Source organism: Polynucleobacter sp. AP-Nickl1-40-C4 (genome assembly GCF_035012665.1).
Taxonomy (GTDB): Bacteria; Pseudomonadota; Gammaproteobacteria; order Burkholderiales; family Burkholderiaceae; genus Polynucleobacter.
Genome location: NZ_JAYGQR010000006.1, coordinates 1 through 56,847, shown reverse-complemented (window position 1 = coordinate 56,847; position 56,847 = coordinate 1). Strand labels below are relative to the sequence as shown.

Here is a 56,847-nt window from a genome sequence, read left to right as displayed (position 1 = left end):
TCGCCTAAAAGATATGAGTCGCTGGCTTGATCACACACGCTGTGCGCGCGCTATGCCCAATACTCCAGCCTTAATTGGTAAAGGGATTACCGGTCTTTTTGCAGATGCAGCTGTAGATCAATCTGACCGCGCCTTAGCTGAAACCATTTGTAATGCGGTAGGTCAAACCGTTTGGGTAAAAGAAGAAAAATTGATGGACGCAGTAACTGCTGTTTCTGGTAGTGGCCCAGCCTATGTCTTTGCATTTTTAGAGGCAATGCAATCTGCTGGGGAGAAGCTCGGTCTTGATACAGAGACGGCTCGCAAGCTGGCGTATGCCACTCTTGAAGGCGCTACACAGCTCGCCCATAACTCTGATGAGCACGCTGGCGTTCTCCGCGAGAGAGTCACTTCAAAAGGCGGAACCACTGCTGCTGCTCTAGATGTCATGAAACAACAAGGTTGGCATGAAATTTTAGAAAAAGCGATTGATGCAGCCAGTCAGCGTGGCAAAACGATGGGCGATGAACTCGGCCAGAGTTAGTTAATACCTAAACCCAGCACAATTCCTATAAATAAAAATCCGCCTAACCAGTTGTTATGGCGGAATGCTTTAAAGCAATTATCTCTATTGCGAGTTGAAACCAACTTCAAGTGATAGATTGCGCAAGCCAATGCAGCGAACCAACCAACTAAATAATAATTGCTTAAGTTGGCTAATTGCGCCACCCATATCTGACTCAGAAAAAGCATCCCGTAGCTTATTGCTATAGCGACGACATCGTACTGACCAAAAGTAATGGCCGATGTTCTCAACCCTAGGCGCAGATCATCATCGCGATCAACCATGGCATAAGCGGTGTCATAAGCAATCGCCCAAAAGATGTTCCCAATAAATAAGAACCAAGCCTCTAGGGGGATGAAATCCAAAATAGCCGCATACGCCATCGGAATGCCAAAGCCAAAGGCAATACCCAAGACAGCTTGAGGCATGACAAAAAAGCGTTTAGTAAAGGGATAGACGAAGGCTACTAGCAAAGCAAGCACGGATAACTGCTTTGTAAATAGGTTCAGGGGCTGAATGAGTAAAAAGGCGAGTAGTGCCAAAATACCAGCTACGGCTACAGCCTCTTTGCCGGAGATTTTTCCACTCGTGACTGGGCGACCTTGGGTCCGTTTAACATGCCGATCAAAATCACGATCAGCATAATCGTTGATTGCGCAGCCCGCACTACGCATCAAAAAAGTACCAACCGTAAAGATCAGCAAAATAGATAAATCAGGCACGCCACTGCTTGCCAACCAAAGAGCCCAGAGCGTAGGCCATAACAGTAATAGCGTACCAATTGGCTTATCTAGCCTGATTAGGTACCCGTAAGAAATAAAACGATCTTTTAAATTCATAAGGTAATTATCAGGCCTTCAGAAATTCAGCTCGAGATCCGAGCCAGCGCTCTAAATGACGCTCTACCAGATCTGCATGCTCAGCGAGTAAGCGCTCAGCCGCCTGTTGAGCCAACTCAATTAACCAGGCGTCGCGTTGCAAATCAACAAAGCGCAACATCGCATCCCCTGATTGCTTTGCGCCCAATAATTCACCCGGACCACGCAGTGATAAATCTCGCTCAGCAATCACAAAACCATCTGAGGTCTCACGTAAAGTTTGTAGACGCTCCTTGGCGGCCATTGAAAGTGGTTCGGCATACATCAAAATACAGACCGAATCCGCAGACCCTCTACCCACGCGCCCGCGTAATTGATGAATCTGGGCATAACCAAAACGCTCAGCATGCTCAATCACCATTAACGCCGCATTAGGTACGTCTACCCCAACCTCAATTACCGTAGTAGCCACTAAGAGCTGAATCTCGTTTGCCTTGAAGGCAGCCATGACTGCCGCTTTTTCTTCTGCTTTTAATCTGCCATGTACCAGGCCAACCTTGAAGTCAGGTAAAGCCTGCGTCAGTTGCTCGAAGCTCTCAACTGCGGTTTGCAATTGCAGCACTTCAGACTCTTCAATGAGAGGGCAAACCCAGTACGCTTGCAACCCCTTGGATAACCAACTTTGCAAACCACCGATCACCTCATCACGGCGACTGGCTTTAACTACCTTGGTAGCAATCGGTTTTCGGCCAGGAGGTAATTCATCGATGACAGAGACATCTAAGTCCGCATAGTAGGTCATCGCTAAAGTGCGTGGTATTGGTGTCGCTGACATCATCAGCTGATGGCAGTAGAACAATTCTGAGCCAACCCGTTGCTGAATCTCTAAACGCTGCCTCACTCCAAAGCGATGTTGCTCATCAATCACTGCGAGGCCAAGTTTGGCAAAGCTCACATTTTCTTGAATAAGAGCATGCGTACCAATAATGAGTTGGGCTTGCCCATTCTCGATCACTTCTTGCGCCAATCGTTTTTCTTTGGCTTTCAGACTCCCTGACAGCCAAGCGATTTTTACCCCCAAAGGTTCAAACCATTCTTTCATTTTGAGGTAGTGCTGCTCAGCCAAGATCTCCGTAGGCGCCATGATGGCTGCTTGATAACCATGATCCATCACCCGCGCTGCAGCTAAAGCAGCCACTACGGTCTTGCCGCTACCCACGTCTCCTTGTAGAAGGCGATTCATCGGAAATGATTGAGATAGATCATTACTAATTTCAGACCAAACACGATCTTGAGCATTAGTTAATTTAAAAGGCAATACCTTTAACAAACCCCCTTCAAGGCTTTGTTTCTTTGCCCTTGGAAAGCTTGGTGCATGCCGCTCCCGACGAATCGCATGGGCACGCTTTAACGAAATTTGCTGAGCAAGGAGTTCCTCAAACTGCACTCGACGCCAAGCAGGATGAGTACGCTCTAGCAATGCTTGGGTATTTGCATCAGCAGGTGGTTGATGCAAATAGGTAATCGCCGCTTGCAAGTTTGGCCAATCATGACTAGGCAGTAACTCTGCCATCAGTTCTTTGGGCAAGAACTCAGCCAGACTATCTTGCAGGCTTGGGTCACGTAAGGCTTGAGACACTGCCTTACGAATAATGGTTTGCGAGACTCCAACACTTGCTGGATAAACTGGAGTCAAACTAACGGGCAAAGGTGCATCTGGAGCGACAGCTCTCACCGTAGGGTGCACCATCTCTGGACCCTGAAAACCTTCACGCACTTCACCGCGGACTCGAATATTGACCCCAACAGCCATTTGTTTTTGCTGGCTAGGATAGAAGTTCAGGAAACGCAGATTTAAGGTTTCAGTTTCATCCTCAATAGTGACTATCATCTGCCTTCTGGGTCTAAATAAGACCTGATTACGAATAACTGCACCTTGAGTCTGAGCGGAGTTAAATCGACCCTGATGTATTGCCTCCTCGATAGTGAGCAGCTCGGTCTCATCCTCGTAACGGGATGGCAAGTGCAAAGCAAGGGCCATAGGGGTATCTAAACCCATCTTTTGGAGTGTGCTTGACGCTTGTTTAGTAGTCATCGTTAAAATCTAATACCTGATGGTAATGCTATGCAACTCTCCGACTTTAATTACGAACTCCCACCCGAGCTAATCGCCCAACATCCCTTGGCGAATAGAACCGATAGCCGCCTCTTAGAGGTCAAGGCTGATGAGCCAAATCACGTCCAATTGGTAGATCGACAGTTTAAGGACATTCTGAGCATTGTTCAGCCCGGGGACTTATTAGTCTTTAATGACACCAAGGTTATTCCTGCGCGCTTACACGGCAAAAAGGAAACTGGCGGGAACGTGGAGCTGCTCATTGAACGCATTAGCGGTGAAAAGCAGGCTTGGGTACAAATTAGAGCCTCCAAGGTACCTAAGACTGGAACCACTGTTCATATTCACAATCAGGCTGGCGAAACCTTTCCTGTAGAGATGATTGGGTATGACGGACGTTTTTATGAGGTGCGCTTTCCGGAGAATGTGTTTTCTTTGCTTGAGCGTTTTGGTGAGCTCCCATTGCCCCCCTATATTGAGCATCAACCTGATGGAGAAGACGCGCAGCGTTATCAAACGGTAGTTGCCAAAAATCCAGGGGCGGTAGCTGCCCCAACAGCAGGCTTACATTTTGATGAATCTATCTTGCAAGAACTCAAGAAGTTAGGCGTTCATCAAGCGGCCGTCACATTACATGTGGGAGCCGGAACATTTACGCCCGTGCGTGAAGAAGATCTTTCAAAACATAAGATGCACTACGAATGGTTCTCTATTCCCAATGCGACATTAGAAGCCATTGAGACTACCAAGAAAAATGGTGGCAAAATTGTTGCGGTAGGCACTACCAGTCTGCGCGCACTAGAGAGTCAGGCTGCTAGCAGGCAAAATAGCGGCGAGACCAATCTCTTTATTACCCCCGGCTACCAATTTAAAACCGTAGATTGTTTGCTTACGAACTTTCATCTGCCAAAATCTACCTTATTAATGTTGGTCAGTGCTTTTGCGGGAATGGAAAACATTCGCGCCGCTTATCAACATGCCATTCATCAGAAGTATCGTTTCTTCAGCTATGGAGATGCGATGTTTCTATGTCGACTCGAGAATCCAAAGTTATGACCAAACCTGTTCACTTCAATATCCTGGCACGCGACTCGCAAAGCCCAGCTCGCCTTGGTCAGCTTGACCTTCCACATGGCAGCGTGCAAACACCAATCTTCATGCCCGTGGGAACGTATGGCACCGTCAAGGCAATGACACCGCGTGATTTGAATGAAGCCAAAGCCCAAATTATTTTAGGCAATACCTTTCATCTCTGGTTAAGGCCGGGATTAGATGTGATTAAAAAACATGGTGGCTTGCATCGTTTTATGGGTTGGGACAAACCGATCCTCACTGACTCTGGCGGCTTTCAGGTATTTAGTTTGGGCGCGCTGCGCAAGATCTCTGAAGAGGGCGTGACCTTTGCATCTCCAATCAATGGCGACAAATTATTTATGTCTCCAGAAGTGTCAATGGAAATTCAGGCGGTTCTCAATAGCGATATCGCGATGCAGTTTGATGAATGCACTCCTTATGAAATCAAAGGTCAACCCACTTCTGAAAAAACAGCTCGTGCATCACTAGAGATGTCTTTGCGCTGGGGCGATCGCTCTCTCAAGCGTTTTCGCGAACTGAATACAGGCAACGGACTCTTTGGCATTGTCCAAGGCGGCATGTTTGAGAATCTGCGTGAATTTTCTTTAGATGCCGTAAGTCAGCAAGGTTTTGATGGGATTGCTATTGGTGGCTTATCAGTTGGAGAGCCTAAACCCGAGTTTGAGCGGATTCTCAATTTCACTGCACCCAAATTGCCAGAACATATGCCTCATTATTTAATGGGCGTTGGCACTCCAGAAGATCTGATATTGGGCGTTAGCCTAGGCATTGATATGTTCGATTGCGTGATGCCAACCCGCAACGCCCGCAATGGCTGGCTCTTTACCCGCTTTGGCGACCTAAAGCTCCGTAATTCTGGGTACAAGGACGATGATCGCCCAGTAGACCCTACCTGCGCCTGCTATACCTGCCAAAACTTCACCAGATCCTATTTAAATCACCTCCAAAAGGCGAATGAGATCCTAGGGTCCCAGCTAAACACCATTCATAACCTGTCCTACTACCTCCAGCTAATGACTGAGGTCCGCGAGGCTCTCAGCAAAGACCGCTTTAGCGCCTATCGTGAGGAATTTCATAGCAATCGCCAGCGTGGTGTTGAGCCTGGACAGGACTAATAGCCCTACAGAGGGCAAAACCCCCTGTAAATCACCTCCAAAGCCCCACACAGTTTAGAATTGCGGGTTACGGCCATCGGTTTAAAGGTCGAAAAATATCGCAGTTTTTAATTGGTAATTAACGGAGGTTTTGTATGTGGATTAGTAACGCTTTTGCCCAAGCTCCTGCAGCGGGCGCAGATTCCAGTGGCTTGATGAGCTTTCTCCCTTTGATTTTGATGTTTGCAGTTTTGTACTTCATCATGATTCGCCCACAAATGAAGCGTCAAAAAGAAACTAAGGTAATGCTCGAGTCATTAGGCGTTGGCGATGAAGTTGTTACTGTTGGCGGCATCATGGGCAAAGTAACGGCATTGAAAGACCAAATAGTTACCGTTGAAATTTCTGCTGGCACTGAAGTGCACATGCAAAAAGGTGCCATCACTACAGTATTGCCAAAAGGCACTCTGAAGTCTGCTTAATTTATTTGTTTAAAAGTATCTCAATATGAATCGCTACCCTCTCTGGAAATATCTAGTCATTGCCGTTGCATTACTGATCGGCGGACTATATTCATTGCCCAATTTCTATGGTGAGGCTCCAGCGGTTCAAGTCTCGTCTGCCAAGCCAACCATCAAGGTTGATTTGGCAACGCAGGCTCGTGTCGAAAAGATTCTTGCAGAAGCCAACATTAATAACACCGGTCTCTTCTTCGAAGTCGCTGGCAATGTAGGCTCGATCAAAGTTCGCTTCAATAACACTGACATTCAGTTGCGCGCACGCGATCTATTGCAGCAGAAATTAAATGTAGATCAAAATGATCCCAACTACACTGTTGCCTTAAACCTGCTGTCTAATACACCGGGCTGGTTAAGTGCAATCAATGCATTACCAATGCCACTAGGCCTTGATTTGCGTGGCGGTGTCTATTTCCTCTTGCAAGTGGATATGAAGGGGGCAGTCCAGAAAAAAGTGACTTCCTTGGCAGGCGATATTCGCAGTCAATTACGCGATAAGAGCATCAGGCATCAAGGTATTGAACGTGGCGCTGACTTTATCTCCATTAACTTCGCCAATGTCGAAGATGCAGATCAAGCGCGCGCAGTACTTACAACGGGGCAACCTGAGCTCATTTGGTTAATCAAATCCAATGGCTCTTTACCTAAATTAGTGGGTGAATTTAAGCCAGCTGCTCTCAAGGCCATTCAAGATAACGCCGTCAAACAAAATATCATCACCCTCAATAAGCGCGTCAATGAATTAGCGGTTAAAGAGCCAGTGATTCAACAACAAGGTGCTGAGCGCATTGTGGTGCAGTTACCTGGCGTACAAGATACCGCTCGTGCCAAAGACATCATCGGTCGCACAGCAACTCTAGAGTCTCGCTTAGCTGACCCCTTGGCGTCTACCATCAGCTTAGGCGAAACCCCTCCTCCAGGCATGGATACTTTCCGCTTTGGTGAAAATCGCTTGGGTGTATTTAAAAAATCAGTCATCTTCAGTGGTGATCGCATTACCGATGCTAGTGCTGGCTTTGACCAAAACCAACGCCCAGCAGTAAACATCTCCCTGGATGCCGCTGGTGGTCGCGTCATGCAAGAAGTGACTCGCGAAAATATCGGCAAGCCGATGGGCATGATCTTATTTGAAAAGGGTAAAGGTGAAGTGCTCACCATCGCCACCATTCAAAGTGAGTTTGGCTCTAAGTTCCAGATCACTGGTCAGCCAACTACCGAGAGCGCTAATGACTTAGCCCTGCTCTTGCGCGCTGGATCATTAGCGGCACCAATGGAAATCATTGAAGAACGCACTATTGGACCAAGCCTTGGCGCAGAAAATATTGAGAAGGGCTTTAAGTCGCTCTTGATCGGCTTTACTGCGATCGCGATTTTCATGATGGTCTACTACTTACTGTTTGGCACTTTCTCCGTTGTCGCTTTGGCGGTGAACTTGCTCTTGCTCATCTCAGTGCTATCGATGCTGCAAGCCACGCTCACCTTGCCGGGCATCGCTGCGATGGCCTTGGCTCTGGGTATGGCTATTGACTCCAACGTGTTGATTAACGAACGTATTCGTGAAGAGTTACGTAACGGAGCTTCACCACAAACAGCCATTTCTGTCGGCTTTGATAAAGCTTGGGCAACAATCCTGGACTCTAACGTAACAACCTTAATTGCTGGTCTGGCCTTGTTAGCATTTGGATCTGGCCCTATCAAAGGCTTCGCAGTGGTTCACTGCTTAGGTATTCTGACTTCAATGTTCTCGGCTGTCTTCTTCTCACGTGGCCTTGTTAACCTCTGGTACGGCAGACATAAGAAGATTCAAAAACTCGCTATCGGCCAAGTTTGGCGTCCACAGGAGAAATAAGCCATGGAATTTTTCCGGATCAAAAAAGATATTCCCTTCATGCGCCATGCATTGGTGCTTAATGCGATTTCTTTAGTTACTTTTTTAGCTGCAGTCTTTTTCCTCTGGCATAACGGCCTGCATCTCTCCATCGAATTTACTGGTGGAACGGTGATGGAAGTCAGCTATCCACAAACTGCGCCTTTGGACTCCATTCGCACCAAGGTTGAGAAGCTGGGCTATGCAGATACTCAAATTCAGAACTTTGGTAGCTCACGCGATGTCATGATTCGCCTACCATTGCAAAAAGATGCTGAAGGTAAATTGATTTCTTCTGCTGATCAGAGCACGGCAGTAATGCAAGCGCTTGAACCAGCAACGACTGGCGTGAAATTGCAACGTGTTGAGTTTGTTGGTCCACAGGTGGGTCAAGAGTTGGCCATTGACGGCTTAAAAGCACTCATCTTTGTAATCATTGGCATCGTGGTATATCTATCCTTCCGCTTTGAGTGGAAGTTTGCGCTTGCCGGCATCATTGCGAATTTACATGACGTTGTCATCATCCTGGGCTTCTTTGCCTTCTTCCAATGGGAGTTCTCCCTCTCAGTATTGGCAGCCGTTCTTGCGGTTCTGGGCTATTCAGTAAATGAATCTGTGGTGATCTTTGACCGTATTCGTGAGAACTTCCGTAAATATCGCAAGATGAATACTCGTGAAATCATTGATAACGCAATTACAAGCACTATCAGCCGTACCGTAATCACTCACGGTAGTACTGAGATGATGGTCCTGGCAATGCTGGTCTTTGGTGGTCCAACGCTCTTCTACTTTGCTTTAGCGCTGACCATTGGTATTTTGTTTGGTATTTACTCCTCAGTCTTCGTGGCTGCTGCATTGGCCATGTGGCTTGGTGTGACACGTGAAGATTTAGTGAGGGGCGATAAAAAACCTGATGATGATGCCCGCAAAGATGATCCCAACTACGGAGCACGGGTCTAACTCAGTCTTTTAGTTCAGCGTAAGTTTTGTTGCTCAAGGGCAGCTAATATTCTATTAGTTGCACCTTGATGCTCTGTTGAATAAGCCTTAGCAGCGGCGCCCATCTTTGCTAACTCATTAGCATTTAGAAGCAACTCTTTCAAAGCTTCCATTAAGGCTATTGGCTCCGTTAAAAGCAATTCGCCATGAATGCGTTTAGCAGCACCACTATTAATCGCATCTAAGGCAGCCTGTTGAAAGTTATAGGTGTGCTCCCCCAAAAGAACAGGACAGCCAGCTGCACAAGCCTCAATCAAGTTTTGACCTCCAAAGGGCAGCAAGCTTCCGCCCATTAGCACTAAGTCAGAAGCGCTGTAATACATCGGCATCTCACCCATGGAGTCACCCAGAACAACATCCAATCCAGCGCACTCACTCGGAGTACCAGACCACTCGCTACGACGGCGAAACTTGAAACTAGCATTGTTAATTTGATCTGCTACTTCTGCGAAGCGCTCGGGATGGCGCGGGACCAAACAAAGTAATGGAGGAGTTGCAAATGCATTGCTTAAGAGCAAATCTTTCCAAGCCTTCAGAATGATGGCCTCCTCTCCATCGCGCGTGCTCGCTGCACACACCATCAAGCGATTTCCTGCATGTAGTTCCCTCTGCCATTCCTTACCCTCAGCAAGCAATTTCGGATCGAGTGGAACATCAAATTTCAGATTGCCGGTAATAACAACATTTTTAACGCCTAGGCTGCGATAACGCCCTGCATCAAACTCAGTCTGCGCGAGGATTCCCGCAAAGGCTTGAAATAATGCACGCCCCGCTTCACCAAATCGATTAACGCGTCTGGCGCTTCGCTCCGAGAGGCGAGCATTTACTAGAAATAGGGGTAAGCCAATTTCTTTGCAACGAAAGACCACCGTCGGCCACGCCTCGGTTTCCATGAAGAGGCCAAACTTTGGCTTAAATGTTTTCAAGAAATGCTCTACAGACCAGCAAAGGTCGTAAGGTAAATAAACTTGACGCATTTGCCCAGCAGCAATCTCTTTAGCAAATAACTGCTTGCCAGTACGGCGGCCATTCAAAGTCATGTGGGTGAGCAAAATAGATTCGCCCTTAGCTAAATAAGCCTCAATCAAAGGTTGTGCAGCGCGCGTCTCACCAACTGATACCGCATGAATCCAAATAGAGCCCAGAGCAATAGGCTTGCTGTAGCCAAAGCCCAATCGCTCAGGAATGTGATGAAGATAGGAGAAGGCATGACGTGCACGCCAAGCTAGACGTATAAATGCTAATGGCAATAAGAGGTGCCATAGCAATTGATAAGCAGCAAACCAGATCCGGGGACGCGCCCCGTATTCTGAATTGGGAGTCAAACTCACTTTTTGAGACGTTCGGTCAACTCGACCGCCTTACCTAAGTAAGAAGATGGTGTCATCTCCAACAAACGTACTTTTGCATCCTCAGGAATCTTCAAACCACGAATAAAGGTTTGCAGGTCTGCTTGATTAATCCCTTTGCCACGAGTCAATTCTTTTAACTGCTCATAGGGATTCTCGATGCCGTAACGGCGCATCACCGTTTGCACTGGCTCAGCCAATACTTCCCAACAAGCGTCCAAATCAGCAGCGATTGCAGCATGATTTACCTCTAACTTACCAAGGCCGCGCAAGGCGCTGTCATAAGCCAGTACGCTGTGGCCAAAAGCAGGGCCTAGATTGCGCAAAACAGTGGAGTCAGTCAAGTCGCGTTGCCAACGAGAGATTGGTAATTTTTCTGCAAGGTGGCGCAGCAATGCATTAGCAACACCCAAGTTACCTTCAGAGTTTTCAAAATCAATCGGGTTCACTTTATGCGGCATCGTCGATGAACCGATCTCACCTGCTTTAGTGCGCTGCTTAAAGTAACCAACAGAGATGTAGGCCCAGAAGTCGCGATCCATATCCAAAAGAATCGTATTAGCGCGAGCAATCGCATCAAAGAGCTGAGCCATACCATCGTGTGGCTCAATTTGAATGGTGTAAGGATTGAACGTTAAACCTAGACGTTTCTCAACCACACTCTTGGAAAAATTTTCCCAATCAAAATCAGGATACGCTGACATGTGAGCGTTGTAGTTACCCACTGCGCCATTCATCTTGCCCAGCAAAGGAGCTGCAGCGATAGATTCGATCGCACGCTCTAAACGCTTGGCAATATTGGCAATCTCTTTACCCAAAGTGCTTGGGGAAGCTGGCTGGCCATGCGTGCGAGAGAGCAAAGGTACTTTAGCGTTCTCAATCGCGAGATCGGTCAATACTGAAAGTACTTTTCTGAGTTGGGGCAAGAGCACCTCATCGCGGGCACCACGTAACATTAAACCGTGAGAAGTATTGTTAATATCTTCTGATGTGCAGGCAAAGTGAATGAACTCACTTGCTTTCAACAAATCTGGTCGTCCAGCAACTTTTTCTTTTAAGAAGTATTCAACCGCTTTTACGTCGTGATTCGTTACTGCTTCGATATCTTTGATGCGCTGAGCATCTGCATCAGAAAAGTTTTCTGGGAGCGAAAGCAAAAAGGCTTCGTCAGCAGCATTAATTTTTGGAACATCAGGCAAGCCGGCAGCAGCCAAAGCCAAGAGCCAATGAATCTCCACAAAAACACGTTGGCGCATAAAAGCGGCCTCCGAAAGCCAGGGACGTAAGGCATCCAGTTTTCCGGCGTAACGGCCATCTAAGGGGGAAAGGGCATTGAGGGTTGAAAGCGGCTGACTCACGAATATTGCCTTTGCATTGAATATGTCAATAAAAGCTGATTTTAATGCGTTCTGGAGTACAGCAAAGCCCAAATAGGATGGCTATACTTGAGCCCATGAAACTTATCGGATCCCTTACCAGCCCCTATGTACGTAAAGTACGCATTGTTTTTAACGAGAAAAAGGTCGATGTTGACCTCGAATTAGAGAATGTTTGGGCTGCAGACACCAAAATAGCCCTTACCAACCCCCTGGGGAAGGTTCCCTGCCTCATGGCTGACGATGGAGAGGCTATTTATGACTCCCGCGTCATCGCCGAATACGCTGATGGCCTAAGCCCAGTCAGCAAGCTCATTCCGGCTGATAACCGTGAGCGCGCAGCCGTGAAAACCTGGGAGGCACTGGCAGACGGCGTGATGGATGCCGGCATTTTGGCCCGTTTAGAGCGCACCTTGCGCCCAGCAGAACAACAAAGCCAAGCTTGGTATGACCGCCAGATGGGCAAGATTAATGACGCCCTACGTCAAATGTCTGAACAGCTGGGTGGTAATGCTTGGTGTCACGGCAATCAAATCACCTTGGCAGATATCGCCGTAGGTTGCGCAATCGGATATTTATTGTTTCGCTTTCCAGAAGTGAAATGGCAAACTCAATATCCAAATTTAGATCGTCTGTATCAAAAGTTATTACAGCGACCTTCCTTTATTGAAACCGAACCACCTGCTGCTTAATTCACTTGCTGCTGAATTAAAAATGCCAATCAAAACTGATTGGCATTTTTGTATCCGCTACTTGCTAATGAAAATTATGCAGAAATAATTCCGCCACCCAAACAAATATCTCCGTCATACAAGACAGCAGATTGCCCTGGAGTAACAGCCCACTGCGCTTCTGGAAAACTTAAGTCGAAGCTTAGTGCTTCAGCACCAGCACTCAAAGTACAAGCAGAGTCTGCTTGTCGATAACGAGTCTTAGCAGAATAATTTCCGGGTGTTGGTGAAGCACCAGAAACCCAACTGGCGTCCATTGCGGCAAGCTGATTAGCCAATAGCCACGGGTGTTCGTGGCCTTGGGCTACATATAAGGTGTTATTAGGAATATCCTTGCGCGCTACATACCAAGCGTCACCATTGCCATCTTGACTACCACCCAAACCAATACCTTTGCGCTGACCTAAGGTGAAGAAGGCTAAGCCCATATGCTCGCCAACTGTTTTACCTTCTGGGGTTTTTATCGGGCCAGGTACGCGCGGTAAATAACGATTTAAGAATTCTCTAAAAGGACGTTCACCAATAAAGCAAATACCGGTGGAGTCTTTCTTTTTAGCATTGTGCAAACCAATTTTCTCTGCAATTTTTCTGACTTCCGTTTTTGGAATTTCTCCAAGCGGGAACATCACGTTTGCCAATTGTTGCTGCGTTAAGCGATGTAAGAAATAACTTTGGTCCTTACTGGCATCGACAGCTTTCAACAACTGTACTCTGCCACCTTCATGACGCACGCGCGCATAGTGCCCTGTTGCAATCGCATCCGCACCCAAACTCATGGCGTGATCTAAGAAAGCTTTGAACTTAATTTCGGCATTACATAAAACATCAGGATTGGGTGTTCGCCCTGCAGCGTACTCGCGCAAGAAATCAGCAAATACGCGCTCACGGTATTCAGCAGCAAAATTGACTGCTTCGACGTCTATTCCGATCAAATCGGCGACTGAAACCACATCGAGCCAGTCTTGACGAGCAGAACAGTACTCGTCGTTATCGTCATCCTCCCAATTTTTCATAAAAAGGCCAATAACTTCAAAGCCTTGCTCTTTGAGCATCCAGGCAGCCACCGACGAATCTACCCCTCCAGACATGCCAATAACGACTTTCTTGGGCTGGGAGGATGGGATTGAGGAAGAATTGAGCGGGATCATCAAAAAATGCGAGAATTCAATATAAGCTTACAGACCATATTGTAGAAGTCTTAGCCTGATTTCACAGAATTTCGGGCAAAAACCAAGCAAAAGGACTTAGGGGTGAGTAAATAGGCGCAACGAGCCCTATTTAACTAAAATAGATTTTTTATAAATTTTTGCTTTTGGAGACATGCCATGCGCATAGGAGTGCCACTGGAAACAAGGCCCGGGGAAACTCGAGTAGCCGCCACACCAGAAACCGTTAAAAAATTAATTGGTCAAGGTCATACCGTCGTCATTCAAAAAGACGCCGGAGTAAAAGCCAGTCAACCTGACTCCGCATACGAATCTGTCGGCGCAAGCATTGGTAGCGCTGCAGATGCGTTTGGTGCAGAGATTGTTCTTAAAGTACGTGCGCCCGAGGCAGCCGAACTTAAACAGATTAAATCCGGTGCCGTTCTTCTGGGCATGCTCGATCCGTTTGATAACGACATGATTGCAGCCATGGCTGCTCAAGGTGTTACTGCATTCTCTTTAGAGGCTGCACCACGCACAACACGCGCACAAAGTATGGACGTTTTGTCTTCCCAGGCAAACATTGCTGGTTATAAAGCGGTATTGGTTGCTGCAAATGAATATCAACGCTTCATGCCAATGCTGATGACTGCTGCAGGAACTGTTAAAGCAGCTCGCATCCTGATCTTGGGTGCTGGTGTTGCAGGCTTGCAAGCGATTGCTACTGCAAAACGTCTTGGCGCCGTGATTGAAGCATCCGATGTGCGTCCAGCAGCGAAAGAACAAATCGAATCATTGGGCGCCAAGTTTGTTGACGTTCCTTATGAAACCGATGAAGAGCGTGAGATTGCTCAAGGCGTTGGCGGCTATGCCCGCCCAATGCCTGAAGCTTGGATGAAGCGTCAAGCAGCTTTGGTTGCGGAGCGTGCGCAACAAGCTGACATCGTAATCACCACTGCATTGATTCCAGGACGTAAGCCGCCTGTGCTTTTGCATAGCGACACGGTTGCTAATATGAAGCCAGGCTCCGTCGTGATCGACTTGGCTGCTGGCAAAGGTGATAACGGTTCAGGTAACTGCCCGTTAACGCAAGCAGATAAAGTAATTGATGTGAATGGCGTGAAAATTGTTGGCTACACCAACTTAGCTAGCATGGTTGCAGCAGATGCTTCTGCACTGTACTCACGTAACTTGCTCGATTTCATGAAACTCATTGTGGATAAAGAAGCCAATTTAGTCATCCCAAGTGATGATGACATTGTTACTGCTTGCTTAATGTGTCGTGATGGCCAAGCCATCCGCAAAAACTAATAGTAAAAATACTAAGGAAACACTATGGATCTCGCTGCCTTTCAAAGCATCCTCACCGTTCAAAACATTACCGTGTTTGTATTGGCCATATTTGTTGGCTATCACGTAGTTTGGAACGTAACGCCAGCATTGCATACGCCTTTAATGGCGGTGACCAATGCCATCTCCGGCATCATCATCGTTGGAGCATTGCTCCAAACTGAAGTTATCGGTGGCGATGAAATCACTCTCACCAGCATTATTGGTGCAGTAGCTGTATTCCTCGCGTCTATCAATATTTTTGGTGGCTTTATGGTCACCCGTCGCATGCTTGAAATGTTCAAGAAAAAAGCTCCCAAAGCTGATGCGGCTGGAACCAAATAAACCTAGAACAAGACCTATATAGAGACCAAAACTATGTCAAACATAACCGCTATTTCTTATCTCATTTCATCGGTGTTGTTCATCCTCGCTTTGCGTGGCTTGTCTTCACCAACTACTTCACGCCAAGGCAATACCTTCGGCATGATTGGTATGTTGTTAGCCGTTGTTACCACTTTCTTCATTCCTGATTTCAAACCTGTCATCTCATTGATTGGTGTTGCAATTGTGGGTGGCGCGATTATTGGAACGATTGCCGCTAAACGCGTGCAAATGACCAAGATGCCTGAGTTGGTTGCTTTGATGCACTCCTTCGTAGGTTTGTCAGCTGTGTTAATTGCGATTGCTGCTGTATTTAATCCAGCGCATGACCATACTGGCGCGCAGAAGATTGAGCTCTTTATTGGCGCATTTATTGGTGCCATCACCTTCACCGCATCTGTAATTGCATTCGGTAAGTTATCTGGCAAGGTCAGCGGCAAGCCTGTGAGCTTTACTGGTCAACACTTACTGAACCTAATTTTGGCTGTTTCGATGGTGGGTGCTGGCATTGCTTATTACATGGGCGATAGCCACGCAGCCTTCTTGGCAATGTGTGCCATTGCTTTGGTGTTGGGCGTGACCTTGATCATCCCTATCGGCGGTGCTGATATGCCGGTGGTGGTATCGATGCTGAATAGCTATTCTGGTTGGGCAGCGGCTGGTATTGGTTTCACATTAAACAACCCAGTATTAATTATTGCGGGTGCTTGCGTAGGCTCATCCGGTGCGATTCTGTCTTACATCATGTGTAAGGCGATGAACCGCTCCATCTTGGCTGTATTGCTAGGCGGCTTTGGCGCTGAAGCTGCTGCCGGCGGTGCTGATGATGGCGGTCCTAAGAACTACAAAACAGGCTCACCTGAAGATGCCGCTTTCCTCATGGAAAATGCTGACACCGTGATCATTGTTCCAGGTTATGGCTTGGCAGTGGCTCGCGCTCAACATGCATTGAAAGAATTGACTGAAAAGTTGACTCATCATGGCGTGACGGTGAAGTATGCGATTCACCCAGTAGCAGGTCGTATGCCTGGTCATATGAACGTACTGTTGGCTGAAGCTGAAGTTCCATACGATCAAGTATTTGAGATGGAAGACATCAACAGCGACTTTGGTCAGGCTGACGTAGTGCTGGTACTTGGCGCTAACGACGTTGTTAACCCAGCGGCACGCACTCCAGGTAGCCCAATTTTTGGCATGCCGATCTTGGAAGCATTTAAAGCCAAAACTATCATCGTGAACAAGCGCTCTATGGCAGCTGGTTATGCCGGCCTAGATAACGAGCTCTTCTATATGGATAAGACCATGATGGTCTTCGGTGATGCGAAGAAGGTAGTTGAAGAGATGGTTAAGGCGGTTGAATAAGCCTGATTTAGAAATCATCAAATAATTAACCGCCTTCGGGCGGTTTTTTATTACACTAAGCAAACTCCTTAATTAAAGCGAAACCACCTTATAAGAGCTTGCTATGCCAAATTACGTTGAGAATCACCTCGATATCGTTCAATATGCACCGCAAATATTTTTTGCTTCTATCCTGGCATTCTTATTGGTAGGCTGGATCTTCGGGAGATATTGAACTCGTACCTCGGAACACGTCGTTGTCAGAGATTCATTGGCAACAGCAATTTTTGGTTTATCCGCACTGGTACTCGGCTTCACTTTTTCAAATGCAACTGAACATTACGACCAGCGGATTAGCTTAATGCGTGACCAGGCTTACGCTCTCAAGCAAGTCTATCAATCGAGTAATTACCTAAATCCTACCGATCGCATCATGGTACAAAATACCTTAAAGCAAATCCTTAGCCAGAGAATGTCTAAATACGAGGACCTTAAAACAATGGATGACCTTGACGTCCATAACGATGCCTTAGCCAAGTCACTAAACACCCTTAACGAAGAAATCAATCAATCCATTGGAAGGGCACCAGCCAGCACCAAGGATTTGGCAGCCAACATCTTGCAGCCCCAACTTGCGTCTCTGTTAGGCGTATTCCAAGAGGGAATACTCAATGGAAAAAAACATCCCCCGGCTATTATCGACCGCTTCCTCTTTGCTCTGCTCTCAATAGGGGCCTTATTAAGCGGTTACTCAATGGCAATCAAAAAAGAAGAAGACTGGTTTCTGACGGTGCTTTACCTGGGCTTGATGTGGTTTGCGCTTCACGTGATATTTGCCCTGGAATTCCCACATCAACTGCAAGATCCGCATCTCATGAATGCAGACTTTTTAAAGCTTCAAAAAGTCTGGCAGTAATGCTCGCGACATTACCTTCTCTGGTAGCTATTGAATAAATTGTCCTGCAGTACATAGGCAACACCATTAACTACCAAATAAAGGTCTTGATCGAGTACGCGGCTTCGGTAAGTCCAACCAGCAGGTAATTTCAACTGCTCATTCAGTACCGGTAGATCTTTCATACTGAGTGCAGGATTCGCAATCTGTGAGTACGACTGCATAACATAAACCTCTCCTGCGGGAGAGGTAAGCTCGTATACAGCACTACCTGCTCTATATATAAAATTGGTAGTGCGGGTAACTTCATTTGGGGTGTACTGTTTACTACCCATCAATTGCTTAAGCAAACTTACTTGCACAGTTGCCCGCAAGTTCATCTCCATCCCGCCGAAGGTCTCTTTTACGTCATTGACAGTATTACCCGCCGCCTGAATTTCATCCATCGTCCAATAGCGTGGTCCATTTAATAAAACAAACGAGGCATCAAAAGACTTCTCAATAGATTCCTTGGTCAAGCTCTTCCACTGGGCTTCAGGGCAAAGGTTAAGACCTTGAGTATTAAATACTTTTACCTCTAAATTGAGCCATGCTCGCTTGCCCAGCAGAACTTCGCAATAACGCTGGTTGCGCAGGTTTGAGACACCCTTCTGAAAGACTGGCTGAGAATCAGTTGATTGAGCGATTGAAGACCTGCAAAGTAGGGTTGAGCTTAGAAAGAGCAAGCCCATAGAAATGAATTGGGTTGCTTGATTGCGACTAATCATTTTGACACCCGTTCCAAAGGTAATATTGGATATAGCTTACTCCTTAAATGCAAAACGCCTGGTCTTTTGAACCAGGTGCTCTTATTGCTACAGCCACCAGTAGCAGATTAATCCTTAGTCCTTCAGTTATGCAAAGAGGGTTGTTAAGTAAGATTTAAAAAACTAGCTGCTTCAGAAAAGTACCTTCGGGTGGTTTTTTCGCTAAGATACGACATAGAGGCATCGATAGAATGCTTCATCACTTAATAAGTCGAGACAATATGCAATTCAAACCAGCTTTTATTGCCTTTCTCATTTCAATCTGCCCAATTTTTTGGGTAGGATCAGCCAGTTCACAAAGCAACTATCCCAACCGAACTATTCAAACCATCATGCCGCTTCAAGCAGGAAGTGGCGTTGACATCTTGATGCGCCCAGTTGCGCAAAAAATGGGTGAAAGCCTGGGTCAAGCAATCACAATAGAAAATATTCCCGGGGGTGCGGGTTTGATTGGCGCGGCTAAGGTTGCACAAAGTCCTGCTGATGGCTATGTCTTAGGCGCATTTAATGACAGCATCCTAACGATGGTACCCAATCTATATAAAAAGATTGATTACGATCCGATTCAAAGTTTTTCTCCAGTATCCGAAGTAGCTGCGATTACTTTTGTTCTGGTTGCTAACCCAACATTTCCTGGGAATACTGCAGCAGACCTAGTGCGCATTGCTAAAGAAAGGCCTGGTAGGATTGACTACGCATCTGGGGGCAATGGTTCGCCACAGCATATTGGCATGGAAATCTTCCGCCAATACACCGGTGCCCCAATCGTTCATATTCCTTATCGTGGAGCTGCTGCTGCAGTCACTGACGTCATGGCTGGTCAAGTGCCAGTGATGATCAGCGCTTTATCAGTTGTACTGCCCCATATTCGTGCTGGGAAGCTGAAGGCATTGGGGGTGGCGAGCAAAACACGATCTCCGTTGCTACCCAATACTCCAACAATTAGTGAGAGTGTGAAAGGTTATGAATTCTCAACCTGGGGCGCTCTACTAGCACCCAAAGGCACTTCACCAGCAATTATTGAAAAACTAAATGAGTCTTTAGCAACTGCGCTAAGAGACCCAAAGCTACGTGAACAACTTATTCAGCAAGGCTTTGAATTTGTTCCTCTTGGCCCAGATCATTTAAAGGAAATGATTGCACAGGGATTGGTAAAGATGAAAAAAGTAATTAAGGATGGCGGTATACAGCCCGACTAATTCGAGCAGAGAATCCAATAAAAAACGCCCGGTCTTTTGAACCGGGCGCTCTTATTTCTACAGCCAGTTGGCTGAGGAAATTAACGGCTATTACATCATGCCGCCCATTCCGCCCATTCCACCCATGCCACCCATATCAGGCATACCACCAGCAGATTCATCTTTTGGTGCTTCGGAGATTGCGCAATCGGTTGTCAACAACAGGCCAGCAACAGAAGCAGCATTTACCAATGCAGTTTTTGTTACCTTAGTTGGGTCGATAACACCTTGTGCAACGAGGTCGCCGTATTCACCAGTAGCAGCGTTGTAGCCGTTATTGCCTGTACTTGCTTGTACTGCATTAACAACCACACCAGCATCTTCACCAGCGTTGCTAACGATCGTACGCAATGGCTCTTGCATAGCGCGCAATACGATGCTGATACCAGCGTCTTGATCGGCGTTATCGCCTTTCAAGCCTTTGATACCTTGCATTGCACGAATCAATGCTACGCCACCGCCAGGAACAATGCCTTCTTCAACAGCTGCACGAGTTGCGTGCAATGCGTCGTCAACACGAGCCTTCTTCTCTTTCATTTCCACTTCAGTAGCAGCACCAACACGAATCACTGCAACACCGCCAGCCAACTTGGCTACACGCTCTTGCAATTTTTCTTTGTCGTAGTCGCTAGTAGCTTCTTCGATCTGAACACGAATGTTCTTCACGCGAGCTTCGATTGCTTTAGCATCGCCAGCACCGTCAATAATGATGGTGTTTTCTTTACCTACCTCGATGCGCTTCGCTTGACCTAAATGCTCAAGAGTTGTTTTCTCGAGTGTGAGGCCGATTTCTTCAGCGATTACTGTGCCGCCAGTCAAAATCGCGATGTCTTCCAACATGGCTTTACGACGGTCACCGAAACCAGGGGCTTTAACAGCACAAGTCTTGATAATGCCGCGGATGTTGTTCACAACTAAAGTTGCCAAGGCTTCGCCTTCAACATCTTCTGCAATGATCAACAATGGACGACCAGACTTCGCGACTTGCTCAAGTACTGGGAGCAAATCACGGATGTTGGCAATCTTCTTGTCAAACAAGAGAACGTATGGGCTTTCCAATACAGCAACTTGTTTTTCTGGTTGATTGATGAAGTATGGGGAGAGGTAACCGCGGTCAAACTGCATACCTTCAACAACTTCAAGCTCATCTTCCAAAGACTTACCATCTTCAACAGTAATAACGCCTTCTTTGCCTACTTTTTCCATGGCTTCTGCAATGCGCTGACCAATGCTGTGGTCGCTGTTTGCAGAAATAGAGCCTACTTGAGCGATTTCTTTAGTAGTAGTGCAAGGCTTGCTGATTTTTGCGAGCTCTTGGATAGCAGCTGAAACAGCTTTATCAATACCGCGCTTCAAGTCCATTGGGTTATGGCCCGAAACAACATACTTCATACCTTCGCGAACGATAGACTGAGCTAATACAGTTGCTGTAGTTGTACCGTCACCAGCGATGTCAGCAGTCTTGGAAGCAACTTCCTTAACCATCTGCGCGCCCATGTTCTGGAGCTTGTCTTTGAGTTCGATTTCTTTTGCTACGGATACACCGTCTTTAGTGATTGTTGGTCCACCGAATGAACGCTCAATCACCACGTTGCGACCTTTTGGTCCCAAAGTTGTTTTCACTGCATTAGCAAGAATGTTGACGCCTTCGACCATCTTGGTGCGGGCGCTATCTCCAAATACAACGTCTTTTGCTGCCATGATTAAATTCCTCTCTTAAATACCGAAATTACTTCTGTACAACAGCCATGATGTCGTCTTCACGCATCACGATGAGTTCTTCGCTGTCAACTTTTACTGTTTGACCTGCATATTTACCAAACAACACGCGATCGCCTACTTTGACGTCAGGTGCGTTTAATTTGCCGCTGTCATCACGTTTACCTGGGCCTACTGCCAATACTTCACCTTGATCAGGTTTTTCTGCAGCAGCGTCAGGAATGATGATTCCGGAAGCAGTTTTTGATTCTTGATCTAAACGCTTGATGATTACGCGATCATGTAAGGGACGCAAATTCATCTCTTCTCCTATGTTAGTAAGTGTTAACTATTTAAATAAACTATATAAATCAATGCTTTATGATCTCTTCACACGGAAGCCAAGGGTTATTTAGGTATAAATCGCCTCTTTAGCACTCGCATGTAGGGAGTGCTGATTATATAGGTCTGATTCCCTGGATTTCAAGGGCGGATCACCATAAATTCTTTAAGGATTTAGCCTATTTTTATAATAGGGACAGGCTGGTAGGTCAATTCCTACAGATAAATCAGCCTAAAGCCCTTACCGCTCCAATCCGTCCTGCCTAGACTGGATAGTCACCGATTGGAGAATGCTGATGAGCCCGAAATCCCGGCTGTACACGCTTGTAAAGGCATGGAAGAACAAACCCTTCCAAGAAGTACGAGACGCCTGTGGCGACCCCTGGCTTGGTCTTAGTAACCAAGCTCTTGAAGAACACCAATCCTGGTCCAAGCGACAAGCGATTAGTCATGAACCCATTTTTAACTGCAAGGGAACAAAACTGACAGGATCTTTATTTAGACCATTACTGACTACCTCTGATATGCAATTGCTACGCCTTTTTATGGAAGGCCTAGACACCATTGCCTATTGGTATCGTAGTGGTCGTTTTATTCCTGGAATTTTGCCGGTGCCTTCACATGCCATCGCCTCAAGTTGCTATGTGGATGCTATGAGTGAGTTGATCTTGAATTCACGTCTACCGGTTGGCTTGGTATCTATCGGCATTCAATCCATTCCTGAGCCCGATATTGCCGATGCATGCAAAGAAGGATTACTTCGTTTGCGACGACTGGGCGTCCTGCTTCACTTTTTAAAATTCTCTGGCAGCGCCGAAGAATTGCATTGGATTACAGAGATGCAATTAGAGGGTGTACATATTGATATGAGCCAGATACGTGAGCGCGAGCTGGCTAGTGATGCACTTTCCCAACTCAGGCAATCGCCCTACTCACCTACACAAATTTATGCCAGCAATATTGGGTTGGTAAAAGATTTAGAAAATGCCTACACTCTGATTGCCGACCATGCTTATGGCGGCCTCATGATGTCCCCTATTAGCCGTCATCAGATGCTTCAGATTAACGATAGCCGTATCTCTAAAGCCATTTTTTCGCTGCACCCTCATCAACACCCAAACCAAAACGGAGACAAGTAATGAGAAAACGCGTGATGTTGGTAGATGACCATCCAGCAATGCTGATGGCTCTTAAAAGTATGTTGCAGGACCAGTTGTTATTTGAAATTGCAGGGCAAGCGCAGAACGGCGAGGAGTGCCTCAGGTCTATGAAAGAGGTGAACCCTAATATGGTGATTCTTGATCTAGATATGCCCAAGACGGATGGCTTTGATGTCATCCGCCGAATTGGGTTGATGTACCCAGATGTGCGGATGCTAGTGCTGTCGAGTATGGATGAAGCAGTCTATGGCGGCAGGGTTCGCTCACTTGGTGGGCATGGCTTTGTAAATAAAACTGCCGGTGCGGATGTCATCCTAGCTGCATGCGTTGCCATATCCCAAGGCTATAACTTTTTCACTCACGGCAAAAATGGTAATAGCTCATTAAGTGATAACGATAAGCTTGCGTTAATTTCTGATCGTGAGCTACAGGTCATGAAATATTTAGGCAAAGGGAACTCAAACCAACAAATCTCTGAAATGCTGCATATCAGCAATAAGACAGTAGCCACTTATAAGACTAGAGTCTTTGACAAGCTGGGCATTAACAATATTGCAGACTTGATTTTGTTCTGCCGCATGAACAACATCATCGAAAGCTAGAGCGGCATGTATCGATCCATCACCCGTATTGCCCTTTTTATCCTATTGAATGGGATATTAAGCAATACCTATGCGAACTTACTGAACTCGGCAGAGCAACGGTGGATCGATGCTCATCCTGTAGTGCGTTTTAGTATTCATGAAAAATATGCGCCTTACTTAGATGTGCATGAAAAGGGTGAGCCTGGAGTTTTTCATGGCTTTCTAAAAAAGCTCAGCGAATTTACCCACCAAGAGTTTTTACCGAAGTGGCGTAAGAGCGATCGGGAGGGACTTCAGCAACTAGCCAATGGAGAGGTGGATTTCATCATTGATCCACCCGCTCTAGATGACGAGTATCTGAAGTTTGGCTCCTTATCAGAAGCAATCTTTTGGGGGCATGACGCTATTCTGACTAAACGGTCCAAAAACGATGCGCCTATTGAGCCAATTAATATCGCCTACTTTGACCGTGGCTTTGAAAACCCACCGATACCCAATCATCCCCAAGCCAGCGTATCCGGCCATGCGGAAAAATTAATATTTGATCTCCTCAAAAACGATATTGAAGCGCTTGTCTTACCGCTTCGTCTTGCGCAACAACTCATTCAGAAATTAAACGCAGACAAGTTACAGGTTGACGGGCTTTACAGTAGAGAGCCCTTTGAATATCGCTGGCTTATCTCGAATCAAGATGAAGCTTTGCATGGAGTACTTGAGCAGTTTCTCAATAATCTAGATCCAATCGCATCACGAGATCTTTTTAACATCAACGCGTCTACTTTTGAAAGAGGCCGCTCATCCCCAGCCAATCATTTGCCTTGGCTCTCCACTTTGGCAATCCTACTGATAGGCTCTACCTTGCTTTGGCGCATGCATCAGAGACAAACAATTCAAAAACAAGAAGCGAAACATCTTATTTCATCGAAAGAGCAGGCAGAGAATGCAAATGCCGCAAAGTCTGCTTTCCTAGCCACAATGAGTCATGAGATCCGCACGCCAATGAATGCCATTTTGGGGGTGCAAGAGTTATTGCTCAGCAGCTCCCTACCTGCAAATGAAAAAACTTTACTGAAGAGCGCACACTCATCAGCAGAATCTCTTCTAGGAATCCTAAACCAGGTTTTGGATCTATCAAAGATAGAGGCAGGCAAGCTTACACTCAATATTGAGCCTTGTAATCTCAATGCTTTGATTGATGACATCGATTCGGCATTTTCGACCGTGGCCCATAGACAGAGTCTCAAGCTACATACCTCTAAAGATCCGCGCATTGCAGAAGTCTTGTTGTTGGATTCTTTACGTTTACGCCAAATACTGCAGAACCTGATTAGTAACGCCATTAAGTTCACCGATCATGGTGAAATCTATTTCTCTATCAGCGTGCTCGCAGATGATCATGCGGGACAATTAGTTGAATTCAGAGTCATTGATACCGGTGTTGGCATGGGTACAGAAGAGATTGCAATAGCACTCCAAGCTTTTGAGCAAATACCAGGCAATACCGAACAGACTAATGGCACTGGCCTTGGTCTAACCATCACAAATCACTTAGTCACTTCCATGAACAGCCAGCTCTACTTTGAGAGCGCGCCAGGCTTTGGTAGCAATATTCATTTTTGCGTTGCATTTCCACGTACCAGCATTGCTGCAACCGGAGCCTCAAGACCTGAACATAGCAATATATCCAGAAAGCTAGTCTCCAAGCATGCTCAAAATAATGAGCGCCTTTTACAAGCCTTAGTAGTGGAAGATCACCCAGCAAGCCGCCAAATTATCTCGCTTCAACTTCAGGCGCTAGGCATTGAAGTATCAGTTTGCGATAACGCCACCACAGCTCTAGATCTCATCAGTCAACGGCATTTTGATCTTCTGCTAACCGATCAATCTATCCCAGGCATGGAGGGCTCAGAGCTTGCCAAGCACATACGTAATGCGGGCAATCAAGACCTCATCATCATCGGCATTACTGCAGATATCTATGCCCTAGATTCACGCCATCAATTCTTGGAGGCTGGTATGAATGGTGTCCTGATCAAACCTTTAAGTCTCATGACTTTAGAGAATGAGCTGTCACGCTATTTCCAAGTCGAAGAATTAACTGAGACTACAACTCAAACTGGGGGTCTGGAGGAGTATTCATTTGACGCCTTCGGAAATCTCCTTAGAAACAGCCCAGAGTACATTCTGGTGATCTTGGAAGAAATTCAAAAGGTGCATGATGAGACCCTACTCACCCTAAGAAATGAAGCCATAGATGAAGACGCCTTCAGAAGGATGGTTCATAAAGTCAAAGGAGGGGCGCAGCTTCTGAGTGCCGCAAAGTTTATTAAGGCCTGTGAAGCTTTAGAGGAAGCAGAGTCTCTAGATCTTCAAATTCAAGCCTTTATCCAGTTACTTGAAGAGCAAAATCAAATGATTAGTAGGTATCAATCTCAATATGCAAAGCTTTAATCTTTGATGCGGTGGGTTTATCCTATGGGAGATGCGTTTTTCTCCTCTTCGCCCATCCGCTTTTATTGCAATCCTCCTTTGGACGGCCAGCTCTTTGGCCTTTGCCGGCGAGAGTACATCCCCAGCAATTCCTCTATCCGTAGCGAGTAGCCTCGAACGCAATCAAATCCCTCTTGATACCGTAAGTATTTCAGTTGTAGAGATCGAATCTGGTCGACCCGGAAAGAATACATCCAAGAAAGTTTTAGATTGGCGTGGTGGTGATCCAATGAACCCTGCCTCCACCATGAAGCTACTCACTACGCTTTCTGGTTTAGACATCTTAGGCCCGCAATATCGTTGGCGCACTAATGTCTATACAGATGGAGTAATTCGTCAGGGGGTATTGAAAGGCAATCTGTATTTGCAGGGTACAGGTGATCCAAAACTCGTTCCAGAAGAGTTGGCCAAGATGATGAAGGACCTTCAAGGTCTGGGTATCCAGAAGATTGATGGCAATCTATTCTTTGATCGCAGTGCTTATGCGGCTAATGTCATGGAGCAAAATACTATTGATGGCGAAGCTCTGCGTGCATACAACGTTCCGCCAGATCCTCTGCTCTATGCATTTAGAACTTTGTCGTTTCAACTAGGTAAGTCACGCACTGCGGATTTTATTGACATTAGTTACACCCCATCCCTCTCCCAGCTAAAGGTATCCAACCAAATGCAGCTGGTCGATCGCTCATGCGATAACTGGAAAAGCAATATCCGCTTTAATTTAGATCCGGAAGGTGTCACCAATACCGATCAGCCTTTAACTGCACAGTTCTCTGGGGCGTTCCCAAGCTCCTGTAAGGGAGTGAACTTTAACGTTGTTGCGCTTGACGCCAATACCTTTCTAACGCAAGGCTTCGCAGCCGCCTGGGAATTAGCTGGTGGCAGCTGGGCACAAGCTCCTATCGGTAAAGATGGTTCAGTTCCTTTAGCCGCCCGACTTCTTTTGCAATTTGAAGGCAGCAAACTTGCCGATGATGTCTTAGACATCAACAAGTACTCAAATAACGTCATGGCACGCCAAGTTCTTTTGACTATGGCTTTAGAGAAAATGGGTAAGCCAGCAACAACTGCCAATGGTGAGTTAGTGATTCAGAGTTGGCTCAAACAAAATGGTTTGGACTTTCAGGGGCTGGTGATTGAGAATGGCTCTGGGCTATCTCGCAACGAAGCAATCTCTGCCAGTCAAATGAATCAGCTCTTGCTCACTGCTCGTAATTTACCAGTGGGTGATATTTTATATAACAGCCTACCAATTGCAGGTACCGATGGCACGATGCGCAATCGCTTAATGGTTCAACTACGCAAGTTTTTACATCTGAAGAAAAAACCAGAAGCCAGAATTAAAACCGGTTCTCTTGCAGATGTGCGAGCGATCTCAGGTTATGTAATGAGTAAATCTGGAAAGATGTATGCGGTGACTTCATTCATCAACCACCCCAATGCTTGGAGGGGTCTAGAGGCGCACGATCAGTTGCTATCGTGGCTGCTTGAAGATGGGCCAGAACCAAAGCATGCGCGCTGAAGACGATCTCTAACGCCGTCCCACTCCTCGCCCGCTGGCGGTTCAGGGAACAAAATCAAATCCCAACCTTGCTGATCTAAATCACGCAAGGAGCGATATAGCCGACTCGCAAAGGCACCGCTATCGCTTGGAACCTCAACCTCCTCAAAGTGGGCCGAAGGATGCCCATCTTCGCTTAAGGAGGATTCTGAATCCCACACCGCTACAGCAACGCGCGATTTAATATCTGGATATTCAGTCAAGGCATCCAAGACACGACCCGGGGCATATAGGCGCAAAGGCGTAGTTGGTGCGTAATGGGCTTTGAGACTTCCAGATACCCTTGGTAGATCTGCCGTTGCTTCATTGGGCGCTTCATTCCCTTTTACTTCTCCAGGCTGATAAACCTTTACACCTGTCTTGGTAAAAATTTCACTTGGAGTGATTGCGCCGGGTCTGAGTAGCACAGCCTTATCGCCAGATGACAAATCAATGATGGTTGACTCGATACCGACTTCACAATCGCCACCATCCAAAATCATTAAATCCAACATACCCTCGAACTCATTACGGACGTCGGCAGCACTAGTCGGCGATACCTTACCAAAGCGATTGGCTGATGGCGCAACAACTCCGCCTTTAAATTTACGTAATAACTCCTGTGCAACAGGATGAGAAGGAGCCCGAATCGCTACCGTATCTTGGCCGCCAGTCAGTTCATTTAAAACACTTTTATCTTTCTTGAAGACTAAAGTTAATGGCCCTGGCCAAAAGGCGTTAATGAGCTTTAAGGCTTCCTCGGATAAGTCTCTTACCCACGGTGCCAAGAGCGCAACCCAATCGATTTGAGTTTGATCGAATTTATCTGGCGCAGCTAAATGAACAATTAGGGGGTGATTTGATGGGCGACCCTTAGCGGTAAAGATTTTCTTAATCGCTTCAGGATTTTTAGCATCCGCGCCCAAGCCATAAACGGTCTCTGTGGGGAACGCAACCAAACCACCGTCACGCAAGCTTTGTACTGCCTCATTAATCACTGCAGAAGATTGCAAGTGGGTACTGTCTGCGGACATTTCTAGGGCTCGATCCCTAGTTCGGTAGCAACAGCTGCGCAATTTTTCCGAGCCTCATTGAGATTCTCGCCTAAGCAGTTAATGTGACCCATTTTTCTACCAATGCGTGGCGCAGATTTGCCATACAGGTGTAGCTTTGCATCAGGGTGAGCCAGAACTTTATTCCATGCAGGCTCTTTTGGTTGATCTTCACTACCCTCAAACCAAAGATCACCCAACAAGTTCAACATGGATACAGGCGCAAGCTGACGGGTATCACCCAAAGGCAAACGAGCCATTGCTCGTACCTGCTGTTCAAACTGACTGCTCACACAAGCATCCATGGTGTAGTGACCAGAGTTGTGCGGGCGTGGTGCGATTTCATTAGCCACGATGTCGCCGTTCTTCAGCACAAAGAATTCTACGCAAAGAACACCAACGTAATCGATCTTCCGAATCAGCGCCTTGGCTGCATCAATGATTTTCTTTTCCTGAGCAGGCTTCAGTGAAGGGGCTGGCACAGTCGAGGTATGCAAAATACCGTCACGATGGATATTTTGGGCCACTGGATAGGCTACTACAGCATCGTCATAACCACGCACTACCAAAGCTGACACTTCAAAATCTAATTCCATGCGCTTTTCTAAAACACAAGGCACGCGCCCGAACTCATTCCATGCAGTAGTCAATTCATCTGCACTGTAAACAGTAGCCTGACCTTTGCCGTCATAACCCATTCGAGCAGTCTTCAAGATTCCAGGGAAGAGCTCCTTTGGAGCATGGGCAATATCAGCCTCATACTCAATCACAAAGTTGGGAGCTGGGCCAATATTGGTCTCTGACTTCCAAGTGGCTAAGAAATTTTTCTCAGCAATACGATTTTGGGCAAGAGACACGCAACTGCTGCGTGGCGCCACAAATACACCCAAAGACTCCAACTCATCCAAAGCTTGAGCGGGAACATTTTCAAACTCAGTACTCACTGATGAACATAGTGCAGCCATCTCTTTTAAAGCGGCACTATTAGTGTAGTCAGCTTGAATAAATTTTTCAGCAATAGAGCCTGCAGGACTATCAGAGCCAGGGTCGAGCACGCAAACCTTGTAGCCCATCGCTTGAGCGGCTTGAGTAAACATCCGCCCCAATTGACCGCCACCTAAAATTCCTAAATATGAACCCGGCAAAATGGGTTCCATACGATCTGCCATGTAATTAATATCCCGGCAAATTCATTGAGCGTGCAGCATCAGACTGCTTGGCACGGAAATCTTCTAAGCGCTTTGCTAAATCAGCATCATGCAAAGCTAAACCTGCAATCACATGCAAGGCAGCATTTGCTGCGCCGGCTTCACCAATCGCAAAAGTAGCAACCGGAATACCTTTAGGCATCTGCACAATAGAAAAGAGAGAATCTTCTCCACGCAAATATTTACTAGCGACAGGTACGCCATAAACAGGAACAATCGTTTTTGAGGCGAGCATGCCTGGTAGATGAGCTGCGCCACCTGCACCAGCAATGATGGCTTGCAAACCATTCGCCTGCGCTTTTTCAGCGTACTGAAACATGTCATCTGGCATGCGGTGTGCGGAGAGTACTTTTGCCTCATGAGCAATGCCGAATTGCTCAAGCATTTGAGCGGCGTGCTGCATGGTGTCCCAATCTGAATTGGATCCCATCACTATTCCGACGATTGGCTTCTTACTCATTTACCTCTCCAAATGCCTTATAACCATTAAGAGCTCTATTATCCCTGACTCAAGAAGTCTCAGTAAGGCGGGTAAGCGCTTCACGATACTTTTGGGCAGTCTTTTCAATCACATCTGCTGGCAATTGCGGTGCAGGGGCTGTTTTAGGCCATAACTTACCATCCACCATGGCGGTTTCTAGCCAATCACGCACAAACTGCTTGTCATAAGAAGGTGGGTTAGAGCCTACATAGTAGGTCTCTGCAGGCCAAAAACGAGAAGAGTCGGCTGTCAGGATCTCATCCATCAACACCAGTTGGTCATTGGCATCTAAGCCAAACTCAAACTTGGTATCAGCAATGATGATTCCACGAGTAGCTGCGTATTCAGAAGCCTCTTTGTACAAACGAATACTCACTTCACGAATTTGATTGGCTAACTTTTCACCAATGAGCTCGATGACTTTCTCAAATGAGATGTTTTCATCATGCTGACCAAACTCTGCTTTAGCAGCAGGAGTAAAAATAGGCTCAGGTAATTTCTGGGCATTCTCTAAACCTTCCGGCAAAGCAATGCCGCAAACCTTGCCAGTTTCTTTGTAGTCTTTCCAGCCACTACCGGCTAAGTAACCACGGACCACTGCCTCAACCAAAATGGGCTTTAAGCGCTTAGCAACTACCGCACGACCTTTGACTTGGCTAATCTCATCCGCTGCCACTACAGTAGCTGGATCAATGCCAGTCAAATGATTAGGAATCACTGCAGCCAATTTATCAAACCAAAAATTGGCCATTTGATTGAGAACTACACCCTTCTCAGGAATGGGCTCACCCATCACTACGTCAAACGCAGAAAGACGGTCGGTAGTAATCATCAGCAACTTGTTGTCATCTAATGCATAAACATCACGCACTTTACCCTTGGACAACAAAGGTAATGACTTAATAGAGGTAGCGTACAAAGCAGGCATATTTAAATCACTTCACAATTTGAGTTAATTTGCCGCTCTTATATAGCTCAGCCATCTTCTCTAAAGAAATCGGTTTAATTTTGGAGGCTTGACCTGCAGAACCAAAGGCCTGGAAGCGTGCAATACAAACCTTCTTGGCGGCTTCACGGGCTGGCTTCAAATAATCGCGTGGGTCAAACTTGCTTGGATTTTCAATAAAGTAACGACGAATTGCACCGGTCATTGCCAAGCGGATATCCGTATCGATATTGATCTTACGAACGCCATTCTTAATGCCCTCTTGAATCTCTTCAACCGGAACACCGTAAGTTTCTTTCATATCACCGCCGAATTCACGGATCTCAGCAAGCAACTCTTGTGGAACACTAGAAGAACCATGCATTACCAAATGCGTATTAGGTATGCGCGCATGAATTTCTTTAATGCGATCGATTGCCAAAATATCGCCCGTCGGCTTTTTAGTGAACTTGTATGCCCCATGGCTAGTACCGATCGCAATTGCTAAGGCATCGCACTGAGTAGCCTTTACAAAATCAGCAGCCTGCTCAACGTCAGTCAACAATTGCTCACGAGTCATCTTGCCATCAGCACCATGACCGTCTTCTTTATCACCTTGCATGGTCTCTAGTGAGCCCAATACACCCAATTCAGCCTCAACCGTAACTCCAATAGAGTGGGAGAACTTCACCACTTCTTTGGATACGTCTACGTTGTACTCGTAGCTAGCAACACTTTTACCATCGGCCTCTAAGGAGCCATCCATCATCACACTGGTAAAGCCACTCTTAATCGCAGCCATACACACTGCTGGGCTTTGACCGTGGTCTTGGTGCATCACTACCGGAATATGCGGATAAGCCTCAACCGCAGCAGAAATCAGATGGCGCAGGAACGCCTCACCAGCATATTTACGTGCACCAGCAGAAGCTTGCATGATGACAGGGGAGTCAGCTTCATTTGCTGCTTCCATAATCGCCGTTACTTGCTCTAAGTTGTTCACGTTAAATGCTGGCAGGCCGTAACCATTTTCAGCAGCATGATCCAAGAGTTGTCTTAAAGATACTAAAGCCATGATGTTCTCTTAATAAATAGTAATGAGGTTAAAAATAAATTTGTTTTGAGTCATTTTCAATGTGAATTACTTCACGTGAATAATCTTGAGGGTATTGGTACCACCGGGCTCGCCCATCGGTTCGCCAGAAGTAAGCACAACAGTATTACCTGTTTTTACAGCGCCCGATTTTTTCAAACAAGCCTCGACCTCTTGCAAAGCAGTGTCACGATCTTTTGTGTAATCCAGGCCAATCGGTGTGACATTACGATAGGTGCTTAATGCCCGCTGTGTAGCGATCTTAGAGGTCAATGCAAAAATCGGGACGTGAATATTATGACGACTCATCCAAATGGCTGTTGAGCCAGAATCCGTTAAAGCTGCGATAGCATCGGCATTTAAATGATGAGCAGTAAACAAAGCTCCTAGGGCAATCGTTTGATCGATACGAGTAAAAGTCTGATCTAAGAAGTCGGTGTCGAGTTTCACGCGATCTGACTTTTCTGCCTCAACGCAGATCTCTGCCATTGCTTTAATAGTCTGCACGGGATACATGCCTGCAGCAGACTCAGCAGATAACATCACTGCATCAGTACCATCCAATACTGCATTAGCAACGTCGCTGACTTCAGCACGCGTTGGTACTGGCGCATTAATCATCGACTCCATCATTTGCGTAGCCGTAATCGTAAATTTGTCTGCCTCACGCGCCCAAGCAATCATGCGCTTTTGTAATGCAGGCACTGCTGCATTACCCACTTCAATGGCGAGATCGCCGCGAGCAACCATGATGCCGTCGCTCTCAGCAATAATACTTTTAAGGGCTTCAGGCTCAATCGCTTCTGCACGCTCTACCTTCGCAATCGTTCTGACTTTACCAACGCCATACTTGGCGCTAGCTGCGTCTGCCAACTGACGGGCATAGGCCATATCAGCACCATCTTTTGGAAAGCTGATCGCCAAGAAATCTACGCCCATTGAGATTGCAGCGTCTAAGTCAGCAATATCTTTTTCAGTCAGCGCAGGGGCGGTTAAGCCACCACCAGCGCGATTAATGCCTTTGTTATTGGAGAGTGGTCCACCCTGCTCAACGATGGTAAATATCTTGCCGCCCTTAACGCTCTCAACCGTAAGAACTACTAAGCCATCATTTAATAAAAGACGGTCACCCGGCTTTACATCGCCTGGCAACTCCTTGTAATCAAGACCCACTTTAGTTTGATCGCCGAGCTCACAAGCCACATCCAGGGTAAATTTTTCACCTTCTTTGAGGAGGATTTTGCTATCTGCAAATTTACCCACACGAATTTTGGGGCCCTGTAAGTCGGCCATGATGCCAACCTCTTTACCCACTTCAGCGGAGATAGTTCGCACTAAATCGTGACGCGCTTTATGGTCAGCAACGGTACCGTGAGAGAAATTCATGCGCACTACATCTACACCCGCACGAATCATGTCACGCAACACTTCGGGCTTCTCGGAAGCAGGTCCTAAGGTTGCAATGATCTTGGTTGCTCTCAACATATTTAGTCTTTCGCTCTTTCAGCAAGTACCGCAAAGGCTGGCAAGGTTTTGCCTTCTAAGAACTCTAAGAAAGCGCCGCCACCAGTAGAGATGTAATCCACTTGATTCTCAATACCGTACTTTGCAATCGCCGCCAAAGTATCGCCGCCACCAGCAATCGAGAATGCAGGTGAGTGCGCAATGGCTGCGGCCAACATCTTGGTACCGCCTCCAAATTGATCAATTTCAAATACGCCCAATGGACCATTCCAAACAATCGTGCCAGCGTGAGCGAGCATGATGGATAAACGTGCAGCAGTCTTTGGACCAATGTCCAAGATCATGTCGTCTTCTGCAACCTGATCCGCAGGTACGCGGTTTGCGCGGGCTAATGGAGACAACTCATTGGCAACCACTACGTCTTCAGGAATCGGCACATGAGCGCCACGCTTTTCCATGATCTCCATGATCTCTCTAGCTTCATCAACCAAATCAGGCTCAGCAAGAGATTTACCAATAGGCAAACCTTTGGCCAGCATGAAGGTGTTTGCAATGCCGCCGCCAACGATGAGCTCATCCACTTTCTCAGACAAGGCCTTCAAAATAGTAAGCTTGGATGAAACTTTAGATCCAGCAACAATGGCGACTAAAGGACGTTTTGGACTGGCTAGTGCACGACTTAGCGCATCTAATTCAGCAGCCATCAAAGGGCCGGCACACGCTACTGGTGCGAACTTCGCTACACCGTAGGTGGTGGCTTCAGCGCGATGCGCAGTTCCAAATGCATCGTTGACATACACATCACACAATGCAGCAATTTTTTTGGCCAGCTCGTCGCTATTTTTTTTCTCACCCACATTGAGACGACAGTTTTCCAGTAGGACCACCTCGCCTGGATTGACTTCAAAGCCGCCATTCACCCAATCGCTAATTAAAGGCACTTTACGATTCAGCAAACTGGCAATGCGATCGGCTACCGGAGCCAAACTATCTTCGGGTTTAAATTCCCCTTCGGTGGGACGACCTAAATGCGAAGTCACCATCACTGCTGCCCCAGCATCCAAACACATTTGTACAGCAGGCATCGATGCCCGAATACGCGTGTCTTCTGTAATGTTGCCTGCCTCATCTTGCGGAACGTTCAAATCGGCACGGATAAATACCCGCTTACCCTTTAATTGACCTGATTGGGCTAATTCACTTAAACGCTTAACTTTAAATAAGGATTCCGGCATGAGTTTTGGTAAAGAAGTGGTTTATGGGGAATGTTCCATTCTAAAGGCTCTTGGCCCATCCACCCCCGAGGATCGGAGCCGACAGACTGCCCTGCCTGCTCTACAATAAGGACTTAAATGCATTCTGGGCCGGAAGACCAAACACTGCCAGCCTAGTGCTCTGCTTAAACCGCTGTTACAGATACTTAATAGACACAAAAGGTAAAGAAAATGTCGATGTCCGACCGCGATGGCTTTATTTGGACTGATGGGAAGCTAATTCCTTGGCGCGAGGCCAATATTCACGTGCTAACCCATAGCCTGCACTACGGAATGGGCGTATTTGAGGGCATCCGCGCCTATAAAACCCCCCAGGGAACCGCCATTTTCCGCCTTCCAGAGCACGTAAAGCGCCTTTTTAACGGCACTAAGATCTTCCAAATGAATATGCCTTACAGCCCAGAAGAGATCACCAAGGGCATTATTGACGTAGTTAACAGCAATAAGCTCGAAGCCTGCTATATACGCCCAATTATCTTTATCGGCTCCCAAAAACTCGGAATCTCCCCCAAAGGCAACAGCATCCACACCTCGATCGCCGCCTGGGAATGGGGCGCTTATTTGGGTGAAGATGGCCTAAATAAGGGTATTCGAGTTAAAACCTCCTCATTTACACGTCATTTCGTCAATTCTTCACTCGTTCGCGCCAAGGCATCGGGCTACTACATCAACTCCATTTTGGCTAACCAAGAAGTGACTGCCAATGGATACGACGAAGCTCTGTTGCTGGATACCGAAGGTTATGTTTCTGAAGGCTCCGGTGAAAACCTCTTTATGGTTCGCAACGGGATTGTGTACACACCAGATTTAGCCTCATGTTTAGATGGCATCACACGTGACTCCGTTATCCAGATCGCCAAAGATCTTGGCTATGAAGTTCGTGAAAAACGCCTCACTCGTGATGAAGTCTATTCCGCTGATGAGGCCTTCTTCACTGGTACTGCTGCTGAAGTAACTCCTATTCGCGAATTAGATGACCGCACTATTGGTGATGGCAAGCGTGGTCCTATCACTGAAAAAATTCAAAAGACGTATTTTGATGCTGTGTACGGAAGAAATGCCCAATACAAATCTTGGCTCACTTACGTTAAGTAAAACATTAAGTAATTTCAGCAATTAGGAAACAGCACATGACTCAAGCTCAAGTGGTTATGGTGGATGGCAAAGATTTACCTTTACATTGCCCCACCAATAAAACTCCAGCATGGAACTCGCATCCACGCGTTTTTCTAGATATCACTGAGACCGGTGAAGCCAAGTGTCCATACTGTGGCACAGAGTACAAACTCATTCCCGGCACTGAGCCGCACGGTCACTAAGCCTTATCAGCACCTCTTCTTGAGGTGCTGAGTCGGGATACATCAAATGCACGGTATTCTGATCATTGCCCCAAACTGGATTGGGGACGCTGTGATGACTCAGCCATTATTAGCATCCCTCAAAAAACAATATCCAGAAGCAAACATTGACGTACTCGCCAGCACTTGGGTTGCTCCAATTTATCGCGCTTGCTCTGAAGTACATGAAGTCATCGAAGCTAAGTTTGAACACAAACAATTGCAGTGGGGCTTACGCAAAAAACTAGCAAAAGAACTAGCGATAAAAAAATATCAAGCTTGTTTTGTTTTACCCAATAGTCTTAAGTCAGCACTCATTCCTTGGCTCGCTAATATTCCTTTTCGGGTTGGCTATCGCGGTGAATTACGCTTTGGCTTAATCAACTTATCACTAGATAATCCAAGCAAGGTAAATCGCCCGCCTATGGTGGAGCACTATCTTGCATTAAGCCAACTTCTGAATGAAGAGCAATTTGCATCAACAGCAAGCAATCTCGTACCCAAGTTAAATGTATCCGCCACCGCTAATCAATCGGTACAGACCAAATTACTCAATGCCAAAGTTGATCCAGCTAACATCTACGTGATGTGCCCTGGTGCCGAGTACGGCCCAACCAAACGTTGGCCCACAAGTCACTTTGCACAATTGGCGCAAAAACTCATTGCCAGCAATCCGCATAGTCAGATCATTCTTTTGGGTAGCAAAGGCGACCATGCACTTGCCCAAGAAATTCAGCCCCAGGCAAAGCAAGATAGTCACATTCATAACTGGTGTGGAGATACTTCACTAGATGAAGCGATTGCCTTGATTGGCATGGGCAAAGCGGTTATCAGCAATGACTCCGGCTTAATGCACATTGCGGCAGCCCTCAGAACCCCTCAAGTTGCCATTTTTGGATCAAGCGACCCAGCCCATACCCCACCTTTATCAGATAAAGCTAAGGTAATTTGGCTCAACCTGCCTTGCAGTCCATGCCATAAAAGAGAATGCCCACTGGGCCACTTAAAGTGCTTAAACGACATCTTGCCAGAACAAGTATTCGCTACACTCAATACCTTACAGCCATAACCCAGGAACAGTAAGCCATGACCAAACTTGCCAGACTCTTTCACAATGCGGATGATGTTGTCGAAGCATGGCGAGATGCATTAGGTCATCGCGATATTCAAGGTGCTCTGGATATTTGGCTGGATGATGACTCTATTACCTGCGTTCTGCCAGAAGGTCATCGCCTAACAGGTCACGCAGAAATTCGTGAGGGCCTAGAGAGACTGCTCGCAAAGCAACCTTTATTCTTAGAGCCCATTGCTTGCATTAGTCATTCTGTTTTAGGTGCTGCGGTATACGACACTACTGAAGCAGTTCATCTGAGGGCTGATCAAATAGAAGCAGAATTTTTTCTGAATATCACACTCGTGCTTCTACAAGACAGTCAAGGCTGGCGCATCGCGCATTTACATGCCAGTCACTCCACCGAAGAAACTTTCGACGCTCCCTCTACGCCCCACGGCTTGCACTAAACATCATGGATGATCAAGTGCTTCGGTCACTCATGAAGTGGCCCAATGTACCTGATTGCTATGGCTGGCTTGCATTAGATCGCCGCGGCCAATGGCGCATGCGGGATGAGTTCGCACAACAAAATAATCTCCCAGGGCAAGTAATTCAACATGCTGCACTTAATGATTTCATTGAGCGTAACTATGCTTGCGATGAGAGCGGTAGATACTTTTTCCAGAATGGCCCGCAACGCGTTTTTATTACCTTAGATGCGACCCCTTGGATAGTACGAATTATTCCAAGTGACGCCGGAACGCATCTCACTAATCAATGCCATCAAACCATGGAGCCCACTGCTGCTCTAAGCGATGAGAAAGGCAATATTTATATTGTTGGCACAGTAAATCAAACGATTTATAGCAGGAATAAAAATGACAACAATCAATTTGTTAAAAGAGATAGTCAAACAGTTGCCCTGTTACACGATCACGATCTTGATCATTTTTCTGAGCTAGCCAAGCTGCGTGAAGAGGCTTGCAGCTTTGGTGGCTCCTGGACATGGCAAGACAAACAACTGCCTCTAGACCCCATTCACTCCGAAGAGCTAGCCTCTCGCTTTAACTATATAGCGCAGCCACAACCTTAGCCAGGCATCTGCTTGCCCTGCTCCTTGAGCTCATCTTGGTATTGACGCTGCATTTCTCGTAAACGGGCATCAATGCTCGAGCCCTGATAAAAATCAGCGCCACCTGCTGATCTAGCAATACGGAGTTGTTCAATTGCCGAAGGCCAAGCACCCTCTAAGGCATATTTTTCACCGAGTGCGTAATGGCGCATAGGGATATTGCCAGCTTGATCATAGGATTTAGATAGCAGGTCCCACCACACCACTTCGTTAGGCTGTGCTCTTGTGCGCGCTTTTAACCAAGTAATCGCATCATTGGTGCGGCCGAGTTTTAAATCCGCATTAATCATGGCGGCACCAGCAGCATATGACTGAGGATAGGTGCGCAAAGTCGCTTGGGCTATTTGTAATGCCTCCTCTCCCTTGCCTTTTGCTAGAGCAAGTTCAGAGGCGGTGATATCCAGCGATAGGCTCTGTCTTTGAATAGGTGACCCTGGCGCACTTGCCTTCTGAGCTAGATTGCGGGCTTGCTGCAAATCCACCTCTGCTTGGTCTATTTTTCCTTGGCGCTGCGCTATCAAGGCTAGCCCATAAAAACCCTCTAACTGTTTACCAATCGGCTGTTGTTTACTCAAACTCTCAAAGGTATTTTTTAAGTCATACATTCCACTAGATGTTCCTGCCTGCTCCATGCGCGCACGAGCCTTAATGAAATAGAACTCGACTGAGGTAGGCACATTACGCGATGCAACAGTGCGCGCCCTATCTTGCATATCTGCAATACGGTCGGTTGTTAAAGGATGGGTGCGCACATAAGCAGGTACACCTTTATCCATAATTCCGGTGGCTTTTTGCAGGCGCTGGAAAAATCCTGGCGCACCATTGACGTCGTATCCACTGGCGTCCAATATCTGAAAGCCAACCCGATCAGCCTCGCGCTCTGCATCCCTCGAATAGGAGAGCTGATTATTCACTGCCACCGCTTGACCACCCTGCATCAGGCCCGCTCCCGCTTGTGGGTTACGTGACATCGCCAGAGCACCAAGCACCATACCGGCAATCGCAATCATCATATTGGTAGTTTGCTTATCCATTTGACGCGCTAAATGGCGCTGCAAAACGTGACCTGTTTCATGACCCATTACAGAAGCAACTTCAGAATCGGATTCAGCACTCACAATTAAACCCGTATGAAAGCCAATAAATCCACCAGGTAATGCAAACGCATTAATGCTGCTGTCTTTAACAGCAAATACTTCAAAGTTATATGCGCCACTGCCCTGCTCGTTGGCACCACCAAGTTGTAACTTTTTCGCAGCCTGCAATAAGCGACGCTCCATCTGATTTAAAAAATCGTAGAGCGGCAAATCATTTGAATAGTCAGGATCTGGACGAATCTGGCGCATGATCATTTCGCCATACTTGCGCTCATCCACTCGACTTAAGGCATCGCCACCTGGATCGCCCATATCAGGCAAAACAATAGTGGGCTGACTTTGCATAGTGCTACGTGTAGGCGCATTAGCGGGACGTGCATCGGGTGACTGCATTGCCCTACCGATATTCTGAATAGCGGCTGAATTACCCTCCACTGACACATCTCCAGCAGGGGTAGCTGCATATGCAGGAAACCCAGAGCAAGCCAATCCCAACATCAGCTGAACAGCCAAAGCACGGCGCAAAAAAGAGGTTTTTGGAACTGACTTTATGTCTTGCATCTCTATATGGTAAAACTTATCCCATGAACAAACTAACTCATTTTGATGCCAGCGGGCAAGCCCATATGGTAAACGTTGGCGATAAACCGAATACCCACCGTATAGCCGTCGCTACGGGCAAGATCACCATGCTTCCCGAGACCTTCAAAATGGTAGAGGCTGGTACCCACAAAAAGGGTGATGTTTTAGGAATCGCCAGAATTGCAGGTATTCAGGCATCCAAAAGAACATCAGATCTCATTCCTCTATGCCATCCGCTGGCGCTAACTCACGTTAGCCTGGAGTTCCAAACTAATCCAAGTGAAAACAGCATTTACTGCCAAGTCAGAGCAGAAACCACAGGACCAACCGGTGTAGAAATGGAAGCGCTCACTGCAGTCCAAGTTGCTCTCCTCACAATCTACGATATGTGCAAAGCCGTAGACCGAGGCATGGTGATGGGTGATGTCAAGCTACTCGAGAAAAGTGGTGGCAAGAGTGGGGAGTGGAAGTCCGAGAAGTAAAGCTTACAAAAGAAGGTTTTATGAAATGCCAAAAATATGTTTTTACTAGCCTTTTCTTTTTAGGGCTCGTTCTACCGGGAGTCTGTTTTGGAGAATTAGGCAGCACTACAGCTTCTATATTGGCCGAGCAAAAACAATTTAATTCAGAGCTGACCTCTACACAGCAAAACGGTTATTCGCTGTATACCCAAACCCTCGCTTCTGGAACTAGCTTTCAGGAATATGTATCACCTAGTGGCATTGTTTTTGCAATCAGCTGGAGCGGTCCAACCCTCCCAAATATTCAAGCTATTTTCGGGAGCTACTATGGCAATTATTTATCTGCTGCCCAGCAATCCCGTCGTTCCATTTACAGCAGCAGTGACTCTCTTGTCATTCAGTCGACAGGGATGATGGGTGCATTTCAGGGCTTTGCTTTTCTGCCCAAGCAAGCCCCTACTGGCTTCACCGTAAACAATCTACCCCAATGAAAACCCAATATTTTTTCAAAGGGGTTTGCATCTATCTATTGGTGTTGACGCTCTTTGCCTGTGGCGGTGGAGGCGGCGGATCAAGCAGCTCAAGCACCTCGAGCAACACCCCCACTCCCGATACTCCAGTTCCTATACCTGACTATATAAGCAGCAATATCGCTCCGAACGCAATTAGTTTCAGCGTGCAAAAAAGTTCTGACAACAGCGTTAATATTCCTTATGTCAGTGTGACCATCTGTCAACCAGGTACCTCTCAATGCCAAACTGTCGGAAATATTATTCTAGATACGGGATCTAGCGGGTTAAGGGTACTGTCATCAGCGCTGGGATCTCTACAACTCAATACACAAACAAACAACAACTTACCAGTTCTAGAGTGCGCATCTTTTTTATCTGGACTTACATGGGGACCAGTCAAAACCGCTGATATCAAAATGAGTTCGGAGGTCGCAAGCGCTATACCCATTCAAGTAATCGGTGACTCCGACTATCTAAGCGCCCCAAATAGCTATTGCAATGGTTTGCCTCCATTACAGGATACGACTACCCTCAAAGCAAACGGCATTTTGGGTGTGTCCTTACTTATTTCAGATAATCAAGACTATTTCTCCTGCAGCGGCACTCAGAATGCTACCTGCACAGCCATCACTCAAACCGCTAGCTTACAAGTCAAAAATCCTGTGGCATCATTTTCTGCGAATAATAATGGTCTAGTAATGCAAACCCCTGCTGTTAGCTCTGCCGGAGCAAGCTCAGCAACCGGGACTTTGTACTTTGGCGTGGATACTCAGAGCAATAACTCCTCAAGTGGAGCAAGCATCATCCCAACCAATAGCATTGGTTTATTCACCACTACTTTTAACGGGCTTAGCTTTAGTAGAAGCTTTATTGACAGTGGAAGTAATGGGCTTTTCTTCCCAGCTGGCAGTCAAAGCACTGTCCTGAAAGCATGCAGTTTAAGCGCCGGCTTTTACTGCCCCAGCTCTACGCAAAACTATACCGCTTCAGTGCCACTCAGAAATAATGTGACCGGCACTATTAACTTCTCAGTCGCTAATGCAGATACTTTATTTGCTTCTAATAACTATGCTTACTCGAATTTGGCTGGCACCCAACAAGGTCAATTCGATTGGGGTCTGCCATTTTTCTTCGGCAAGACAGTGTTCTTTGGAATTTCCGGAAAATCCAGCGCCAATGCTGGTACAGGGCCTTACTATGGCTATAAATAAAAAACCGCTTCATGAGCGGCATTTTATTTAGTTGATTATTTACCTATTCTGCATTCTGAAGGCAATAACTGAGAAATCAAATTAGTCTCCGTAGACCTACATGACCAACCACCCGCCCAAGTTGCCCCCTCCGGCTTAGATAGATCTATAGGCTTTGGAGAATTCGCATCAGGCTCGTTAGTTGGCACTAGATGAAGTGTATTTTTTCCTTCAGGCGCCACACTGACTTGATAGTCAATCGTAATTGCGCCCGAGGGTGTGATCTCAATTAACTTGACGCTACGTGTTGCCGTAAAAGTAAAAGCCCCATTTGTTGCATCATCCATGGGCACTGTGCCGCGACTTGCAAAAGCCTCTGTCACAGCAAGCTTAGCGCTAGAGGATAAATTCATACCTTCCACAACCCTGCTTCGAGCAATGTAGTCTTGATACTGAGGAACGGCTACCGCAACCAAAATGCCAATAATGGCTACCACCACCATCACCTCAATCAAGGTAAAGCCTGTTTCTGGATCGTTTTCTGAATTTTGAATATCTTGAATGTCTTTAATCTGCATATTTTCTAGCTCCCGAGGTCAAATGCCTCATCATCCAGTCTAAGCCTTTAATCCTCAAGAAACTTAGTCGTAAAAAAAGCCAGCTTTTATCGCTGGCTTTTCTGATTCAGAAGAAGGTTGAAGAAGCTTATGCGTTAGCTTGATTCTTTTTCTTCAAATAGGTGCCTAGCAAGATCACAATAGCGACTCCAATACCCTCAAAAATCATATGAGCATCTTCCATCGCGCCTTGAATGGAATCCTTGATCGCCGGATCTTCCACCAACATACCACCAGCCAATAGACCCAATAATCCAGCGCCCAAAGTAATGATGACCGGGAAACGATCCATCACCTTTAAAAGCATGGTGCTACCAAAGATGATCAATGGAATAGACAGGCCAAGACCAATGATTAAAAGGGCTAAACGAGCTTCTTCAGGACCCTTTTGAGCAGCGGCAGCTACAGCAATAACGTTGTCCAAACTCATCACTAAGTCCGCTACCAATATTGTGCGTATCGCACCCCAAATATTGGAGTGACCATCCATCTCAGCCTCATCATCGCTATCAGCCAATAATTGCACGCCAATGTAGACCAGCAAAATAGCGCCAACGATTTTTAGATAAGGAAGGCTGAGGAGTTGTACCGCAGTGATCGTCAAAACAACACGTAAAATAATGGCTGCTGCGCTACCCCAAAAAATCGCTTTCTTTTGTTGATTTGCTGGCAGATTGCGTGATGCTAATGCAATCACTACTGCGTTATCACCTGATAACAAGATGTTGGCAACAATGATTGACAAAAGTGCAGCCCAAAATGCAGGGCCTGAAAATACTGAAAAATCCATGAGTTGTCTCCCTGCGATATTTTTATGTTTTAACTACTGATACAACAAAAAAGGATGCTGTTTAATCAGCATCCTTTTTCTCATTACCAATTACAACATTGCCTTTAGCAAAGCAGCCATTTCTGAAGGGTTCTTGGTTACCTTGAAACCACACTCTTCCATAACGGCAAGCTTAGCATCTGCAGTATCAGCACCGCCTGAGATCAAGGCACCTGCGTGACCCATACGCTTGCCTGGAGGCGCTGTTACGCCGGCAATAAAGCCAACTACTGGCTTCTTCATATTGTCTTTACACCAGCGAGCAGCTTCTGCTTCGTCTGGACCGCCGATTTCACCAATCATGATCACAGCATCTGTTTCTGGATCTTCATTGAACATTCTCATGATGTCGATGTGCTTCAGACCATTGATTGGGTCGCCACCGATACCAACTGCTGTGGACTGACCTAAGCCAATGGCTGTCAACTGACCAACTGCCTCGTAAGTCAAGGTACCGGAACGGCTAACAACGCCAATGCGACCCTTCTTATGAATATGGCCGGGCATGATGCCGATCTTCAGCTCATCTGGAGTGATGATGCCTGGGCAGTTAGGGCCAAGCAATAAAGTCTTCTTGCCACCAGCAGCTTCTTTAGCATGCATCTTGTTACGCACTTCAAGCATGTCGCGCACTGGAATGCCTTCAGTAATACAGATTACGAAGTCAAGGTCAGCTTCAACAGCTTCCCAAATCGCAGCTGCAGCACCAGGAGGCGGAACATAGATAACAGAAGTCGTTGCACCCGTTTGCTGAGCAGCCTCTTTTACAGTTCCATAAATAGGAATATTGAAAATAGACTCGCCCGCTTTTTTAGGATTTACACCAGCAACAAAACAGTTTTTGCCGTTTGCGTATTCCTGACATTTTTCAGTATGGAACTGACCGGTCTTACCAGTAATACCTTGTGTAATGACTTTGGTGTTTTTATTGATCAAAATAGACATATTGAAATTCCTGGATTATTTGTTTTTGGCAACAGCAGCAACTACCTTGGTAGCAGCTTCAGCCATTGAATCAGCGCTAATAATTGGCAAACCAGAGTCTGCAAGAATCTTCTTGCCTAGCTCTTCGTTTGTACCCTTCATACGCACAACCAAAGGCACTGTGAGGTTAACTGCTTTACATGCAGTAACAACGCCGTCAGCAATTACGTCGCAACGCATAATGCCGCCGAAGATGTTTACCAAAATTGCTTCAACGCTCTTGTTCTTCAACATGATCTTGAATGCTTCAGTCACTTTTTCTGCTGTCGCACCACCACCAACATCCAAGAAGTTTGCTGGCTCGCCACCGAACAACTTAATTGTGTCCATAGTAGCCATCGCCAAGCCTGCACCGTTCACTAAACAACCGATATTGCCATCCAATGAGATGTAAGCGAGGTCAAATTTAGAGGCTTCGATTTCAGCAGCATCTTCTTCATCGATATCGCGGTAAGCCACGATTTCTGGATGACGGAACAATGCGTTTGGATCAAAGTTGAACTTCGCGTCCAAAGCCTTGATCTTGCCGTTACCTTCAAGAATTAATGGGTTGATTTCTACCAATGAAGCATCGGTATCCCAGTAAGTCTTGTACAAATTCTTAAATACATCGCGAGCCATTGGAATAGAGGCTTCAGGAACACCGATGCCTTTAGCAACGATATCGCAATCAGCATCAGTCAAACCAACCATCGGGTCAACAAATACTTTAATAATTTTTTCTGGATGTGATTCAGCAACTTCCTCAATATCCATCCCGCCTTCGCTTGAAGCCATGATCACATTCTTCTGTGTTCCGCGGTCTGTAACGATACTGAAGTAGTACTCTTTTTTAATGTCAGCGCCATCTTCAATGAGGAGGCGATTTACTTTTTGACCTTCTGGTCCAGTTTGATGTGTCTTGAGTTGCATACCCAAAATTTCAGAAGCATATTTCTTTACTTCATCCATGCTTCTTGCCAATTTCACGCCACCACCTTTGCCGCGACCACCAGCATGAATCTGGGCCTTTACAACCCATACAGGGCCACCGAGTTTTTCAGCAGCTTTCACCGCCTCATCAACACTGAATGCAGGAATGCCGTTAGGAACTGGCACATTAAATTGGCGAAGAAGTTCTTTGCCTTGGTACTCGTGAATTTTCATAATTACTCCGAAACGGTATCTTTTTTAGCAAGCGATGAGGATTAGTTAAACCGATGTTGCCTTGCTCCCATACTTACTCTAGAAATAGCTAAATTAGCCAAATTTGAATAAATGCGAACGGCTTGACCGACTCCATTAGTCTAGCATGCTGCAATGCCGCAAATAGCCTCTGCGGATCCGTAATTGCCCTAATCCGGACTCTGTCCGCCAATCACTTTTGCCACCACTTCGGAGCCAAAACCCTTCGATGCCAAGAAGCGATACTGCCTAGCTCGCTCCTTTTGGTCCTGAGCGCGCACACCGTATTTCCTGGTCCAGAGATCAAAGGCACGCTGAAACTCGGTCTCTTTTAAGACCCCAAGGAGTGCAGCGGACTTTTTGGCGTCCACTCCAGCCCTATCGAGCTCATCAGCAATCTTCCTCATCCCGTAGCGCTCACTGCGGCGGCGAACCAGCGCCTCAGCAAAACGCTCATCAGACAACCAACCTCTTGCCTCAAAGTCGTCCAAAACCGCTTCAATCTGAGAATCTCTGGATTCAGGCGTTTGCTCAGCCTGCTCGCCGCCTAACTTGCCCCATCTCGCTTCTGATTCTGCCAACTTTGCAGCTAAGCCTTTGCGACTGTATTCTCGCTGCGACAAAAGGCGCAAAGCCCGAGCTTTGAGACTCGGGCTTTGTTTGACCTTCTGATTACTGCTTAACTCTTGCATTGAATTATTCGACTTCTTCTTCCTCGCTCAGCACATCCGTTACTACTGCTGAACCAGATTTAACGCCCAATTTCTCGCGAATTCTTGCTTCGATATCTTTGGCAATGGCTGGATTCTCTTTTAAGAACTCGCGCACATTGTCTTTACCTTGACCAATGCGATCACCGTTATAGCTATACCATGAGCCTGACTTTTCAACGAGGTCAGCTTCGACACCCATATCAATAATTTCGCCCTCTCTGGAAATACCAGCACCGTACATGATGTCAAAAATTGCCTCACGGAATGGAGGAGAAACTTTGTTCTTCACAACCTTCACGCGGGTTTCATTACCAACAACCTCATCGCCTTTTTTGATACTGCCAATACGACGGATATCTAAACGCATAGAGGCGTAGAACTTCAGCGCATTACCACCAGTAGTGGTTTCTGGAGAACCAAACATCACACCAATCTTCATGCGAATCTGGTTAATGAAGATCACAGTAGTGTTGGTGCGCTTGATAGCACCAGTCAATTTACGCAAAGCCTGGCTCATCAAACGGGCTTGCAAGCCTGGTAAGGAGTCACCCATATCGCCTTCGATCTCAGCCCTTGGAACCAAAGCAGCAACCGAGTCGATGACGATTAAATCAATAGAACCTGAGCGAACTAATGCATCTGCAATTTCTAATGCTTGTTCACCAGTGTCCGGTTGAGAGATCAACAGATTATTTACATCCACGCCAAGACGTGATGCGTACTGCACATCTAAAGCGTGCTCTGCGTCAATAAATGCGCAAGTGCCGCCAAGCTTTTGCATTTCTGCAATCGCATGTAATGTCAAAGTCGTTTTGCCAGAAGATTCTGGGCCGTAGATTTCAATCACGCGACCACGCGCAAGACCACCAACTCCAAGAGCAATATCTAATCCGAGTGAACCGCTAGACACCACCTGAATGTCTTGGCTAATCTCAGCATCGCCCAATCTCATGATTGAGCCTTTGCCAAACTGTTTCTCAATTTGTGCCAGTGCTGCAGTTAATGCTTTTTGCTTGTCTCCGCTCATTCCTTCAAATTCTGAAGAGGCTGATTGCTTTTTGTTATCCAAGGCCATTTTTTATTCCCTTTTCGCTATGTACTGGGCTTTTTCCCGAAGTTTTATCTACTGTGTAACAACTTAGGAGTTACTGTATATAAAAACAGTGGTCTTTGCAAGCGTCTTTTAAACTGAATTTACGGATTTTTGACTAGGCTGCACTTGATTGACTCGGTCCCAATAGAAAAAGAGGGGTATAGCGAAGGCCCAAACCACCCCTACCAGGATAAATCCAGTGACTTCGCTACCAGGAACCCAGGATCCGGCCCCCATGCGAATACCAGCCTCATAGGACATCGGACCAGCAATGCCACCTAAAATAGCCCCTAAAACAGGTCTGCCGCGCAACCAGGTCAAGGAGCCATTAATGGTGGTTGCCACCAAAACCCACAAGACCCACATCCAGAGAGGCGATAAATACGGTGAAGGCCAATCATTCCGAAAATCCAGGTAGCCCAGATGCATGATGAGAGTATCGGCCACCAAACCAAAAACAAAGGCTTTCAATAAAAGACTGATTTCTGTTTTGGGAGAAGGTGAACGCCAGGCGTGGAAAGCAATATAGGCTAGGGTAGCAACTACCGCCCAAAGCACGTCTTTATTGGCTGCGCCCAATACACAGGCAAACCAACCAAGCTGGAAAATAACAAAGTTCCAAAATTTAGCCATATACCTAGCAACCTAAGAAAAAGGCCACTGCCGAGGGGCAATGGCCTTTAGATTTGGTGGCGAATCAGACATTCATATTGAGCTTATAACCCATTGATTTATATGACTGTCTTAACTCACCCCTTAATTTATTACTCACAAAGTTACTCACAATCCTCAATGTCCCCCCTCTAAAACTGGGTTTTTGAGGCGTTGTTTATTTGCGATCCCATTATCACTGATTATTTTCAGCTTCAGTCTCTTTGGCTGCCCTTTTCCAGATAGCAAGGTAATCAGGAGTCATTGACGCAATAGCCTTGGCATCCATCTCGGCATCACGATCATCCATCATCTGAGCCCAGCTTCTTCCCTTAACAAATTCTTTCAACCATGCAGCCTTAGCATCTTCAAAACTCATTTTTTTAGGCATAACACCTCCCTGCTTTAAGGTTACCCCTAAAAGACATAAGTGTCGATTCAACAACGCTGTTCGGAAATGATTTCAAAACTGTCGCATAGCCATTTGGTTATATAGAACAGTTGTTCGGAAACCCAATAGAGAAATATGCTCTCAAGCATTTCATCAAGCTAGCCAATGGATGCCAAATGAGCCTTATTGAGCGAGCTCTTTTTCAACCAACCTAAGTAACTCAGCAACATCAAATTTAAGCGCACTAGACAATTTGAAAATCGTTGTTAGCGAAGGCTCTTTTTGACCTAGCTCTAAAGAACTAACAAATGTGCGCCTGAGGCCTGCTTCAAAACCTAATTGCTCTTGCGTCAGTCCTTTAGCAATTCTCAGCCTTCTTATTACAACCCCAAAAGCTGCTGAAACTTCCATCTTTTCCCCTGTTGAGGGGGAATTGTTGGTTTTTGACTCCCATAAGTCTTCCCACTATAGTAGGAATTAGATACATATCTAGAAGATATCCACTATCTAAATCGAGCACAACAAGGTTGTCAAATAGACCGCCAATAATCCCAAGAAGATTGCCTTGCTAGCTTCATTGGATTAGTGAGTGACCTCATAAACGATGTCTAAAGGGAGCAATTTTGAAAGAACGCCTCATTAAGTACTTTTTAGTTGCCATTGCACTAGCGTCTGGAATTTATTGGCTCTCCACACTCAAATCAAATAACCAACCCGTATACAAAGATCAAAAGCCTCAACTTGACACTTCACTCCCAATTTACACGCAGCAAGTTGGGGACAATCATGGCGCAATGGTTTGTCCAATGGAGCTGCTTGCTAACAAAAATTTAAGTCAAAGCCCAAAAAGACTGTTTGAAATTGCCACCTCCTTCACTAACCGCTCTGAAAAAATTAAAGAGGTAGGCTGTCAAGAATGGAAGGGAGGACTTGAGGTTCACATATCAGATCCTGATTTAGCCAGAATAAATCAGCTGCAAGCGGAAAATAAAGTTGGCTTTATATTCTTTCAGCATCGACCATTGAACCAAGGGCTTGATTTACTCATGGTTTATTCGGGGGATTTAACGAATAACCCATCAGGGAAATATGGTGACCCCTTCACCCCTCCTTTGCGACAAAGCTCAGAGAGTAAAAGTGATTACTCAAAATTCTCCATAGAAAATCAAGAGCTAATCAAAAAATGGCTCGATGGAGTTCGTCAAAATCCTGAAAATTATTGGGATGCCGATATTAGAAAAAAATTAAATAGCGCTGGAATCTGCTTTGGAATGGAGGGTCAGTCCAGAGCTCAATATGATTGGCACCAATGTACCTCCAAATCATTTAAGGATTATTAAAATGAAATGGATTGTTTGTTTTTCAGCAATGTTTTGGCTTGCACATGCTCATGGACAAGATATCGATGAGGGAAACCCCAAAGAGATCATCGAGAGAATGAATAAGATGCTTTATGTCGAACCCCCAGCAACAAGGACACCTCCTGCTGAGCAGCAGACCTCACCCTACCCTCTTAAGATGGAGACTACTGAATCACCAAAGCTGTCTACAGCAGATGATGATGCAGCAGGCCTTGAAGCATGCCATAGGCATGGGATCTATAAACTTATTGCAAATGGCATGTATGACTGTGAAAAGCTTCTCAAAGACGAACAGGAGCGAAATCTCGCACAAATCCGTGAATCGCAACGAAATCAGCAAACCCCTTCTGCAACAGTATCTTCAATCTCATCAACAAATCCAATGGATGATTCTCGGGTTCAAGGCCTGAAGTCTGGCACCATAAAGGTGAATAACTTACGAGATGCCGAAGTTAAATTTAATGCCTCAAATGGTCGATCATTAATCACAAACCCAAAAATCAAACCTGATGGGAAAAATTACAGCATTGATGGCTTTTTAGAAAAATATACAAGTACGACCTTTATCGCCACTTTTGTCCCAGCGCAAGTCATTGGCTCAATGCCTTTTAATACAAGGTTTGTTGTTTTAGTCCCGCCAGCTTTTCAGGCTAGTTATCAAAACACCGCTAGGGTAGGGGTTGGCTTAAGACTGGTAGGAAAATATGTGGGAAACAAAGATTTACCTTTGGTTACAGGGGCTTCAGTCACCGTACCCGTATTTGAGATGTTGTATTTAGATTAACACCTTAAACACTCTCCTATATTCGGCTTTTTGTTGCGTAATTTTTCAACAGCAAGCGCCAAAAGCCTACCCTACTCAGCCTTAGCTAACATCATTCGGTGAGTTATCTTCGGCATTATTCAACAAATAAGATCACCTCAATCCAATTTTGATGCTGGGCTTATGAGTAGCGCATTAATTACCAAAGAAAATTTATGCATACTAACTTTCTAGCTGCCTCTTGATTGTTTTGCATAATCACCAGCCTCAGGAGCGTCACTATATCTACTTACCCACTCATCAACTGTTTGATTCTCTACTTCTTTATTTATAAGCTGATTTGATTTAATGTGATTTGAATTAATTTGAATTAAAGAACCTTTAGCTTGACCTTCAGGTATACCTTTAGGATCAGCTAACTCTCTCTGTCTTTGCTTTTCCTTCTTTCGCTCTGCTCCCAGCTTCCCTCCTTTACTTTTTCCCTCACGACTACTCAAATACTTTTGCCGCTGCTCCTCTAATTCATTTGAAATTATCTGAGAGCCTTGCTTATCAAGTGAAAAGGTTTGCAAATCGGTAAAGGATCTTGATACCTCCTCAACAGATAATCCAAGAAACTTTGCCATTTCACCCAAGTCAGATGGCACGCCCCCATTAACCCAACACTCCATCATCAGAGTTATCCAAAGCCCCCTTTGCTCTAAAGTCATTAGCCTGAATGGCTTACTCGCCATGGTATTGGCCGCATATAACGGGAAGTATGGGACGTCCTTCATAGTTCTTTAGACTTATAGTTCAGCGGATTAGCAAAAAAACGATGAAGCTCTTGATTGGAGTACATGGTTAATCGACTACCCATGCGCATGCCTTTTGGGGCTTTACCAGCCTTAGAAAGCTGACGAAATTTCTCCCTTGAAAGAGGAAGGAACTTTTGGAATTGTGAAAATCTACTCATGCCAGATAAAGGCAAAACTTCTGGCTCTATCGTTAATTGCTTGCTTCTCATATTGCCCTCATTGGTAGTTGGTTGCCTGAAGTGGCTACCATTGGGAGCAATTCTTTATCGACTTTGAATCAATGTCATCTCATTAAAATTACATTACCGCTAAACAGTTACAAATAGTTTTATTTGCAATCCTTTTTCAGCATCTTTAATATTTGATATTCCGCCCTTAACTCACTAATTCTTGTTTTAAACGAACTAAGCCCCATCTCAAAATCAGCAATTTCGTTTTCACATTTCCTATGTAATTCTTTACTTGAATCATTTGGATTAGATTTCAATATATTCAAGACGTGCTTTGTAAGTTGAGCCTTTGCACCCAGTGAGCGACCACTCGTAAAACTATCTTGTTTTTGCGCCTTGTCTAAAAGCATGTTCTCAAGCATCTCGTAAACTTGAGACCTACTGTCATTGGGGTTGCTTTTCAACATTTTGTAATTTCGCCTAAAGCCAGCATCAATCTTGATCTTGCCAATAGGGATCACATTTTTAGCTTTTTGTGCCTTTGCCATCATGCGCTCTTGATATTCACAATTTCAGCACCGCCCTTAATGCCATCTAGATAGTCCGCCCAAGCCTGAAGCATTTTGGCTCTGGGCTCCAAATATTCGGCATAGTTATAGGCACTTGAAACTTTGTCCTTTTCGCTATGGGCTAGCTGTAATTCAATGTGGGCATGAGGGAATCCCTGCTCATGCAAGCTAGTTGATGCAATACCTCTAAAGCCATGCGCAGTCATCTTGGAGTGATAACCAAGACGATAAAGCGCATAAACTAAAGTGTTTTCACTCATCGGTTTCTTGGGGCTTCTAGCATTGGGGAATACCAAGCCTCTCCCACCAGTTATATCGTGAAGTCTTTTAAAAATTACCAAGGCTTGGGTGGATAACTTCACTATATGAGGATTACGCATCTTCATGCGCTCAGCCGGAATTTGCCATACCCCCTTCTCAAGGTCTATCTCATCCCATCTTGCGCACCTTAATTCCACAGTTCTAACAAAGGTATAGGCAAGCAACTGCAAACCTAGGCGAGTGAGTTCAGTCCCAGCATATTCATCACCATACTTATCAATTTCTCTGAGTAAGATGGGCAACTCTTTGACGGTTACTCGCTTGTAATTCTTCTCAACATGGGGCTTAAAGGCTAACTTGGCGTCAATATTTTTGGCTGGATTAATGTCCATCAAATCCTCATGTACCGCATAACCAAAAACTTGTGAGCAAGTGTTTAAGACTCTTCGTGTCATAGAGGTTGCATCCCTATCCTCCATCTTTTGAATAATCTGCTTCAAAGCCTTGGGGGTAATTTCGGAAATGGGTACATTTTTTACATGGGGGAAGATATTGAGTTCTAGCCTTCTCCAAACCCTCTCAGCATGCTCTGAGGTCTTGTCGACCTTCCATCTTGCATGCCACACTCCAGCCACACCTTCAAAGGTATTGGCTTGAGCATCCAACACCTCCCTATCTGCTTGTTTACGGAAAACGGACGGGTCTTTGCCTGACTGGAGGATTCTTTTAAGTTCATCCCTATGTTCTCTAGCCTGTTTAAGGGTGACTTCAGGGTAGCCCCTCAAAGAAAGCATCTTTGCCTTGCCAGCAAACCGATAGCGATACCGCCATGACATCGTGCCATTGGGTAAAACAAGCAAGGAGAGCCCATCACCATCGTTCTGAGCATATTGCTTGGCCTTACCCTTTAGCGACTTAATTAACGAGTCTGTAAGCAGTTTTGAAGCCATTTAAAGCCTTTTTGTGAGTAACTTTGATGAGTAGAGAGAGGTTTACTCACATTTCTACTCACACTCATTTGATATTACTCACATTTCCTAGGGTTGGCTACAGAAAGCAAAAAACCCCTACAGGGCTTATTCTGTAAGGGCTTTTTGGTAGATGCTAGGCATCCGTAAAACTGAATATGGTGGCGAATCAGGGATTTGAACCCCGGACCTGCGGATTATGATTCCGTCGCTCTAACCAGCTGAGCTAATTCGCCGAACTGGTTATTATAAATGATTGCAGTGGTGCTGTGCAAATGTGCAAGTCTGTGAAAACTCTGTCTATTTAAGCTGTCCGTAGGTTCCTTTACGGTGCTGAATCCTGTTTGACGGCGTCTAAATCTGTGAAATCGTAGAAATTTAATAATCCCCAGTATTTAACTCCCACCAATCGTGAGCTGGGAAAAATATACGAATTACCTTCATTGCTTCATCTTGACGCCTTTGGGCATCCGCATATTCCTCTATATAGCCCTCCAAATCTTCTTTGGTATAGCCATCCTCATCATCTTCAACATAGTAGAGACCATCAGATTTAGCACCTTCATCCAATGCAATTTCTAGCATTTCAGGATTGTGGGGCAAGTGATCCCAATCAAACATCGCTTCGCTTAATGTTGCTAAAGCCTGTGCAAAATCTCTCACAGCCTCATAACAATCATGCTCCATAAACCTGTCGAGATATTTGCTATCACGCCCGCTACCCGTAAGCCCAAAGAAGTCTATTAATGGCTCATACATAGGGTCATACGCAAATATGCGATTTTTTCTACCAAATCCTACGCACAGCATCTGTTTTGTATACAGGTTAAGAATAATAAAATCGGGCTTATGAAGGCCATCAAAATGCTTAACAAGCGAAGGGCATATAGCCAATAACTTATCAATTAAATCTCTTTTATATTCGTCTAAAAATATAAACAGAAGGTGATTCTTGGGTTTTACGTTTTCACTTAGATCTGCCTCAAGCTCTTCAATGTATTCCATGCCGTTTTTGTCAAATGGCGCCTCAGGATCTTCGTCATAGGTTGGCTGACGATCAAAAAATTCCTGCGAATACACATCAGTTAAGTTACCCTCTTTTTTAAGAAGGTCAAGAAATGCCATGGCTTGGGGCGTGCCTTTAGTAATCTTCAAAATACACCTCGACTGTTGTTGAATGAATTACTAGTTTTTTACTTGACTAAGTTGCTGTTGTCCAGCTTTTATCTTCTGCCTAGCTCGCTCAGCACGAACGGCCTCTTGAGCACGCTTAACTTGTGCTTGCATAGCCTTGATCCGCTGTTGCTCTGGCGTTGGGGTTGTGACTTCTGTGATCTTCATTAGCCATGTCCAATCTGCGTTGGAATGCTGATCACATTGTTGGCGCCAAATTGGGCTTGAAGTATTTTGGTGGCGAAGTTGGTGTTTTCAGCAAATACGATAGTGGTTACAACCAAGCCGCTTGCTCTTACGGTTGCGCGAAATTGTTTCATATAGATATTTATGGGTGTCGTGATTAACACGACACCTACGGGCCTTACTTCTTAAACCCCAACTTTAATGCTCCACTAGCCAATTCAATTTGACTATCTAGTTCGCCTTGTTCCACGGCCGATTTGATGGTTTCCAATGCTTTAACTAAGTTTTGTGCGCTATCTACTTCAACGCTGTGCTTGCCTTTAGCAAGCTCAATCACTTTAGTGCCGTATTTGACTGACACGCAGACTTTGCCAGCTTCATTCTTAAACCACCACTCGCGAATACGCTTGGGAATTTCTACTTGGCGACGCAAACCAGTTTCTTTATCTTTAACGCTTTTGAACTTAGTCACAACAAATGGCGTGCCGTCTATATGACTTTTGGCTAGCTGGATTTGCTCCCACAACTTGCTAGAAAGTTTGTTACTACGAAATACGATTGCAGGGATATGGGTAGGTTTTTTAGCTGTTGTTAGCTTGAGTGATTCCAATGCGCTCATTTAATTCTCCTTGTTTGTTAATGGGCACATTTAATTTATTACCTGAATTGGGATTTGGTCGACCTCAATTTTTCCAAAACCACCAAATATCGCCACTATTTTTGTTTGTTTTCCTTTAGCAAAGCTAAATAAATGTGAGTGGCGAAGTGAGTTGCGAATGAGTGGCTATAGAAATAAGTTGCGAATGAGTTACTACTTGGGACAAATGAGTAACTCTGACTCGTAACTACGCAACCCGAAGCAAGCAACCTCTCTTTTGAGATCTGCAACTTCTACGCAACTAACTGCGCCACTCACTGCAACCAATAAGGAGAAATCAATATGCAGAAAGAAATCGCAGTTCGTTTGTTTCAAAATGCCAAATACGGCACAACCTACGCTAAAGGTGTTCGCCATCAAGCTCTATTTAATGCCACCGCAGACATTAAGAATCCTAAAGTCAAATATGTCTTGGATTTTTATACTTATGAGCATTGGGAATTTCTGGCCAAAGAAAATCAACTAGAGATAGTCAATCAAGTTCGTAACGAAGTAGATAAGGACACGCTGGTTAGCTGGATAGTGCGTTATGACTTGGCAACAAAGACTAAAACATCCGTCTATGGCTTTGGCACTTTAAATATGAAATCTAATGAATTAATACTATGTGTATTAGATGGTGAGGCAAAAGTGGAGGATAGCTGGAAACTCACGGCTAAACCTTGTAGAGCTATTGCTGGAAAGAATGTTGCTGAACTCCTAGCAACTAATAGTGAACTAGCCAGCTGGTGATTGAGAAAAAACCACTGTCGTGTTTGGCACGACAGTGGTGATGGGAAATACAACAGCTTATTTGGGCAATATTCCACCCAACTTCACGCCTGCAATCATCACATCACTAGCAAAAGTTCTCAAAGAGCCTTTTGCTTTATGTGCAATCGCTGTAATAGCCGCTACAGGCAATGCGGTGGAAACAAGAGACATCTTCTGCAGTATGCTTTGTCCTATTGAAACATAGGCATTAGCATCTGCCGACTGGTTCATTTCAATCAAAAAGCTACGATTGATAATGCCATCGTCAATACGGTCAAGATAATTGGTTGTAAAGATGAACTGACAACGCTTCAAGTCCATGACTGATTTAAGTGACTGCTGTGCAGATACAGTGAGCTTATCCACCTCATCAAACAAGAAGTAGTCAGTTTGACCATAGTGGTGAAAAGGATTTCGGCTATTGC

At 45.8% G+C, this 56,847-nt stretch carries 60 protein-coding genes, 1 tRNA gene and 1 pseudogene (1 of these 62 only partly in view); 27 read left to right on the top strand and 35 right to left on the bottom strand.

Annotation, left to right across the window (positions count from 1 at the left end; genetic code table 11):
• Positions 1-523 carry the 3' portion of a pyrroline-5-carboxylate reductase gene (proC, locus tag VC182_RS07895; protein ID WP_072582804.1) on the top strand. The gene continues 347 nt to the left of window position 1, outside the view, so only the last 523 of its 870 coding nucleotides appear in the window; its start codon lies beyond the left edge, outside the window; its stop codon occupies positions 521-523.
• On the opposite strand, the gene ubiA is transcribed toward proC, so the two are convergent.
• Entirely contained in the window at positions 520-1,383 is an 864-nt protein-coding gene (gene ubiA / locus VC182_RS07890; RefSeq protein ID WP_323484994.1) for a 4-hydroxybenzoate octaprenyltransferase, read from the bottom strand. The two genes, proC and ubiA, sit on opposite strands and share 4 nt — an antisense overlap.
• Positions 1,384-1,393: 10 nt before the next feature.
• Complete coding sequence (gene recG / locus VC182_RS07885; RefSeq protein ID WP_323484993.1) at positions 1,394-3,457, bottom strand: ATP-dependent DNA helicase RecG; 2,064 nt, start codon at positions 3,455-3,457, stop codon at positions 1,394-1,396.
• A gap of 30 nt (positions 3,458-3,487) precedes the next feature.
• Here recG and queA point away from each other — a divergent pair, with 30 nt between their 5' ends.
• The 5 genes from queA (at position 3,488) to secF (ending at position 9,012) form a co-directional block, all read left to right on the top strand.
• Positions 3,488-4,534 carry a tRNA preQ1(34) S-adenosylmethionine ribosyltransferase-isomerase QueA gene (queA, locus tag VC182_RS07880; RefSeq protein ID WP_323484992.1) on the top strand — a complete coding sequence of 349 codons (1,047 nt, stop codon included), beginning with the start codon at positions 3,488-3,490 and terminating at the stop codon, positions 4,532-4,534.
• Positions 4,531-5,688 carry a tRNA guanosine(34) transglycosylase Tgt gene (tgt, locus tag VC182_RS07875; RefSeq protein ID WP_072582910.1) on the top strand — a complete coding sequence of 386 codons (1,158 nt, stop codon included), beginning with the start codon at positions 4,531-4,533 and terminating at the stop codon, positions 5,686-5,688. Before queA ends, tgt begins: the two co-directional genes overlap by 4 nt.
• Before the next feature lie 134 nt (positions 5,689-5,822).
• Entirely contained in the window at positions 5,823-6,149 is a 327-nt protein-coding gene (yajC, locus tag VC182_RS07870; RefSeq protein ID WP_072582800.1) for a preprotein translocase subunit YajC, read from the top strand.
• 25 nt (positions 6,150-6,174) lie between these two features.
• Positions 6,175-8,034, top strand: a complete 1,860-nt coding sequence (secD, locus tag VC182_RS07865; protein WP_072582799.1) for a protein translocase subunit SecD — start codon at positions 6,175-6,177, stop codon at positions 8,032-8,034.
• 3 nt (positions 8,035-8,037) lie between these two features.
• The gene (gene secF, locus VC182_RS07860; protein WP_216120363.1) at positions 8,038-9,012 is read left to right on the top strand and encodes a protein translocase subunit SecF; all 975 of its coding nucleotides are present in this window, start codon (positions 8,038-8,040) and stop codon (positions 9,010-9,012) included.
• Between the two features lie 14 nt (positions 9,013-9,026).
• Here the strand turns inward: secF and VC182_RS07855 are convergent, their stop codons facing one another.
• Entirely contained in the window at positions 9,027-10,382 is a 1,356-nt protein-coding gene (locus tag VC182_RS07855) for a 3-deoxy-D-manno-octulosonic acid transferase (protein ID WP_323484991.1), read from the bottom strand.
• On the bottom strand, positions 10,379-11,758 hold the full coding sequence (purB, locus tag VC182_RS07850; protein ID WP_216120359.1) for an adenylosuccinate lyase: 1,380 nt from the start codon (positions 11,756-11,758) through the stop codon (positions 10,379-10,381). The genes VC182_RS07855 and purB overlap by 4 nt, the downstream gene beginning before the upstream one ends.
• A 95-nt stretch (positions 11,759-11,853) precedes the next feature.
• Here purB and VC182_RS07845 point away from each other — a divergent pair, with 95 nt between their 5' ends.
• A complete protein-coding gene (locus VC182_RS07845; RefSeq protein WP_215320963.1) occupies positions 11,854-12,468 on the top strand; it encodes a glutathione S-transferase in 615 nt (204 codons plus the stop codon).
• 74 nt (positions 12,469-12,542) lie between these two features.
• Here the strand turns inward: VC182_RS07845 and mnmA are convergent, their stop codons facing one another.
• A complete protein-coding gene (mnmA, locus tag VC182_RS07840; RefSeq protein WP_215358583.1) occupies positions 12,543-13,655 on the bottom strand; it encodes a tRNA 2-thiouridine(34) synthase MnmA in 1,113 nt (370 codons plus the stop codon).
• Positions 13,656-13,832: 177 nt separating this feature from the next.
• On the opposite strand from mnmA, the gene VC182_RS07835 reads away from it, so the two are divergent.
• The 4 genes from VC182_RS07835 (at position 13,833) to VC182_RS07820 (ending at position 17,622) form a co-directional block, all read left to right on the top strand.
• Positions 13,833-14,963, top strand: a complete 1,131-nt coding sequence (locus VC182_RS07835) for a Re/Si-specific NAD(P)(+) transhydrogenase subunit alpha (RefSeq protein ID WP_216243699.1) — start codon at positions 13,833-13,835, stop codon at positions 14,961-14,963.
• A gap of 24 nt (positions 14,964-14,987) precedes the next feature.
• Positions 14,988-15,326: a proton-translocating transhydrogenase family protein gene (locus tag VC182_RS07830; protein WP_011903634.1), complete on the top strand. Its 339-nt coding sequence runs from the start codon at positions 14,988-14,990 to the stop codon at positions 15,324-15,326.
• Between the two features lie 33 nt (positions 15,327-15,359).
• Complete coding sequence (locus VC182_RS07825) at positions 15,360-16,727, top strand: NAD(P)(+) transhydrogenase (Re/Si-specific) subunit beta (RefSeq protein ID WP_216243697.1); 1,368 nt, start codon at positions 15,360-15,362, stop codon at positions 16,725-16,727.
• A gap of 250 nt (positions 16,728-16,977) precedes the next feature.
• Positions 16,978-17,622, top strand: a complete 645-nt coding sequence (locus VC182_RS07820) for a hypothetical protein (protein ID WP_323484990.1) — start codon at positions 16,978-16,980, stop codon at positions 17,620-17,622.
• Positions 17,623-17,633: 11 nt separating this feature from the next.
• On the opposite strand, the gene VC182_RS07815 is transcribed toward VC182_RS07820, so the two are convergent.
• Positions 17,634-18,368 (bottom strand): hypothetical protein, encoded by a 735-nt coding sequence (locus tag VC182_RS07815; protein WP_323484989.1) that lies wholly within the window; start codon positions 18,366-18,368, stop codon positions 17,634-17,636.
• 260 nt (positions 18,369-18,628) lie between these two features.
• Here VC182_RS07815 and VC182_RS07810 point away from each other — a divergent pair, with 260 nt between their 5' ends.
• Positions 18,629-19,606, top strand: a complete 978-nt coding sequence (locus VC182_RS07810; RefSeq protein WP_323484988.1) for a tripartite tricarboxylate transporter substrate binding protein — start codon at positions 18,629-18,631, stop codon at positions 19,604-19,606.
• Positions 19,607-19,696: 90 nt separating this feature from the next.
• Here VC182_RS07810 and groL read toward each other — a convergent pair whose 3' ends face one another.
• Together groL and VC182_RS07800 are read right to left on the bottom strand one after the other, a co-directional pair.
• Complete coding sequence (gene groL / locus VC182_RS07805; protein WP_323484987.1) at positions 19,697-21,346, bottom strand: chaperonin GroEL; 1,650 nt, start codon at positions 21,344-21,346, stop codon at positions 19,697-19,699.
• Positions 21,347-21,374: 28 nt separating this feature from the next.
• Positions 21,375-21,665: a co-chaperone GroES gene (locus VC182_RS07800; protein WP_072582790.1), complete on the bottom strand. Its 291-nt coding sequence runs from the start codon at positions 21,663-21,665 to the stop codon at positions 21,375-21,377.
• A 316-nt stretch (positions 21,666-21,981) separates the two neighbouring features.
• Here VC182_RS07800 and VC182_RS07795 point away from each other — a divergent pair, with 316 nt between their 5' ends.
• The 4 genes from VC182_RS07795 to dacB are packed head-to-tail and all read left to right on the top strand — an operon-like array spanning position 21,982 to position 27,441.
• A complete protein-coding gene (locus tag VC182_RS07795; RefSeq protein ID WP_323484986.1) occupies positions 21,982-22,824 on the top strand; it encodes a diguanylate phosphodiesterase in 843 nt (280 codons plus the stop codon).
• Positions 22,824-23,447, top strand: coding sequence for a response regulator transcription factor (locus VC182_RS07790; protein ID WP_215358589.1), 624 nt, complete (start codon positions 22,824-22,826; stop codon positions 23,445-23,447). Before VC182_RS07795 ends, VC182_RS07790 begins: the two co-directional genes overlap by 1 nt.
• 6 nt (positions 23,448-23,453) lie before the next feature.
• Positions 23,454-25,880, top strand: coding sequence for a response regulator (locus VC182_RS07785; protein WP_323484985.1), 2,427 nt, complete (start codon positions 23,454-23,456; stop codon positions 25,878-25,880).
• Positions 25,881-25,911: 31 nt separating this feature from the next.
• The gene (dacB, locus tag VC182_RS07780) at positions 25,912-27,441 is read left to right on the top strand and encodes a D-alanyl-D-alanine carboxypeptidase/D-alanyl-D-alanine-endopeptidase (protein ID WP_323484984.1); all 1,530 of its coding nucleotides are present in this window, start codon (positions 25,912-25,914) and stop codon (positions 27,439-27,441) included.
• Here dacB and VC182_RS07775 read toward each other — a convergent pair.
• The 7 genes from VC182_RS07775 to VC182_RS07745 form a co-directional block, all read right to left on the bottom strand.
• Positions 27,387-28,493 (bottom strand): L-threonylcarbamoyladenylate synthase, encoded by a 1,107-nt coding sequence (locus tag VC182_RS07775; protein WP_072582785.1) that lies wholly within the window; start codon positions 28,491-28,493, stop codon positions 27,387-27,389. The two genes, dacB and VC182_RS07775, sit on opposite strands and share 55 nt — an antisense overlap.
• 2 nt (positions 28,494-28,495) lie before the next feature.
• Positions 28,496-29,680 (bottom strand): 5-(carboxyamino)imidazole ribonucleotide synthase, encoded by a 1,185-nt coding sequence (locus tag VC182_RS07770; protein ID WP_323484983.1) that lies wholly within the window; start codon positions 29,678-29,680, stop codon positions 28,496-28,498.
• Positions 29,681-29,684: 4 nt separating this feature from the next.
• A complete protein-coding gene (gene purE, locus VC182_RS07765; protein WP_072582783.1) occupies positions 29,685-30,179 on the bottom strand; it encodes a 5-(carboxyamino)imidazole ribonucleotide mutase in 495 nt (164 codons plus the stop codon).
• A 49-nt stretch (positions 30,180-30,228) separates the two neighbouring features.
• A complete protein-coding gene (locus VC182_RS07760) occupies positions 30,229-31,128 on the bottom strand; it encodes a phosphoribosylaminoimidazolesuccinocarboxamide synthase (RefSeq protein WP_072582782.1) in 900 nt (299 codons plus the stop codon).
• 7 nt (positions 31,129-31,135) lie between these two features.
• Complete coding sequence (gene fba / locus VC182_RS07755) at positions 31,136-32,200, bottom strand: class II fructose-bisphosphate aldolase (protein WP_072582781.1); 1,065 nt, start codon at positions 32,198-32,200, stop codon at positions 31,136-31,138.
• A 66-nt stretch (positions 32,201-32,266) separates the two neighbouring features.
• Positions 32,267-33,703 (bottom strand): pyruvate kinase, encoded by a 1,437-nt coding sequence (gene pyk / locus VC182_RS07750; protein ID WP_216120335.1) that lies wholly within the window; start codon positions 33,701-33,703, stop codon positions 32,267-32,269.
• Positions 33,704-33,705: 2 nt separating this feature from the next.
• Entirely contained in the window at positions 33,706-34,917 is a 1,212-nt protein-coding gene (locus tag VC182_RS07745) for a phosphoglycerate kinase (protein WP_216243341.1), read from the bottom strand.
• 210 nt (positions 34,918-35,127) lie between these two features.
• On the opposite strand from VC182_RS07745, the gene VC182_RS07740 reads away from it, so the two are divergent.
• From VC182_RS07740 to VC182_RS07720, 5 genes are read left to right on the top strand one after another with little or no spacing between them, the layout of a single operon-like run.
• Positions 35,128-36,051 carry a branched-chain amino acid transaminase gene (locus VC182_RS07740; RefSeq protein WP_323484982.1) on the top strand — a complete coding sequence of 308 codons (924 nt, stop codon included), beginning with the start codon at positions 35,128-35,130 and terminating at the stop codon, positions 36,049-36,051.
• A gap of 35 nt (positions 36,052-36,086) precedes the next feature.
• A complete protein-coding gene (locus VC182_RS07735) occupies positions 36,087-36,275 on the top strand; it encodes a zinc-finger domain-containing protein (RefSeq protein WP_072582777.1) in 189 nt (62 codons plus the stop codon).
• A 46-nt stretch (positions 36,276-36,321) separates the two neighbouring features.
• Positions 36,322-37,362, top strand: a complete 1,041-nt coding sequence (waaF, locus tag VC182_RS07730) for a lipopolysaccharide heptosyltransferase II (protein WP_323484981.1) — start codon at positions 36,322-36,324, stop codon at positions 37,360-37,362.
• A gap of 17 nt (positions 37,363-37,379) precedes the next feature.
• Complete coding sequence (locus VC182_RS07725) at positions 37,380-37,814, top strand: YybH family protein (RefSeq protein ID WP_216120329.1); 435 nt, start codon at positions 37,380-37,382, stop codon at positions 37,812-37,814.
• 5 nt (positions 37,815-37,819) lie between these two features.
• Positions 37,820-38,440 carry a DUF2946 family protein gene (locus VC182_RS07720; protein ID WP_323484980.1) on the top strand — a complete coding sequence of 207 codons (621 nt, stop codon included), beginning with the start codon at positions 37,820-37,822 and terminating at the stop codon, positions 38,438-38,440.
• Here VC182_RS07720 and VC182_RS07715 read toward each other — a convergent pair.
• The gene (locus VC182_RS07715; protein ID WP_323484979.1) at positions 38,437-40,137 is read right to left on the bottom strand and encodes a M48 family metalloprotease; all 1,701 of its coding nucleotides are present in this window, start codon (positions 40,135-40,137) and stop codon (positions 38,437-38,439) included. The genes VC182_RS07720 and VC182_RS07715 overlap by 4 nt on opposite strands.
• A gap of 23 nt (positions 40,138-40,160) precedes the next feature.
• Here VC182_RS07715 and moaC point away from each other — a divergent pair, with 23 nt between their 5' ends.
• Genes moaC through VC182_RS07700 form a run of 3 tightly spaced genes read left to right on the top strand, consistent with a single transcriptional unit; the run spans position 40,161 to position 42,342 of the window.
• Positions 40,161-40,640, top strand: a complete 480-nt coding sequence (gene moaC, locus VC182_RS07710; protein WP_323484978.1) for a cyclic pyranopterin monophosphate synthase MoaC — start codon at positions 40,161-40,163, stop codon at positions 40,638-40,640.
• A 20-nt stretch (positions 40,641-40,660) separates the two neighbouring features.
• On the top strand, positions 40,661-41,110 hold the full coding sequence (locus VC182_RS07705; protein ID WP_323484977.1) for a DUF2844 domain-containing protein: 450 nt from the start codon (positions 40,661-40,663) through the stop codon (positions 41,108-41,110).
• Positions 41,107-42,342 (top strand): DUF3443 family protein, encoded by a 1,236-nt coding sequence (locus VC182_RS07700; RefSeq protein ID WP_323484976.1) that lies wholly within the window; start codon positions 41,107-41,109, stop codon positions 42,340-42,342. The genes VC182_RS07705 and VC182_RS07700 overlap by 4 nt, the downstream gene beginning before the upstream one ends.
• Before the next feature lie 35 nt (positions 42,343-42,377).
• Here VC182_RS07700 and VC182_RS07695 read toward each other — a convergent pair whose 3' ends face one another.
• From VC182_RS07695 to VC182_RS07655, 9 genes are all read right to left on the bottom strand, one after another.
• Positions 42,378-42,899, bottom strand: coding sequence for a pilin (locus VC182_RS07695; protein ID WP_216120317.1), 522 nt, complete (start codon positions 42,897-42,899; stop codon positions 42,378-42,380).
• Positions 42,900-43,026: 127 nt separating this feature from the next.
• A complete protein-coding gene (locus tag VC182_RS07690) occupies positions 43,027-43,728 on the bottom strand; it encodes a TerC family protein (protein ID WP_323484975.1) in 702 nt (233 codons plus the stop codon).
• Between the two features lie 90 nt (positions 43,729-43,818).
• Positions 43,819-44,712, bottom strand: a complete 894-nt coding sequence (sucD, locus tag VC182_RS07685) for a succinate--CoA ligase subunit alpha (protein WP_072582760.1) — start codon at positions 44,710-44,712, stop codon at positions 43,819-43,821.
• A 15-nt stretch (positions 44,713-44,727) separates the two neighbouring features.
• The gene (gene sucC, locus VC182_RS07680) at positions 44,728-45,897 is read right to left on the bottom strand and encodes an ADP-forming succinate--CoA ligase subunit beta (protein WP_011903667.1); all 1,170 of its coding nucleotides are present in this window, start codon (positions 45,895-45,897) and stop codon (positions 44,728-44,730) included.
• Between the two features lie 188 nt (positions 45,898-46,085).
• The gene (recX, locus tag VC182_RS07675; RefSeq protein ID WP_072582758.1) at positions 46,086-46,607 is read right to left on the bottom strand and encodes a recombination regulator RecX; all 522 of its coding nucleotides are present in this window, start codon (positions 46,605-46,607) and stop codon (positions 46,086-46,088) included.
• 4 nt (positions 46,608-46,611) lie between these two features.
• A complete protein-coding gene (gene recA / locus VC182_RS07670; protein WP_370623815.1) occupies positions 46,612-47,697 on the bottom strand; it encodes a recombinase RecA in 1,086 nt (361 codons plus the stop codon).
• A 114-nt stretch (positions 47,698-47,811) separates the two neighbouring features.
• Positions 47,812-48,354 (bottom strand): DUF2878 domain-containing protein, encoded by a 543-nt coding sequence (locus VC182_RS07665; protein WP_216120315.1) that lies wholly within the window; start codon positions 48,352-48,354, stop codon positions 47,812-47,814.
• 214 nt (positions 48,355-48,568) lie between these two features.
• On the bottom strand, positions 48,569-48,763 hold the full coding sequence (locus VC182_RS07660) for a hypothetical protein (protein WP_323484974.1): 195 nt from the start codon (positions 48,761-48,763) through the stop codon (positions 48,569-48,571).
• Between the two features lie 183 nt (positions 48,764-48,946).
• Complete coding sequence (locus VC182_RS07655; RefSeq protein WP_216120311.1) at positions 48,947-49,174, bottom strand: helix-turn-helix domain-containing protein; 228 nt, start codon at positions 49,172-49,174, stop codon at positions 48,947-48,949.
• Positions 49,175-49,386: 212 nt separating this feature from the next.
• On the opposite strand from VC182_RS07655, the gene VC182_RS07650 reads away from it, so the two are divergent.
• Together VC182_RS07650 and VC182_RS07645 are read left to right on the top strand one after the other, a co-directional pair.
• Positions 49,387-50,103, top strand: coding sequence for a hypothetical protein (locus tag VC182_RS07650; protein ID WP_216120309.1), 717 nt, complete (start codon positions 49,387-49,389; stop codon positions 50,101-50,103).
• A complete protein-coding gene (locus tag VC182_RS07645) occupies positions 50,060-50,908 on the top strand; it encodes a hypothetical protein (protein WP_216120307.1) in 849 nt (282 codons plus the stop codon). Before VC182_RS07650 ends, VC182_RS07645 begins: the two co-directional genes overlap by 44 nt.
• A 209-nt stretch (positions 50,909-51,117) precedes the next feature.
• Here the strand turns inward: VC182_RS07645 and VC182_RS07640 are convergent, their stop codons facing one another.
• From VC182_RS07640 to VC182_RS07600, 9 genes are all read right to left on the bottom strand, one after another.
• Positions 51,118-51,597, bottom strand: coding sequence for a hypothetical protein (locus VC182_RS07640; RefSeq protein WP_216120305.1), 480 nt, complete (start codon positions 51,595-51,597; stop codon positions 51,118-51,120).
• 62 nt (positions 51,598-51,659) lie between these two features.
• A complete protein-coding gene (locus tag VC182_RS07635; RefSeq protein ID WP_216120303.1) occupies positions 51,660-51,893 on the bottom strand; it encodes a transcriptional regulator in 234 nt (77 codons plus the stop codon).
• A gap of 119 nt (positions 51,894-52,012) precedes the next feature.
• Complete coding sequence (locus VC182_RS07630) at positions 52,013-52,405, bottom strand: hypothetical protein (RefSeq protein ID WP_323484973.1); 393 nt, start codon at positions 52,403-52,405, stop codon at positions 52,013-52,015.
• The gene (locus VC182_RS07625) at positions 52,402-53,634 is read right to left on the bottom strand and encodes a tyrosine-type recombinase/integrase (protein ID WP_216120299.1); all 1,233 of its coding nucleotides are present in this window, start codon (positions 53,632-53,634) and stop codon (positions 52,402-52,404) included. Before VC182_RS07625 ends, VC182_RS07630 begins: the two co-directional genes overlap by 4 nt.
• 177 nt (positions 53,635-53,811) lie before the next feature.
• Positions 53,812-53,888, bottom strand: a tRNA-Met gene (locus VC182_RS07620).
• A 142-nt stretch (positions 53,889-54,030) separates the two neighbouring features.
• Complete coding sequence (locus tag VC182_RS07615) at positions 54,031-54,807, bottom strand: hypothetical protein (protein WP_323484972.1); 777 nt, start codon at positions 54,805-54,807, stop codon at positions 54,031-54,033.
• 30 nt (positions 54,808-54,837) lie between these two features.
• Positions 54,838-54,993: a hypothetical protein gene (locus VC182_RS07610; RefSeq protein WP_215311375.1), complete on the bottom strand. Its 156-nt coding sequence runs from the start codon at positions 54,991-54,993 to the stop codon at positions 54,838-54,840.
• Positions 54,993-55,145: a hypothetical protein gene (locus VC182_RS07605; RefSeq protein ID WP_323484971.1), complete on the bottom strand. Its 153-nt coding sequence runs from the start codon at positions 55,143-55,145 to the stop codon at positions 54,993-54,995. The genes VC182_RS07610 and VC182_RS07605 overlap by 1 nt, the downstream gene beginning before the upstream one ends.
• A 44-nt stretch (positions 55,146-55,189) precedes the next feature.
• The gene (locus VC182_RS07600) at positions 55,190-55,630 is read right to left on the bottom strand and encodes a DUF6641 family protein (protein ID WP_323484970.1); all 441 of its coding nucleotides are present in this window, start codon (positions 55,628-55,630) and stop codon (positions 55,190-55,192) included.
• A gap of 321 nt (positions 55,631-55,951) precedes the next feature.
• On the opposite strand from VC182_RS07600, the gene VC182_RS07595 reads away from it, so the two are divergent.
• On the top strand, positions 55,952-56,401 hold the full coding sequence (locus VC182_RS07595; protein WP_076024477.1) for a hypothetical protein: 450 nt from the start codon (positions 55,952-55,954) through the stop codon (positions 56,399-56,401).
• A 57-nt stretch (positions 56,402-56,458) separates the two neighbouring features.
• Here the strand turns inward: VC182_RS07595 and VC182_RS07590 are convergent.
• Positions 56,459-56,847: pseudogene (locus VC182_RS07590) on the bottom strand (hypothetical protein); the annotation flags it as partial.

Bases quoted from the DNA above. Each gene is read 5' to 3' on its own strand.
- purE (WP_072582783.1), bottom strand. From the start codon at position 30,179: ATGAGTAAGAAGCCAATCGTCGGAATAGTGATGGGATCCAATTCAGAT.
- queA (WP_323484992.1), top strand. From the start codon at position 3,488: ATGCAACTCTCCGACTTTAATTACGAACTCCCACCCGAGCTAATCGCC.
- VC182_RS07595 (WP_076024477.1), top strand. From the start codon at position 55,952: ATGCAGAAAGAAATCGCAGTTCGTTTGTTTCAAAATGCCAAATACGGC.
- VC182_RS07665 (WP_216120315.1), bottom strand. From the start codon at position 48,354: ATGGCTAAATTTTGGAACTTTGTTATTTTCCAGCTTGGTTGGTTTGCC.
- VC182_RS07700 (WP_323484976.1), top strand. From the start codon at position 41,107: ATGAAAACCCAATATTTTTTCAAAGGGGTTTGCATCTATCTATTGGTG.
- sucD (WP_072582760.1), bottom strand. From the start codon at position 44,712: ATGTCTATTTTGATCAATAAAAACACCAAAGTCATTACACAAGGTATT.
- VC182_RS07785 (WP_323484985.1), top strand. From the start codon at position 23,454: ATGTATCGATCCATCACCCGTATTGCCCTTTTTATCCTATTGAATGGG.
- moaC (WP_323484978.1), top strand. From the start codon at position 40,161: ATGAACAAACTAACTCATTTTGATGCCAGCGGGCAAGCCCATATGGTA.
- groL (WP_323484987.1), bottom strand. From the start codon at position 21,346: ATGGCAGCAAAAGACGTTGTATTTGGAGATAGCGCCCGCACCAAGATG.
- mnmA (WP_215358583.1), bottom strand. From the start codon at position 13,655: ATGATCCCGCTCAATTCTTCCTCAATCCCATCCTCCCAGCCCAAGAAA.
- secF (WP_216120363.1), top strand. From the start codon at position 8,038: ATGGAATTTTTCCGGATCAAAAAAGATATTCCCTTCATGCGCCATGCA.
- VC182_RS07815 (WP_323484989.1), bottom strand. From the start codon at position 18,368: ATGATTAGTCGCAATCAAGCAACCCAATTCATTTCTATGGGCTTGCTC.
- dacB (WP_323484984.1), top strand. From the start codon at position 25,912: ATGCGTTTTTCTCCTCTTCGCCCATCCGCTTTTATTGCAATCCTCCTT.
- VC182_RS07660 (WP_323484974.1), bottom strand. From the start codon at position 48,763: ATGCCTAAAAAAATGAGTTTTGAAGATGCTAAGGCTGCATGGTTGAAA.
- VC182_RS07600 (WP_323484970.1), bottom strand. From the start codon at position 55,630: ATGAGCGCATTGGAATCACTCAAGCTAACAACAGCTAAAAAACCTACC.
- VC182_RS07735 (WP_072582777.1), top strand. From the start codon at position 36,087: ATGACTCAAGCTCAAGTGGTTATGGTGGATGGCAAAGATTTACCTTTA.
- fba (WP_072582781.1), bottom strand. From the start codon at position 32,200: ATGGCTTTAGTATCTTTAAGACAACTCTTGGATCATGCTGCTGAAAAT.
- recX (WP_072582758.1), bottom strand. From the start codon at position 46,607: ATGCAAGAGTTAAGCAGTAATCAGAAGGTCAAACAAAGCCCGAGTCTC.
- VC182_RS07800 (WP_072582790.1), bottom strand. From the start codon at position 21,665: ATGAATTTGCGTCCCTTACATGATCGCGTAATCATCAAGCGTTTAGAT.
- tgt (WP_072582910.1), top strand. From the start codon at position 4,531: ATGACCAAACCTGTTCACTTCAATATCCTGGCACGCGACTCGCAAAGC.
- ubiA (WP_323484994.1), bottom strand. From the start codon at position 1,383: ATGAATTTAAAAGATCGTTTTATTTCTTACGGGTACCTAATCAGGCTA.
- VC182_RS07845 (WP_215320963.1), top strand. From the start codon at position 11,854: ATGAAACTTATCGGATCCCTTACCAGCCCCTATGTACGTAAAGTACGC.
- VC182_RS07640 (WP_216120305.1), bottom strand. From the start codon at position 51,597: ATGACTTTAGAGCAAAGGGGGCTTTGGATAACTCTGATGATGGAGTGT.
- VC182_RS07725 (WP_216120329.1), top strand. From the start codon at position 37,380: ATGACCAAACTTGCCAGACTCTTTCACAATGCGGATGATGTTGTCGAA.
- VC182_RS07770 (WP_323484983.1), bottom strand. From the start codon at position 29,680: ATGGCAGATCGTATGGAACCCATTTTGCCGGGTTCATATTTAGGAATT.
- VC182_RS07795 (WP_323484986.1), top strand. From the start codon at position 21,982: ATGAGCCCGAAATCCCGGCTGTACACGCTTGTAAAGGCATGGAAGAAC.
- VC182_RS07645 (WP_216120307.1), top strand. From the start codon at position 50,060: ATGATTGGCACCAATGTACCTCCAAATCATTTAAGGATTATTAAAATG.
- VC182_RS07790 (WP_215358589.1), top strand. From the start codon at position 22,824: ATGAGAAAACGCGTGATGTTGGTAGATGACCATCCAGCAATGCTGATG.
- pyk (WP_216120335.1), bottom strand. From the start codon at position 33,703: ATGTTGAGAGCAACCAAGATCATTGCAACCTTAGGACCTGCTTCCGAG.
- VC182_RS07760 (WP_072582782.1), bottom strand. From the start codon at position 31,128: ATGCCTGCTTTGTACGCTACCTCTATTAAGTCATTACCTTTGTTGTCC.
- VC182_RS07705 (WP_323484977.1), top strand. From the start codon at position 40,661: ATGAAATGCCAAAAATATGTTTTTACTAGCCTTTTCTTTTTAGGGCTC.
- VC182_RS07625 (WP_216120299.1), bottom strand. From the start codon at position 53,634: ATGGCTTCAAAACTGCTTACAGACTCGTTAATTAAGTCGCTAAAGGGT.
- VC182_RS07630 (WP_323484973.1), bottom strand. From the start codon at position 52,405: ATGATGGCAAAGGCACAAAAAGCTAAAAATGTGATCCCTATTGGCAAG.
- VC182_RS07655 (WP_216120311.1), bottom strand. From the start codon at position 49,174: ATGGAAGTTTCAGCAGCTTTTGGGGTTGTAATAAGAAGGCTGAGAATT.
- VC182_RS07610 (WP_215311375.1), bottom strand. From the start codon at position 54,993: ATGAAGATCACAGAAGTCACAACCCCAACGCCAGAGCAACAGCGGATC.
- VC182_RS07715 (WP_323484979.1), bottom strand. From the start codon at position 40,137: ATGCAAGACATAAAGTCAGTTCCAAAAACCTCTTTTTTGCGCCGTGCT.
- VC182_RS07695 (WP_216120317.1), bottom strand. From the start codon at position 42,899: ATGCAGATTAAAGACATTCAAGATATTCAAAATTCAGAAAACGATCCA.
- VC182_RS07605 (WP_323484971.1), bottom strand. From the start codon at position 55,145: ATGAAACAATTTCGCGCAACCGTAAGAGCAAGCGGCTTGGTTGTAACC.
- VC182_RS07745 (WP_216243341.1), bottom strand. From the start codon at position 34,917: ATGCCGGAATCCTTATTTAAAGTTAAGCGTTTAAGTGAATTAGCCCAA.
- VC182_RS07690 (WP_323484975.1), bottom strand. From the start codon at position 43,728: ATGGATTTTTCAGTATTTTCAGGCCCTGCATTTTGGGCTGCACTTTTG.
- secD (WP_072582799.1), top strand. From the start codon at position 6,175: ATGAATCGCTACCCTCTCTGGAAATATCTAGTCATTGCCGTTGCATTA.
- sucC (WP_011903667.1), bottom strand. From the start codon at position 45,897: ATGAAAATTCACGAGTACCAAGGCAAAGAACTTCTTCGCCAATTTAAT.
- VC182_RS07635 (WP_216120303.1), bottom strand. From the start codon at position 51,893: ATGAGAAGCAAGCAATTAACGATAGAGCCAGAAGTTTTGCCTTTATCT.
- VC182_RS07740 (WP_323484982.1), top strand. From the start codon at position 35,128: ATGTCGATGTCCGACCGCGATGGCTTTATTTGGACTGATGGGAAGCTA.
- VC182_RS07830 (WP_011903634.1), top strand. From the start codon at position 14,988: ATGGATCTCGCTGCCTTTCAAAGCATCCTCACCGTTCAAAACATTACC.
- VC182_RS07825 (WP_216243697.1), top strand. From the start codon at position 15,360: ATGTCAAACATAACCGCTATTTCTTATCTCATTTCATCGGTGTTGTTC.
- VC182_RS07720 (WP_323484980.1), top strand. From the start codon at position 37,820: ATGGATGATCAAGTGCTTCGGTCACTCATGAAGTGGCCCAATGTACCT.
- VC182_RS07835 (WP_216243699.1), top strand. From the start codon at position 13,833: ATGCGCATAGGAGTGCCACTGGAAACAAGGCCCGGGGAAACTCGAGTA.
- waaF (WP_323484981.1), top strand. From the start codon at position 36,322: ATGCACGGTATTCTGATCATTGCCCCAAACTGGATTGGGGACGCTGTG.
- VC182_RS07810 (WP_323484988.1), top strand. From the start codon at position 18,629: ATGCAATTCAAACCAGCTTTTATTGCCTTTCTCATTTCAATCTGCCCA.
- recG (WP_323484993.1), bottom strand. From the start codon at position 3,457: ATGACTACTAAACAAGCGTCAAGCACACTCCAAAAGATGGGTTTAGAT.
- yajC (WP_072582800.1), top strand. From the start codon at position 5,823: ATGTGGATTAGTAACGCTTTTGCCCAAGCTCCTGCAGCGGGCGCAGAT.
- VC182_RS07775 (WP_072582785.1), bottom strand. From the start codon at position 28,493: ATGTCCGCAGACAGTACCCACTTGCAATCTTCTGCAGTGATTAATGAG.